Below are 55779 nucleotides of genomic sequence, written 5' to 3'. Positions count from 1 at the left end.
GCGGCCGCCGCGCGGGTGTGCCCTGTTGCGGCGCTGAAGGTCCAGCCGTGAGACGGATCGTCGTGGTCGGAGGCTCCATCGCCGCGCTGACGGCGGCGCAGAGCCTACGCGCCGAGGGATTCGACGGCCAGGTCACCGTCCTTTCCGACGAGGCGCACCGGCCCTACTCACGTGTTCCGCTGTCCAAGGGCATCCTCGCCGGCCGTGAGCCCGTGGAATCGGCCCTGCTCCCGGAACCGGGCGACGACATCGAGTTCCGTACCGGGGCACGGGCCACGCGACTCGACCCCCGTGCCCGGGTGGTGACGCTGGCCGACGACACGCAGGTCCCCTACCAAGGACTCGTCGTCGCCACCGGTGCGCGGGCCCGCCGGCTCGACGGCGGCTCCGACCTGGTCGTCCGCACCCTGGACGACGCCCGAGTCGTCGCCTCCCGGCTGGCCACCGCACGGAGCGCGATCGTGCTGGGTGGCGGCTTCCTCGGCATGGAGATCGCCACGACCTGCCGCGCCCTGGGCCTGGAGGTCACGGTGGTCGACCTCGCGCCGCCCCTGCTCAGGCTGCTCGGGCCGTGGCTGTCCGACCTCGCCGTCGCGGCCGCCCGCGATCACGGCATCGGGGTCCGGGTCGCGCCGGACGGCGTCACCCTCCTTGATGAGTACACCGTGCGCTGCGGGGAGTCGGTCCTAGAAGCCGACGTGATCGTCTGCGCGGTGGGAGACGTGCCGAACACCTCCTGGCTCGAGGGCTCGGGCCTGCCCCTGGCGGCCGACGGCGGCCTCGTGGCGGACGAGCGATGCCTCGTCGCTCCCGATATCGCCGCCGCCGGCGACGTCGTCTCCCGCCACGGCCGCCGGACACCGCACTGGACCAACGCGGTCGAGCAGGGCCGGGCGGCCGCGGCCGCCCTGTTGCACGGAGAAGCGGCCCGGCCCTACTGCCCCGACCCCTACTTCTGGACCGAACAGTCCGGTCTGGACCTCAAGATCAGCGGCGAGCTGCCGCTGACCGGGGCGCCCGAGGTCCTGGCCGGCTCGGTGGACGACCGCAGCGCACTGCTGAGGTGGACCCACGACGACGGCACGGCCACCGCCGTCGCCGTCAACCACCGGCTGCCCATCGTCAAACTCAAGCGCCTCGGCGCCGGACCGCCCGTCGCGACCCCGTCCGGTGCATGAGCCCCGCACCCCACCCGCCCAACGCGACATCACCACCCGAGGGAAGGAGCCGACGATGCCCACCACCCCGACCACCGGCAACAGCCCGTACGACCCCCTGGACCTGACCGCACACGACCCCATCGCGCAACTCGCCGAGGCGCGCAGGCGCTGTCCGGTGTCCCAGCCACGGCCCGGCGTGTTCGTCGTCGCACGGCACACCGACGTGACGGACGCCCTGCGGCGCCCGGACACCCTCTCCTCGGAGGACAACTTCGTCCTCGAGGCCGGCACCCGTACGGCGGCTCTGCCCGCCACGCCCATCACGATGCTGGATCCCCCCGACCACACCGCGCTGCGCGCCCGCCTCCGGCGCTGGTTCGCGCCTGCCAAGCTGCGCCGGGAGGAGCCGCGCGTCCACGGCATCGTGTCCGACGCCCTCGATCAGTTGCGCCCCGGGCAGCCGGTCGAAGTGTGGTCGACGCTCGGCCGCGCCATCCCCGCGCGTACCGTGTACGCCTTCCTGGGCCTTCCCCAGCAGGACTGGGACCGCGTCCAGGAATGGGCCGACGTCGTCAACGACCACTTCCCCCAGGTCTCGTTGGAGATGCCGGAGATGGCGGCCCTGGTCGGCTACCTCGGGGAACTGGTCGCCACCCGGGCTGCGGCCGCTTCCACGGGGACGGGCGTCCTCGACGGGCTGGTGCATCCGCAGCCCGACGAGACCCCCCTCGAACCGGTCGAGATCATCATGCACTGCATCCAGTTGATCCTCGCGTCCACCGACACCACCGGAAGCCTCATCACCAACCTGCTCTACCAGTTGCTCATCGACCGGGATCGCTGGCAGGGGATCGTCGACGACCGCACCCTCATCCCGCGTGCGATCGAGGAGTCGCTGCGCCACGACGCACCCCTGCAGTACGTGCTGCGCACCGCCACGGCGGAAAGCGAGTTCGCCGGCTGCCCGGTGCCGGCCGGAAGCCGGGTCGTGCTCAGCCTCCAGTCGGCGAACCTGGACGAGGACGCCTGGGGCGCCGACGCGGCCGCGTTCTCGGTCGACCGCGAGCCGGGGCAGGCGACACTGGCGACATTCGGGTACGGCATCCACACCTGCTTGGGCGCACCGCTGGCCCGCCTGGAAACGCGTCTGCTGGTCGAGGGGCTGGCGGAACGCTTCCCGGGAATGCGTCTGGCCCCCGACTACTCCTGGCAGCCGGCACCACGTGCCATGGTCCGCCGCCCGGCCCGACTCGACGTCGTGCTCTGAGGCGATCGGTCAAGCCCGCCTCATCCCTGCAGCAGCAGAGCCGAGCACCCCTGCGCAGTGCCGCCCGGCCGCTCTCGCGACTTCGGCCAGATCCGTCGGTGGGACGGAAAGAGACCCGGCCGCGGTCTCCCGAGGGGGGGTCGGGAAGTCCGCGGCCGGGTCGTTCACCGCGCCGACCACGTCCCCACGGGGCCGGTGCGGTCCGGGGACGCACACCGCTCGCCGCGCGTCCCCGGGGTCAGGGTGGTGTCCAAAGGGTCTACGGGCTGACCGCCAGTGGCGCGGTGCCCACGGTCCTGGTGCCGTCGCCGAACTCGACCAGGCCGAGGTAGGCCTGACCGGCCTCGAGGTTCCGCCAGGAGACGGTGGCCTCGACGGGATCACCCGCGTTCACCCGCTGCTCGGCCGGGGTGATGGTGGCCGGCCGGTCCGGCTCGGTGCGAGATCGGGGGCGTCTTGTTGCTGATGGGGAGGTTCGTCACGGCGCGCTGCCCTGCTGGTTCCGGCAACTCACAAGTGGCGTCGGCGAGTTGACCCGCCGGGCGACGGCACACGTGATCACACGTGCAGCGCGTACGTCCGCGAGGGCCGACGTGCCGCTGTACCAACCGGCCCCCGCCGGGTTGCCGTTCGCCTGCGGGCAGTTGGCCCAGGTGTCCCGCCTGGTGAGGGCGGTTTCCGGGGCTCAACGCACCCGGTGGCCCGCCCGGTACACCGCGCGGATGTCGGCGACCGCCGAGATGTCGTCGACCGGAGAGCTGCCGAGCGCGAGGACATCGGCGTCCGCTCCGGGGCGCAGCACGCCCTTGCGTCCGGCCCGGCCCACCGCTTCGGCGGCCTCGGAGGTCGCGCAGCGCAGTACGTCACGGTTCGGCATGCCCAGCTCGGCGAGCTGGGTCAGCGCGTGGGGGTAGACGCCGTGCGGTTTGTCGGCGGTGATGCCCGCGTCGGTGCCGGGAACGATCCGGGCGCCCGAGGCGATGACCTTGGCCACGAGGTCCCACAGTGCGGCGAGGTGGGCGGCCACAGCCGGGGCCGGCGGCGTATCGCCGGGCAAGATGCCCACCGTGAGGCTGATGAACGTTCCTCGCCGTACGACCTCGTCCACCAGATCCTGGCGCAGACCGACGCCTTCGGCGGTGAGGAAGGAGAAGTGCTCGATGGTGTCGAAGCCGGCGTCGGCCACGTCCGCGATCGTCGGAACGGCGTGGGCATGGGCGGCCACGGTGAGCCCGAGCTGGTGCGCCTCGTCGGCGATCAGCCGTAGGTCGGACCGGTCGTACTGCTGGTGCAGGGAGTTGGAGCCGGGCGTCATCATGCCGCCGCTGGCCATCACCTTCACCACGTCGCAGCCGCGCGCGGCACGGTTCCGCACCGCCGCCAGCAGCGCGTCGGCACCGTCGGCCTCGCCGCCGAGGAAGTAACAGTGGCCGCCGTGGGTCGTGATGGGCGGTCCCGCGGCGACGATGTCGGGGCGCTCCGTGGGCGGCATCTGCTCGCGCAGCGCGAGGGTGAGGTAGTCGCGGTCGCCGAGGTCACGGACGGTCGTGACACCGGTCGTCAGCGTGGTCGCCGCGGAGGCGCGTGCGGTCTCCAGTACGGCCTCGTGGTCGTGGGACGCCACATGCTCCACGGCGTCCTTGGTGCCGTCCCAGCACAGATGCACGTGCGCGTCGATCAGCCCGGGAAGCAGCCATCCGTCCGGCCCGAAGTCCGTCACCGCCGCGTGCTCCGGCGGTGACGCTCCCGTGAAGTCCACGTCGCGGATCACGCCGTCCTCGACCAGCACCATGCCGGATGGTCCGACGTTCACGCCGTCGAAGACGTGCCCTGCCCTGAGCGCCAGCAGTTCGCTGCGCATAACAGTCATCTCCAAGAAAGCACAAAAAGTGGGGGGTTGTGGGGAACAAGCTCAGTCGTCGCAGGGCAGACCACAGGCGGATGTGTCGTACCGGTCGGTGAGACGACACGGACCACTCGTCGTACGCCAGTGGCGTGCTCGCGAGTCCAACTCTTGCCGCTGACCAGGTACTTGGGGAACGAGAGATCGCCGATGGCGGTCATAGACGGGATCAATACCCCCGTGCAAGCTTGCTTTCGGGTCAGCTGTGCGGTGTGTCGTGGTGCACGGGAGGCTCTGCCTCACCGGCGGCGACCAGTTGGCCGACTGTGGCCGCGGTCTTCCTCAGCCAGATGTGCGCGGGGTCACGATCATGCACAGGGTGCCACCACAGGGATTCCACCACCCGCCCCGCACCGAACGGCAGCTCGACGACGGTCGTGCCGCTGCCGGCGGGGAACAGGCGGACGGCGCGTTCGGGGACCACGCCCACCCGGTCGGTGCCGGCGATCAGGTACGGCATGGTGAGGAAGTTCTCGATGGCGATCTCGACCCGCGGTTCCAGGCTCTCGGCGTGCAACCCGTGCAAGGGCGAGAAGCCCATCGACGGGAAGTGGAAGGGCAGCACCCAGGGACGTGCGGCGAGTTCCTCGGGAGTCGGCGGCGGCGAGCTGACGGTGTCGGAGGAGACGACGCACACCCAGCGGTCCTCGTACAGATCGATGGCCGGTACGTTCGCCAGCAGACCCTGCGGCAGCACCATGCCGTCAACGGTGCGCAGGTGCTCCTGGGCGCGGCGGGCGATCTGCGGGGCCATGTGCTGGAACCGCAGCCGCACCCCCGGCGCCGTGTCGCGCACGAGGGCGGCCAGTGTCCGGCCGAAGGTGGGCAGATGCATATCGGCCACCACCAGGGTGAACTCGCGCTGCGCGTGGGCGGGTTCGAAGGCGGGGCGGGTCTGGAAGACCCGGTCCGCCGAGCCGAGCGCGTGCGCCGTGTGCGCGGCCAGGCGCTCGGCCAGCGGGGTGAGTTCGTACGTGTTCCCCACTCGGGTGAGCAGTTCGTCGCCGAAGTGGCGGCGCAGCCGGGCCAGCGCGGAACTCACGGTGGGCTGGCTCAGCCCCAGCCGCTCAGCCGCCCGCGTCACACTGCGCTCCTGCAACAGCGCGTCCAACGGCAGCAGCAGGTTCAGATCCAGACCCACGTCGCCAGGCCTCCGCGCGGTATCGCCGTTGTCCACGGCAGCATAGGCGATCTCGGATTCTCGAATTCTCGAAACTCCTGGTGAGCGGCGGAAATTGGGACCGCGGGCACTCCACGAACGTCTACGGCGAGTCGCCGCCCCGGCGGCGCCACTCTTCCGCCAGCAGTTCGTACGAGCGGACCCGGTCCGCATGGTCGTGGGTGATCGTCGTGATGAGCAACTCGTCGGCGCCCGTGGCCTCCTGGAGCTGTTCCAGCTGATCGGCCACCCGGCCCGGGGAGCCGACGAACTGCGTGTCGAGGCGGTCCTGGACCAGGGCCCTGTCCTCGTCCGTCCACGCGTGGGCGCACGCCTCCTCCGGCGTCGGGAACTCGATGGCGCCCTCCGCGGTGCGGATGCTGCGGACCCACGGGCCGTAGCCGGTGGCGAGTTCGCGGGCCGTCGCGTCGTCCTCGGCGACGACGACGTCCGCGGACACGCTGACGTACGGCTTGTCGAGGAACTCGGAGGGCTCGAAGAAGGCCCGGTAGCCCTCCACCGCGTCCAGGACCGTGGCCGGACTGACGTGGTAGTTCGCGGCGAAGCGCAGGCCCCGGGCGCCGGCCACCTCGGCGCTCTGGCCGCCGCTGCTGCCCAGGATCCACACCTCCACGTCGGCCCCCTCACCCGGGACGATGTGCGCCTCGATGCCCTCCGGGGAGCGGTAGGTGCCCGCCAGCAGGGCGAGGATGTCGTCGATCTGCTCGGCGTAGTCCTGCGACTCGGCGCCCGGCAGCAGGAGCAGCTTGCGTTGCAGGGCGATCCGGGGCGAGCCGAGCAGGTGCTCGAAGGAGAAGCGGGGTGGGATGACCAGGCCGTTCGGGGCGCGGCCGTCGACGACCGGGGTCGCGGTCGGCAGCGGGGTGGCCGGTTGTCCCGGTGGACGGCCGCCCGACCGGCCGAGGCCCAGGTCGAGCCGGCCCGGGTGCAGTGCGTCGAGCAGGCCGAACTCCTCCACGGTGGACAGGGCGGTGCGGTGCCCGAGCTGTACGGCTCCGGAGCCGAGCCGGATGGTGGAGGTGGCGGAGGCGGTCAGGGCCAGGACGACGGCGGGGGACGTACCGGCCACACCCGGGTTCAGGTGATGTTCGGCGAACCAGTAGCGGGCGTATCCGAGTCGCTCGGCCTGCTGTGCGAGGTCGATGGAGTTGCGCAGGGCGTCGGCCGCCGTCGAGCCGGACGGGATGGGGACCAGGTCGAGTACGCCGAGGCGGGTGTCAGACATGGGCGGGCTCCTCAGGGATCGGTGGTACGGGGAGCACGGGGCCCCAAGTGAACGGCGGGTCGGGGATCTTGCGGCGCAGCACCGGAGCGACCTCGGACTGGAACAGTTGCAGCGAGTCCCGGTGCTGCCTGCCCGTCAGTCCGCTTGCGTCCGCGTGCAGATGCAGCACCGAGTGGCCGAACTGCTCGTGGTAGCGGTGAACCTTGTCGATGATCTGTTGCGGGCTGCCGACCAGTGCCGAGCTGCGCTCGACGAAGTCCTCGATAGTCGGGAAGACCGGCTCCAGGCCCAGCCGCTTCTGGAACGCCAGGTTGCCCTCGAACACGGGCCGGTACGTGGCGATCGCCTCCTGGGACGTACGGGCCACGTAGATGCCCGCCGTGCCCGCGCCGACCGCGATGTCGGCCGGGTCATGCCCGTAGTGCTCCCAGCGCTCGCGGTAGTGGCGGATCAACTCGGCGTACGGCTCGATGGGGTTGGTGACGTTCGCCGAGAACAACGGGTCGCCGTAGCGGGCCGCGAGGTCGACCGACTCCTTGCTGGTCGCGCTGCCGTGCCACACGCGGATGGGTTGCTGCAGCGGCCTGGGCCACACCTCGGCGTCCGTCAGCTCCGGGCGGAAGCGGGTGTCGGCGGTGACCTTGTCCTGCCGCCAGATCTGCCGGAACACTTCGTAGCTCTCGGCGTTGCGCTCCCACTGGTCCTCGGGTGTGACATGGAACAGCTCGCGCTGGGCGGCGCCGTTGCCCTTGCCGACGATCAGCTCGAGGCGTCCGCCGGAGAGGTGGTCCAGCGTCGCGTAGTCCTCGTAGGCGCGCACGGGGTCGAGGAGGCTGAGCGTGGTCACGGCGGTGAACAGGCGGATGCGCTGCGTCAGTGCGGCGATGTGACTGAGGACGACGGGTGGCGAGGAGGAGATGAACGGCCGCTCGTGCCGCTCCCCCACCCCGAACCCGTCGAAGCCCAACTCCTCGGCGAGCAGGGCGTTGTCGAGGACCTCGCGGAAGCGTTCGCTGGTCGGTTTCTGGACGCCGGTCACCGGGTCCGGGGCGTGCACGATCAGCGTGATGGCGAGGAACTTCACGACGCCACCCGCTCACTCCGCACGTCGCCGCGTACGTCGTCCGGGTGGGCGAGGCCGAGGTGGTCGCGCAGGGTCCGGCCCTCGTACTCCGTGCGGAACACGCCCTGCTCCTGGAGCAGCGGGACCACCTTGTCGGCGAAGACGTCGAGGCCGCCCGGCGTGATGTGCGGGACCAGGATGAAGCCGTCGCTGGCGTCGGCCTGGACGAAGTCGTTGATGGTCCGGGCGACCGTCTCCGGCGAACCGACGAAGTTCTGGCGGTTGCCGGTCTCGATGACGAGATCGCGGATGGACCAGTTGTTGGCAGCGGCGCGCTCCCGCCACTCGCGGGCGGTGGCCAGCGGATCGCGGTACATGCGCACCTGGGCCCGACCCCGCGAGATGTGGTGATCGGCGAGATCCGGGTCGATGTCGGGGAGCGGGCCGTCCGGGTCGTACGAGGACAGGTCCCGGTTCCAGACGAACTCCAGGTGCTTGAGTGCCGTGGCCCCGCTGACCTGCCGGCGGCGCACCTCGCGGGCCCGTTCCTCGGCCTCGGCGTCGGTGTCGCCGAGGACGAAGGTCGCGGCGGGCAGGATCAGCAGCTGGTCCGGGCGGCGACCGTACTTGGCCAAGCGATTCTTGACGTCCGCGTAGAAGGCCTGCCCCTCCTTGAGGGTGGCGTACCGGCTGAAGATCGCGTCGGCGTCGGAGGCGGCGAACTCGCGGCCCTCGTCGGAGTCGCCGGCCTGGAAGATGACCGGACGGCCCTGTGGGGAGCGCGGGACGTTGAACTGGCCCTGGATGTCGAAGTGTTGCCCGGTGTGGACGAAGGCCCCGGCCTTCGCGTCGCGCAGGAAGGTCCCGGTGACCTGGTCGGCGAGGATCTCGTCGCCGTGCCAGGAGTCGAAGAGTTCGTTCGCGGTGGCGAGGAACTCCTTGGCGCGGGAGTAGCGCTCCTCCTGCGGGAGGAAGCCGCCGCGGCGGAAGTTCTCGCCGGTGAAGGCGTCCCAGGAGGTGACGACGTTCCAGGCGGAGCGGCCACCCGAGAGGTGGTCAAGACTAGCGAACTGGCGGGCGACCTCGTAGGGCTCGTTGAAGGTGGAGTTGATGGTGCCGGTCAGGCCGAGGTGCTCGGTGACGGCGGCGAGCGCGGCGAGGACGGTGAAGGTGTCGGGGCGGCCGACGACGTCCAAGTCGTAGATTTTTCCGCCCTGTTCGCGGAGCCTCAGTCCCTCAGCGAGGAAGAGAAAGTCGAACTTGGCGCGTTCCGCCGTGCGCGCGAAGTGGGCGAAGGAACTGAACTCTATGTGGCTGCCGGCCTTCGGGTCGCTCCACACGGTGGTGTTGTTGACGCCGGGGAAGTGGGCTGCCAGGTGGATCTGCTTCAGCGGCTTGCTCATGGTCGTACGGGCCCTCCGGCTCAGGCGGTGACAGCAGTGGAAGCGGTGGGGGTCCCCCCGGGCTCGAGCGAAGCCGAGAGCTTGGGGGAGTAGCGGTTGGCGGGGCGGGCCAGGCCCAGCAGTCCGCGCAGCGTGTCGGCCTCGTAGGCACGGCGGAAGGCACCCCGGCGCTGGAGCTCGGGGACCAGGCCCCGGGTGATCGCCGGGAGGTCGTGGCCGAGGACGGCGGGGCGCAGCCGGAAGCCGCTCAGCCCGGCCGACTGCAACTCCTGGAGCAGGTCGGCGAGTTGGGAGGGCGTACCGGTGAAGATGCGGGCGTCGCTGGTGTACGGGGATCCGGCGAGGGCGTTGAGACGCTCGCGTCGGGCGGTGGCGGCGGCCGGGTCGTCGTCCAGGAAGACCACCAGGTCACCGAAGACATGCAGCGGCTCGTCCGCCCGTCCGGCCGCCTCCTGCTCGGCTCGGATCTCCGCGACGATCGCGCGGGCCTGACCGGCGTCATGCGGGGTGACGTAGCCGATGTCGGCCTGGCGGGCCACCAGCCGGTACGGGACGGTCTGGTGGGCGAGGGCGGTGACGACGGGCTGGCCCTGCGGCGGGCGCGGGGTGATGGACGGGCCCTTCACGCTGAAGTGCCTGCCCTCGAAGTCGATGTAGTGCAGCTTGTCGCGGTCGATGAAACGCCCGGTGGCGGCGTCCCGGATCTCCGCGTCGTCCTCCCAGCTGTCCCAGAGCCTGCGTACGACCTCCACGTAGTCGGCGGCCTCGTCGAAGAGGCCGGTCACCACGGGGCTGTCGTACGTGTCGATGGGTGGGATCGTGCGGCGACCGAAGTGCGCGGCCTCGTTGGGGCGGGCGGTGATCTGCACCCGCAGGCCCGCGCGGCCGGTGCTGACGTAGTCGAGGGTGGCGATGGCCTTGGAGATGTGGAACGGCTCCGTGTGGGTGACCACCGTGGTCGGGACCAGGCCTATGTGCCGGGTCAGCGGGGCGATGCGGGCTGCGAGGAGGACGGCGTCCAGGCGACCGCGGACCTGGTCGGTGCGGCCGTCCGGTTCCAGGAAGTGGGAGGACTGCAGGCCCAGGCCGTCCTCGAAGGTCACGAAGTCGAGCAGGCCGCGCTCGGCCTCGGCGACCAGATCGGCCCAGTAGCCGGCGGCGAACAGATCCCGGGGACGGGCCACCGGCTCACGCCAGGAGGCCGGATGCCAGCCGGTGCCGTCGAGGGCGACGGCGAGGTGCAGCGGAGAGGAGGGTGCTGAGGACACGGGTGGGTGCCTTCCTGGAGGTACGTACGAGATCACCGGCCCGCGCGGCGCGTGCTCGATGTGGCCTGGGCTTCGCCGCCACGAACGCGGCTCACCCCGTACCGAACAGCTGCTCGGCGTGGCGCAGGACGTACCTGGCCACGTCTGTGCCGAGCCTGACTCCGGCCTCGTCGGCGGAGCGGGTGTGGATGCCCGAGTAGACCCGGGCGTCCACGTTCTCGATCGTCAACCGGTGCCAGCTCGTGTAGGTGCGGGTCACGCCCGGCGCGGTGGGGCTGGTCAGGTCGAACGGGGCGGTGCGCGGCCCGACCAGCGCGGTGAGCACCGCCTCCGCCGCTCCCGAGTAGGTGTTGTGACCGCTGGGGTAGTCGGGGTGGGCCGGTGTGTCGTGCAGCGGGGTCCATGCCGGGTCGGGGGCGATCTCCCCGGTGCGGATCGCGGTGACCGGACGCCAGCGCAGGTAGGCGTACTTGGTGTCGGAGGTGGCGATCTGGGTGTCGACCAGGGCGATGTGGAACAGGGCCACCAGCTCCGCCTGCTGTGCGGAGGATGCGGAGGACCGGGCCAGCGCGACGCGCAGCGGTTCGGTGTAGAGGGTCAGTGAGGAGCCCAGCCAGAAGGTGGCTGTCTCCGTCTGCCGTGTGGTGCGTCGCGTGCTGTCCTTCGCGCCGTACGTACGCACCTCGGCCAGCTCGGACCGGTAGCGGGCGGAGTCCAGCGCGGGCGGCGGGCCCAGGCGGAACTGGTTGGCCTGCTCCAGTGCGAAGGGCCGCGCGAGACGGTTGCCGTACTGCGTGGCCGGGGCGTTCGAGGGCGGCGTCGGCTGCCACACGCCGGGCGCGGGCTGCGGCACCGGGAAGGGCGCGTTCACCGACTCCGGGTCGAGGCCGTCGCCCTCGCGGGAGGCCAGCGCGAGCCGGGCCTGCTGTTCGCCGGCCGCCACGCCCTGGTCCTCGGCGGGGCCGTCGGGGATTGTCTCCAGGGTCTGACGCAGCGCGGTGTCCAGCTGCTCGGTACGGCCGGGCGCCAGCGCGGTCAGGGAGTGGTGCACCGCCGAGGCGAGCGCGGCGTCCTGGAAGTCGCCGCGGTCACCGCGGTCGATCCCCGCGGGCACCTGCCGGGCGGCCCGCGCTGCCGCGAGCCAACTGATCGCCCAGGTACGGCTGTTGGTGACCTGGGTCGGTGCACCGGCTGCCGCGATGGTCTCCGCCGTGGTGTCGTACCAGTCGAGAGCCACCGAGGCGCGCGCCGGGGCGGGCGAGGCGGCGGCGGGAGGGGTCGCCGTCGCGGTGGCCAGCAGGGCCGCCGAGGAGAGCGTGATCAGGGCGGGGCGGAGGCGGAGCGGTCTCACGTGAGTTCCTTCGCAGGTGGGGTGGTTGTTGATGGGCCGGCGGGTCATCGCACGGTCTCGTCCGGGTCGGTCTGGTCCGGCTGGTCGATCTGGTCCAGCTGATCGACGCCGAGCAGGCCCAGCAGGCGGTCGCGGAGGACGGTGTACTCCGGGTCGCCGTGGTGGCGCGGTGGCGGGAGGTCCACGGTGAGGTCGGCCGCGATCCTGCCTTCGTCCAGAACCGCGACCCGGTCGGCGAGCACGATCGCCTCGTCCACGTCATGGGTCACCAGCAGCACCGCCGGCCGGTGCCGCTCGCACAGCCGCCGCAGCAGCGCGTGCATCCGGATCCGGGTCAGCGCGTCGAGTGCGCCGAACGGCTCGTCGGCGAGAAGGAGTTGGGGTTCGCGTACCAGGGAACGCGCCAGGGACACCCGCTGCTGCTCGCCGCCGGAGAGTTCGACGGGCCAGGCCCGCTCCCGCCCGGCGAGACCGACCTCCGCGAGTGCCGCCGTTCCGCGCTCGACGGCATCCGGCCCGTCAAGTCCCAGTACGACATTGCCCAGGACGCGTTTCCACGGCAGCAGCCGGGCGTCCTGGAACACCACCGAGGCATGGTCGGGCACGCTCAGCTCGCCGGCCCCGGTGAGCGCGTGATCGAGTCCCGCCAGCGCCCGCAGCAGGGTGCTCTTGCCGGAGCCGCTGCGGCCGAGCAGGGCCACGAACTCCCCCGGACGGATGGTCAGATCGAGCCCGTCGAGCACCCTCCGGTCCCCGAAGGCGCGTACCAGCCCTTCGATACGGACCGCCGGGCGCTCCTCCGCGACGGTTGCCGCGTTCGTCCCGGTCAGCCGGCCAGTGTGCGTCGCCATGACAGCGCCCTCCTCTCGGCCAGCCGCACCGCTCCGTCCGATACGAGGCCGAGGAGCCCGTACACGACCAGGCCGACGATGATGATCTCGGTCTGGCCGTACGTCCGCGCCAGCTCCATCATGTAGCCGATGCCGCTGGTGGCGTTGACCTGCTCGACGACGACCAGGGCCAGCCAGGCGTTGGTGACGGCGAAGCGCATGCCGAGCAGGAAGCCGGGCAGCGCCCCGGGGATCACCACATGGCGCAGGAACTCACGCCGCCGCAGCCGTACGGTCTCGGCCAGTTCGACATACCGGCTGTCGATGGTGCGCAGCCCGTTGTGGGTGTGGATGTAGACGGGGACGAGGACCGCCAGCGCGATCGTGATGATCTTCATGGACTCGCCGATGCCGAACCACAGGATCAGCAGCGGGATCAGTGCCAGCGAGGGAATGGCCCGCTTGATCTGTACCGGGCCGTCGATCACTGCTTCACCGAGCCTGCTGAGGCCGGAGACCAGGGCCAGGACGAGCCCGGCCGCCACGCCGGACAGCAGCCCGATGAGGACCCGCTGCGCCGATGTCCACAGGCTGGACTGCAGCCTGCCTTGGGCGATGAGGTCGTTCGCCGTGGTGACCACCGTCCACGGTTCGGATATGTTCCGCGGATCGATGAGACCGGCGGCCGAACCAACCGACCAGACGGCGAGCAGCAGCAACGGGCCGAGAGCCCAGCCGTACGGGATGGGGCGGCCCGGACCGAGCCGCCGACGGGGGCGCAGCCGGGCCACAGGCACCGGAGTCTCCCTCTCCGGCGACGGCTCGGGGGCAGCGTCAGCGGGCTTGGCCGGTGCCAGCCTCTCTTTGGAGAGTCCGGTACTCATGGGCGCTCCCGCTCTGTCGGCGCCTCAGCCGCAATCGCACGGGCCGCGACCGACTCGTACCGCCGGTCGAAGAGGATCGAGGCGTCGAACTTCTCCTGGCCCGTCTCCTTGGCCAGCAGGTCGACCGTCTTCTGCTGGCGGCCGATGGCCGGCGTCCAGTCCGCCGGGATGTCCGGATGACCGCTCTGCTCGACCAGATACGCGCCGTCTTCGTGGGTCAGGCCCTGGTCCTTCACGTAGTAGCCCTCGATCCATTCCTTCGGGTGCTTGTCGATCCAGATCTGCGCCCGTGCCCAGACCTCGACCAGCTCTCTGATGGCGGCCGCCTTCTGCGGGTCCTTCACGGACTCGGCCGGCGCCCACAGATGTTCGGGGTCGTCGCGCAGCCCGTGCTGGATGGTTCTGGCCCCGTCCTTGCCGTACTTCGCCGGATAGCGCCTGATGTTGACGTCACCGATAGGCGCCGCGTCCACCTGACGGCTGCTCAGCGCGGTCGGATAGACGTCCCCGGTACTGGGCAGTTCGACCAGCTGTACGTCCTCCTTGGTGAGCCCGGCCTTGGCCAGGATGCGCAGGACGAGGGCGCCCTGCGCCTGTCCCGGGCTGTACGCGATCTTCTTGCCACGCAGGTCCTTGAGGGTGTCGATGTTCGCGCCGGGCGCGATGCCGAGCTCGTAGGTGGGGTGGTCGAGCGGGGCCTTGCGGAACCTGGCCGCCACCAGCCTGGTGTCCAGTCCGGTCCAGTGGGCGTGGATGGAGGGGATCTCCGCGGCCGAGCACAGATCGAGAGAGCCGGCGCGAAACGCCTCGGAGCACTGCGGTCCGCCCTGGAGGTTGGCCCATTTGACGGTGAACGGCAGCTTGTCGAGCTGCCCGGACAGCTTCAGTGCCACCTTGAGATCGGGCGCTCCCACGGTGATGGACGTATCGGCTGACACGGTCTTCGGAATCCTGGCCTTGATAGGGGCGGTGTCCGTGCCTCCGGCAGCGGCCCCGGAGTTCTGGCAGCCGGCCAGCAGCAGAGACACGGCCGCGGCCGCTGTGGCCGCCTGGAGTGGTGCGGTACGCATGGCTGTGACTGTGAACATCAGGCGCTGACCACGACCCGGTGGTCCGCCGTGAACGGCCTGCCGGATATCAGCTCGGACTCGCGGCCGTCCGGTACCTCCTCGGGCGACAGAGGCCGGGAGAGGTCGACGCCGGAGATGTCGGCGCCGATGCGGCCCGCGACAGGGCGGACGGTGAGCGTGTTTTCGACGAGGACGGGCATGCGGTGATCTCCCGTGTGTCATGGCCGGGCGTACGGCTGTGGGAATGCGCGGCCGTGGGAAGGCTGGAAAGAATTCAAGAGGAGGTCAGGAACACGCGAAGACGCGCGAAAAGGGGCCGAGAAACGCGGCGTCGACCGCAAGCGGTGTGCGGGCGGCCGGAGCGGTCAGGCGTGACAGATGGCGCTGCTGACGCGGCGCAGATCGACGTGACGACGCATGACCCAGCGCGGGGCGCGGAGCGGAACGAGGGCCGGGTCGTACGCGTACACCGGCCGACGGCGCTGCATCGCGACTCCCCTCTGTTCTCCGCGGATGGCTCCGCCGACTCGTTGCATTCCTTCCAACCGATGCTCCGTGCATGGGGCACCGTTCGTCAACAGCCGCTGTATTGCTGGTCTGTTGCAACCTTGTGCAGCCCGATCCGATCGGTGGGGATCGATCAGTCCCCTGCGGCACCATGAACCATGCTCATCGTCATGGGCGGGCTGCCCGCCACAGGTAAGACAACACTGGCCCGCGCTCTCGCCCGCCAACTCGACGCGGTCCATGTGCGGATCGACACCATCGAGCAGGCGATCGTGCGGTCGGGGCTCGGGCAGCACCCGCTCGGCGCGGTCGGTTACGTGGTCGGGTACGCCTTGGCGGAGGACCACCTGCGACAGGGCCTGACCGTCATCGCCGAGTCCGTGAACCCGTTGGCGGTCACACGCGACGCCTGGCGCGACGTGGCCGACCTGGCGGGTGTTCCCGCCGCCGAGATCGAGATCGTCTGCTCGGATCCCGTCGAGCACGAGAGGCGGGCGACCAGCCGCACCCCGGACATCTCCGGCCTGCCCCTGCCCACCTGGACCGACATTCGCGACCGGGAGTACGAACCATGGCACCGGGATCACCTTGTGATCGACACCGCACGACGCGACGTCGCCGCCTGCGTCGCGGACCTCCGCGACGCCGTCGACGGTCTTCGCACCGCGCGATGATCCCGGCCCGGACCGGCCTGACACCCGGGCCGGACTCACTCGGCCTTGCCGACGACCGTGGTGAACCCGGCCAGGGGCCGGCGCCCTGTGCTGTGCACGGACCAGTCCAGGATCTGCACCGCCGCCCCCGCGGCCTCCAGCCCGTGGCAGTGCGCATGATGCCTGCGGGCGATGCCGTCCAGGTCGAGGTGGGAGCCGAAGGCGGGGTGGGCGGCCAGTCGCCTGGCGTAGGCCCACAGGTGCGGATGGTCGGCGATGGCGTGGACCGCGGCGGCGTCCAGGTGCAGACGGTGAACGGTGTCGAGTTGCACCAGGGTCACCCACAACTGCACGTCGGCGGCGGTCATTTCGTCGCCCAGGATGAAGTCCTGGTGGGCGAGCCGACACTCCAGTGAGCCCAGCACGCGGAGCAGGGAACCGAGGGCGGTCCGGCGCACCGTGACGTCGGCGTCGGCCTGCCCGGCGTGCTGTGCGGCTTCGTTGATGCGGTACTCGCAGAGGCGTCCGACGGCCTCGATCTCCTCCTCCTCGCCGTGCGGGTAGAGGGCGGGCCGGTCGGAGCCGTCGCCACCGAAGTGCCGGGCCAGGTCCCGGAGGATGTCCGGCGTGTGCGTGCTGACGATCCGTCCTGTCCAGTCGTCGCTCAGCACGGGTGCGGTGGCCGGTCCGGGATGCCGGTGCGAGCTGGCCTCGTACAACGGGCGCAGAGAAGAGTGTCCGCCGTCGGGGCTTTCGGGCACGGCCGGCAGCAGTGCAACCGGGAGGGTCTCTTCCAGACCGAGCAGGCTGTGGGTGATGGCGATCCGCAGACAGTGGGGGCAGGACAGCGAGAGGTGGAGGCGGTAGCGGCGCGACACGGCGTAGTAGCCACTGCTCGCGTCACAGCCGATCCTGCCCCGGAACGACGGCGGAGAGGGGAGGGACGGGACGGAGGTCGAGGGTGCGGCGGGCATGTGTCTCCCTGGGTCCGGATCCGGCTTCTGGTTCTCAGAGGTGCGTCGGGAGAGGGCTTGCCGCGCTGCAGACACGCAGGAGATCGATGTGGCGGCGGGAGGTCAGAAGGAGAGACGGCCGAGCCGCGCGTACGGCACGGTCGGCGGGCGACCCCGGACACTCCATCATTTCCTACCAATCCACTAGGGATACCTGATTGGAGTGTCAGGCGGTCTGCGTGCCACGTCAAGAGGGCCTTGCCGTCTTTCCCGCCTCCGGGCGGACCGGGTGGGTCCACAGGCCCTGCTCGGCCAGCCGGGGCAGCACGCCCTCGCCGAACCAGTACGCCTCTTCCAGGTGCGGGTAGCCGGAGAGCACGAACTCGTCGATGCCGAGTCGGTGGTACTCGACGATCCGCTCGGCGACCTCGTCGTGGCTGCCGACCAGTGCCGTGCCGGCGCCTCCCCGCACCAGCCCGATCCCGGCCCACAGGTTGGGGTGGATCTCCAGGTCGTCCCGGCTGCCGCCGTGCAGGGCCAGCATGCGCCGCTGTCCCTCGGACGCGCTGCGGGCCAGACCCGCTTGCACGGCCCTTACGGTCTCCGCGTCGAAGCCGTCCAGCAGCCGCCGGGCCTCGGCCCACGCCTGCTCGGCGGTGTCGCGGGTGATGACGTGGAGGCGGATGCCGAAGCGGATGCTGCGGCCCTCCTTCTCTGCCAGTGCCCGGACCCAGGCGATCTTCTCGGCGACGGCGGCAGGGGGCTCGCCCCAGGTGAGGTAGACGTCCGCATGGCGTGCGGCGACCTCGCCGGCGATGGGCGAGGAGCCACCGAAGTACACCTCGGGGACCGGGTCGGGCAACCGGGCCAGTGTGGCGTCCTCGACCCGTAGGTGCTCGCCCGACAGGTCGACGGTCTTGCCCTGCCACAACTCCCGGACGATCTGCAGGAATTCGCCGGTACGGCGGTAGCGGGCATCCTTGTCGAGGAAGTCGCCGTAGGCGCGCTGCTCGTGGCTCTCGCCGCCGGTGACGACGTTGAGCAGGAGCCGTCCGCCGCTCTGCCGCTGGAAGGTGGAGGCCATCTGGGCGGCGAGCGTGGGCGAGACGAAGCCGGGCCGGAAGGCGACCAGGAACTTCAGGCGTTCGGTGTGCTGGCTGACCATCGCCGTCGTCAGCCAGGCGTCCTCGCACCAGGCGCCGGTCGGGGTGAGCGCGCCGACGAAGCCAAGGTCCTCGGCGGCGCGGGCGATCTGGCTCAGGTAGGCGACGGTCGGCGGCCGGTTCCGTCCGAAGGCGGTGGCCGGGGTGCCGTGGCCGCCACCGACGACGTGGCGGCTGTCGCCGTTGGTGGGCAGGAACCAGTGGAAGGTGAGGGACACGTGGAGTCTCCGATCAGGATCGTCGGGATCGTTCGGCGTTCTTGTGGAAGTCCACGACCGGTTCGGCGGCGCCGGCGAGGGCCTCGGTGTCGCCGCCGAACACGGTCGCGGAGCTCATCCGGTGGCCGCCAGCAACGTGGTACGGCCGCCCAGCGCGGCGGAGAACTGATCCGTGACCTGCGCCAGGGCCTCGGCCGAGCCCGGCGCGACGGTCAGCGTGCCGTCGTCGCCCACCGCGATGTCCTTGTCGAGTGTGAACCAGCCCGGGACGATGTGCGCGGCACCCATGGAGCTCAGCACGGGGCGCAGGGCGTAATCGATGGCCAGAACGTGGGCGGTGGTACCGCCGGTGGCCAGGGGAAGAACGGTCTTGCCCACCAGCGCGTACTGCGGGAGCAGGTCGAGCAGCGACTTCAGCAGCCCGGAGTATGCGGCCTTGTAGACGGGAGTACCGATCACCAACCCGTCCGCCCGCTCGAACAGGGCCGTGGCCTCGACGATCGCCGGGTGCCGGAAGTCGGCTCCGAGCAGCGCCTCGGCGGGGAGGGTACGGACGTCCAGCGGGATCACCTCGTGCCCTTGCGCGACGAGCCGGTCGTCCAGGTGACGCAGCAGCCGTGCGGTGCGGGAGGTGGCGGAGGGGCTTCCTGAGACGGAGAGGACGGTGGACATGGGGAGACCTTTCAGGAGTACCAAGAGGGCTGGGACAGTTCGGGCCGTCCGGCTACTTGTTGGTCTTGGGCAGGCCGGGCGGGTTGATCTCGGACTTGGTCACGGCCTCGTCGGACAGGCCCCAGCGCTTCAGCACCTTGGCGTACATGCCGTTGTCGATGATTTCGTCGATCGCGGCGGCTAGCGGCTTGACCAGGCCGCTGTCCTTCTTGGTGGTGGCCGCGATGAGGCCCTGGAGGGTGGAGCCGGCGCCGGAGTAGGTGCCGACGACCTCCGTCTTCCCAGTGGTGGCTGCGTGGTAGGCGGCGGTCGGGTTGGGGCCGAGGTAGAGGTCGATACGGCCGGACTGGAGAGCAAGGTACGTGTCGCTGTCGTTCTGGTAGTACTTGATGTCCACCGGTTTGCGGCCGGCCTTCTCGTTCTCCTTGCTCCACTCGATGAGCAGCTTCTCCTGGTTGGTGCCGCTGCCCACGGCGACGGTCTGGCCCGCCACGTCCTTCGGCCCGGTGACCTTCAGACCGCTGTCCTTCTTCGCCTCGAAAGCCAGGTTGTCCTCGCGGTAGGTGGCGAAGTCGTACTTCTCCTTGCGCTCCTCGGTGACGGTGATGTTGCTGAGGCCGGCGTCGTACTTGGCGCTGTCGAGGCCGACGAAGATGTTCTCCCAGGAGACCGGGGTGTATTCCGGCTTCAGCCCGAGCACGTTGGAGACCAGGTACGCGAGGTCGATCTCGACTCCGATACGAGTCTTGTTGTCGGTGGCGTAGAAGCCCAGCGGCGCCTGGCTGCCGGCCGAGCCGACGAGCTTCAAGGTGCCCCTCTCGCGGATCTCCTTGGGCACCTCGGCGGCTATGGAGTCGACCTTGCCGGTGGTGATGCGCTTCTGGTCCGGGCTGGTGTTGATCTTCGTGATGGTCTTGCCGTCCCCGGACGCCGCAACGTCGGTCGTACCGCCTTCGTCGGGGTTGGCGCAGGCGGCGAGGACGAGTGCTGCGGCGAGCCCGAACGAGGCTGCGGCGGTGCGGCGAGAGACGCGGACGGACATGGTGGTCGTTCTCCTTGCGTGCTGGAACAGGGTTCAGAATCAGGGGAGTCGGTCAGAGGACCTTGGAGAGGAACGCGCGGGTGCGCTCGTGCTGCGGGGCGTCCAGGACGGCCGACGGCGACCCCTGTTCCACGACGACCCCGCCGTCCATGAACACCACGGTGTCGGCGACCTCGCGGGCGAAGCCGATCTCGTGACTCACGACGATCATGGTGGTGCCGGTACGGGCCAAGTCCTTGATGACATCGAGGACTTCACCGACCAGTTCCGGGTCGAGCGCCGAGGTGGGCTCGTCGAAGAGCAGCACCTTGGGTTCGAGGGCGAGTGCGCGGGCGATGGCGACGCGCTGCTGCTGGCCTCCGGACAACTGCCGTGGATAGGCGTCGGTCTTGTCGGCGAGCCCGACCCGGTCAAGCAGCCGACGAGCGGTTTCCTCCGCCTCCTTGCGGGGGCGGCGCAGCGCGGAGACGGGTGCCTCGACGAGGTTCTCCAGCACGGTCAGGTGCGGGAAGAGGTTGAAGTTCTGGAAGACGAACCCGATGTGGGTGCGCTGCTTCAGAACCTCCTTCTCCTTCAGCTCGTGCAGCTTGCCGCCGGAGCGGCGGTAGCCGATGAGCTCGCCGTCGATGCTGATCCAGCCGCGGTTGACCTTCTCCAGGTGGTTGATGGTCCGCAGCAGAGTGGACTTTCCGGAGCCGGACGGGCCGAGGATCACAGTGACCTCGCCGGCGCGGACTCGGAGGTCGACGCCGCGCAGCACCTCCAGCGGGCCGAAACTCTTGTGAACTCCGTGGACATCCACCATCACGCCGTCGACCGTCGGCTTCGTGTCCTTGACGGCCACCGTCACGTCGCTCATCGGCTGTCTCCCAAGGGCTTCAGGGGTACGACGGGCTGGTTGCGCTGCGCCGCCGCGGCGCGCACGTTGCGGACGAAGCGCCGGGCGCGCTGGAGCGGGGTGGGCGGCGGGGTGCGGTTGGCGCCTCGGGCGTAGCGCCGCTCCACGTAGTACTGCGCGATCGACAGCAGGGAGGTGAGGACGACGTACCAGGCGGTGGCGACCAGCAGCAGCGGGATCACCCGGCCGTTGCGGCCGTAGATGACCTGCACCTGGTAGAAGAGCTCGCCGATCGCCATGACGTAGACCACCGAGGTGCCCTTGAGCAGACCGATGATCTCGTTGCCGGCCGTGGGCAGGATGGCGCGCATGGCCTGTGGCAGCACGATCCGGCGGATCTGCCGCAGCCGGGGAATGCCCAGCGCCGCGGCGGCCTCCAGCTGTCCGTGGTCGACGGCGATGACTCCGCCGCGGACGATCTCGGCGGCGTACGCGGCCTGGTGCAGCGTCAGCCCGATGATGGCGGCGCCGATGGTGCCGATGAGGCTGTTGCTGTCGACGGACCAGAACACCGGGCCGAAGGGGATGCCGACGCCCAACGACTCGTACAACGCGCTCAGGTTGAACCAGAACACCAGCTGGACGATCATCGGGATCGACCGGAAGATCCAGATGTAGGTCCAGGCGACGGTCTGCAGCACGGGGCTGCGTGACAGCCGCATGAAGGCCAGGACGGTCCCCAGGAGGAAGCCCAGCACCGTGGCGTAGGCGGTGAGCTGGAGGGTCACCCACACTGCCTGGACGATCGTCTCCGAGAAGACGTAGTCGAAGAAGACGTTCCACTCCCACACGGGGTTGGTGGCGAGCCCGTGCACGAACTGGGCGACCAGCACGATCACGGCGACTGCCGCCACCCACCGGGCGTAGTGGCGGGCAGGGACGATCTTGAGCGAGGCCGGGTCGTCGGGGGCGGGCGGGGCTTGGGAGCCGGTGCCCGGGGCGTCCGCGCCGGGTGGCGCGGAGGTGGAATCGGTGGTGAGTCCCATCGTGGTGTTCCTGCTCAACTCTCAGTGTGCTCGGGCGGGTTGATCTGCGACGTCTCGATCGCGGAGGCGGAGGTGCCCCACTTCTTGAGGATCCGGGCGTACGTGCCGTCCTTGATCAGCTCGTTGACGGCGGCCTGGAACGCCTTGGTGAGCGGGGAGCCCTTCTTGAAGGCGAAGCCGACGTCGAGGCGGTGGTACTCACCGAGGAAGGTGGTCTGCGACGCGGATTGCGCCGCCTGGTAGCGCAGGCCGTTGATGGTCGACATGACCACGTCGATGCGGCCCTGCTGGAGGGCGGTGAACGTCGCCCCGTTCTCCGAGTAGACCTTCACGTCGTACGGCTTCTTGCCCGCCTTCGCGCACACCCCCTTCTGAGCGTCGAGGGTCGCCTCGAAGGTGGTTCCGGCGCCGGTGCCGACGGTCAGGCCGCACAACTGGGTCAGGTCGGTGACCTTCGTCTTGAGCACGGTGCTGCCCGTCTTCACCGCGAAGCCCTGGCCGTCGTTGATGTAGGTGGCGAAGTCGACGGTCTTCAGCCGCTCGGCGGTGACGCCGAAGTTCCCCGTACCGAAGTCGTACTTGCCGCTGCCGAGGGCGGGCAGGATCGTCTCGAACGAGGCGTCCTGCCGGTTCAGCTTCACACCGAGGACCTTGGCCACGGCGTTGGCGAGGTCGATGTCCTGGCCCGCGGGCGGCTTGTCCGACCCGTTCGGGTAGTACGCCCCCGGCGGGAACCCGACCGAGCTGCCGACCCGCAGCGTGCCCGACTTGCGTACGCCGGCGGGCAGCAGAGCGGCGACGGAGTCCACCTTGCGCACGGCGGCGACCGGGTCGTCGCTCGGTGCGGGGGATGCCTGAGCGCCTGCCGGTGCGGTGCCGGAAGTGCCGCCGGAGCCACAGGCGGTCAGCGCCAGTACGGGCAGCAGCGCGAGGGCGGTGGTGATGCGCAGGCGGGTTCTGATCGTGCGAAGGTTCACTGGTCGGCTGCCTTTCGCGTACGTGCGGTGCATGCTTCGGCCGGCAGGTGCTTCTCGAAGGGCAGCGGGCCGATGGTTTCCGGGTCGGCCTCCGTGTCGAACAGCGGCGTGTAGCCGGTGACCAGGTACAGGCCACGCGCCTCCGGCTGGCGCGGCCCGGTCGTCAGGTAGATCCGCCGGTAGCCGCGGGCGCTCGCTTCGCGCTCCAGCTCGGCGACGACGCGGCGGGCGAGGCCGCGTCGGCGGTGGGCGGAATGTGTCCAGATCCTCTTCAGCTCGGCCGTGGTCTCGTCGTACCGGCGGAAAGCGCCGCCCGCGACCGGTCGGCCACGTTCGAGGAGCAGGAGCAGTACGCCGCCGTACGGAGCGGTGAACTCCTCATCGGGGTAACGGGCCATTTCGGCGTGGGCGTCCTTGCCGTACCGGGCCGAGTACTCGTTGCCGAGTTCGCGCAGCAGCGGCTCCACGCGTGGGTCGGCCACCGTCACGTGAATGACCGTCAGCTCACTGGAGGGCGGCGGTGGTTGCGCGACAGAGGTCATCCGTTCACCGCCGCGAGCGTCTGCGTGCCCCGGGCCGCCCGCTCGGCGTCCCGCTTGGCGACCTCCTCGCGGACGATCGGGATCACGTACCGGCCGAAGTCGGTCGCGTCGCCCAGCAGGTCGTAGCCGCGGGCCGAGAGGATGTCGACGCCGAGGTCGTAGTAGTCGAGGAGCGCCCGGGCGACCGTCTCCGGGGTGCCGACGAGGGCGTTGGAGTTTCCCGCGCCACCGGTTGCGGCGGCGGTCGGGGTCCACAGGGCGCGGTCGTAACGCTCCCCCGCCTCGGCGATGGCGATCAGCCGCTGGGCCCCCGTGTTCTGTGGCTGGGCATTCCCGTTGTGCCGCTTGGTGATCGCCTCGCCCTTCTCCTTGCGGGCCTTGATCGCGCCGACCGTGCGGTGCGCCTTTTCCCAGGCCAGTTCCTCGGTCGGGGCGATGATCGGGCGGAACGCCACCTGGATACGCGGCACATCGGTGCGGCCCGCAGCCTTCGCGGCGGCCTTCACGTGCTCGATCTGCTCGGCGGTCTTCGCCAGGGGCTCGCCCCACAGGCAATAGATGTCGGCCTCGGCGCCCCCGGCGGCGTACGCGGCGGGCGACGAGCCGCCGAACGACACGTTCGGGCGGGGCTGTTGGACCGGGAAGACATCGCTGACGAAGTCGTGGAAGCGGTAGTGCTCGCCCTCGTGGTCGAAGGGCTCGTGGGTGGTCCAGATCTTCTTGACGATGCGGATGTACTCACGGGTGCGGGCGTAACGCTCGTCCTTGGTGAGGGTGTCGCCCTCGCGGCCCTGTTCGTGGTCGTTGCCGCCGGTGATGAAGTGCACGGTCAGGCGGCCCTCGCTGATCTGGTCGAGGGTGGCGAAGGTCTTGGCGGCGTAGGTCGGGTACGAGACGTTGGGCCGGTGGGCCAGCAGGATCTGGAGGCGGTCCAGCCTGCTCGCGATGTACGCGGCGGCCGGTGCGGGGTCGGGCGATCCGGAGCCGTAGGCGAACAGCACCCTGTCCCAGCCGTGGTCCTCGTGCGCCCGGGCGAGCCGGAGTGTGTACTCCTTGCCGAAGGCGGCGCCGGAGCGCGGGGTGGTTTCGGAGCCGTTGTTGGTCGCGGCGATGCCAAGGAACTCCACGGGCATGGGAATGCCTTTCGTACGGGCTAGGGGGCCTGAGGGCGCACGCGGGCAGGACGGAACAGCCCTTTGCGGCGCAGAATGTGACTACACGTCAGGGAATGGCTGACTGGCGGGAGCGTGACGACACCGGGGTGTCGGGTAATCGGGGTGGCGGCAGCGCGCACCAGGGCTCGCAGGGACCGTGTCCGTACGCGGGTCAGCGCCCGCGCGCAACGGTGATACGAAGGGAGAACTCGGCCCGCGACGGGGTTACCGAGGGAGGGAGAGGCCGGTCAGACGGCCCGCTGCCGCGTCAGGCGCAACACGCTGCGGACCACACTCGACCGAAGTCGATGTGGTCACGCGAGACCAAGCGCTGATGGGCATTCATGCGACTAATTGAGCAGTACATCTCGCTCTTCGTCAACCAGCGCTCGTATGCCGGACCGGCCTTGACCGACTCCAACTCCTTGTTGACAGATCCCTGCTGCGGCCCCAAAGATCGATGGCGGATCGGCTCCCGCCGTGTGCGGCAGCCTCTCCGGCCGCGTTGAGGGACGCGGCGAGCGTGATGACGCCGGACCCCGGCCGCACCGTACCTGCGTGAACCTGCTCACAACCTGCGCAGTGCTTGCCCACGTGTGCCACCGGATGGTCACCGACGCCCGCAACTCCCTCTCCCGGAGAGCCTCCCGATGGTCATGCCTCTGCCTTCCGACGTCACCGCTCCCGGCGCCGTCCCCGCCGACAAGCGGCGGAACCCCGGCACCCCCGACGATCTGCCGCGAATCGTGGCGCGCCGGCACATCGGCCGCTGGCTGACAGCCGCCGCGGCACTGTTGGTCTTCGCTACGGCCGTCAACTCCGTGGTCCGCAACGACGCCTTCCAATGGGCCGTGGTGGGCCGGTACTTCACCACCGCCGCCGTACTCGACGGGCTGCTGCTCACCCTGTGGCTGACCGGCGTGGTGATGGTGCTCGGCTTTCTGCTCGGCATCCCCCTGGCCGTGATGCGGCTGTCCGCCAACCCTGTGTTGCGCACGCTGAGTTGGGGCTATGTGTGGATCTTCCGGTCCACCCCGCTGCTGGTGCAGCTCCTGTTCTGGTTCAACATCGGCGCCCTCTACCCGACGCTCGGCCTCGGCATCCCGTTCGGCCCGCAGTTCGTCACCGTCAAGACGGTCAACCTGCTCGGGCCCACGCTCACGGCCGTCATCGGACTGACCCTGCACGAAGCCGCGTACGCCGCCGAGGTGGTGCGCGGCGGCATCCTTTCCGTCGACTCCGGCCAGACGGAGGCCGCCCAGGCTCTCGGCATCGGCCGGCGGCGCACCCTGCGCCGGATCGTGATTCCGCAGGCGATGCGCTCCATCGTGCCGACCGCCGGGAACATGTTGATCGGCACGCTGAAGGGCACCAGCATCGTCAGCGTGCTGGCGGTGCACGACCTGCTGTACTCGGTGCAGTTGGTCTACAACCAGACCTACCAGGTCATCCCGCTGCTGATGGTGGCCACCCTCTGGTACATCGCCGTCACCACTGTGCTCAGCGCGGGGCAGTTCTACGTCGAGCGCCACTACGCGCGTGGCTCCGCCCGCGCACTGCCGCCCACGCCTCCGCAGAGGCTCAGGATCCGTCTGGCCGCGCTTCGCGCCCTGCTGAACAGGGCGACCGCGCCCGACGCCCGCCCGACGGTCGGGGGTGACCGGTGAGACCACCCGCGGTGTTGCGTAGCCTACATTTCCTATCGATTTACTAGGGAAGTATTGACGCCCCGTCCGGCGGGCGCGCAGGATGATGCACATGTCCCACACGCAGCAACGACTCGTCAGTCGTCGGCATGTCGACTTTGGTCACGTCGTCAGCGCCGCCTGCTGTCGCGTGTAAGACACGCGGCCCGCATCTTGCGCGTGTGCCGCATCCGCTCCTTCTCCCCCATCCCAGGTGATCAGGCGCCACCACCCACCGCGCCGACGTACTTCTGAAGGACGACCGCCATGACCACGGCAGTTCCGCCCCAGGCCACTCCACCGGACTCGCTGCTTCCCGACATGCGCCATCTCCGCCTCGTGGACGACACCACACAGGACAGCGACGGGGGAAACGGTTCCGCTCCCCTCGTCGGCTATCTCATCCTCGTCCCCGAGGGCACCGATCCCGCCCGGCTCTTCGCCGAGGACGTGACGCGGCCGGAGATCCGACGGGTCGCCTACACGGACTCGCCTCCCGTGCAGCAGACAGGAGGCGGTGCGATCCGAACCGATTCCGCGCGACATGTCGCAGAAGTGGACGGACACGAACTCGACCTGACCTACCTGGAGTTCGGGCTGCTGGCCCATCTCGTACAGCATCCCCACCAGGTGCATTCGCGAGAGCAGTTGATGGCCGCCATCTGGGGCTACGGCCACATCGGCGACGGCCGCACCGTGGATGTCCACATCGCGCGGCTGCGCCGCAAGCTGGGCAAGGCTCACCGGCACCGGATCATCACCGTACGGCGCATGGGCTACAAGTACGTGCCCGACCAGCAGCAGAGCCCCAACTCCGCACCTTGCCGCCGACCTTGAGGAGACCACCGCCATGGGCGTTGCCACTGCGCCGTCCGGCCCCGCCTCGGAATCCGACCGGACCGGGCCCGGCCGTGCGCACTGGCTGCGCGTGGCCCGTGAGACGGCGGACGACCTGGCCACGGACGCGGTGGCCAGGGAGCAGGCGGGCAAGGCCCCGTTCGACGAGGTGTCCCGGCTGCGTGAATCGGGATTGCTGACGCTCCTCATACCGGCCGAGTTCGGGGGAGGCGGATCGGACTGGCCCGCGGCCTACGCCGTCGTCCGGGAGGTCGCCGCGGCCGACGGTGCGATCGGTCAACTGCTCGGCTGTCACTACTTCCTGTCGTGGAGCGCCCGGTTCTTCACCGAGCCCTCCCTCGCTGCTCACGTCGAGCAGCAGTCCTCGGCGGAGCAGTGGTGCTGGGGCGGCGGCTTTGCCCATCAGGAACTGCCTCTGACGCTGGCCAGGACTGCCGGGGGCTTTGTGCTGGACGGCCGGCAGACCTACGCCACCGGGGTCCTGGTCGCCGACCGCCTCGCCGTGCGGGCCGTACGGGCCGACACCGGCGAACCACTCGCCATCACTGTGGATCCCGCCCGTCACGGCGTCGTGATCGACAGCGACACCGACACTTTCGGCCAGCGGCTCGCGGCCGGCGGCAGCGTGGAGTTCGACGCCGTCCGGGTCTCCGCCGACGACGTACTCGGTTCCCTGTCCGCGGACGAGGACGTCCTGTCACCCCTGGCTGCTATGGCATCGCCGGTCGGACGCCTTCTCTCCGTCCAACTCTGTCTCGGCATGGCCGAGGGAGTACTCGCCGAAGCCCGGGAATACAGCAGGGCCGGCCACTCACCCTGGCACCCCGCCTGGCCAGTCGGCTCTCCCCAGGACCCCCATGTGCTGAGCATCTATGGAGAACTCACACTTCTCACCCGCTCAGCATCCGCGCTCGCCGATCAAGCACTGGCAGCCGTGCACGGCGGACTGGCACGCGGTGCAGACCTCACCTACGACGAGTACGCGGAGATCTCGGTCCTCGTGGCCATGGCCGAAGCCGCCGCCTCCAGGGCCGTGCAGGAGTCGACCTCCCGCGCCCTCGACATCATCGGCGCCCGCTCCGCGTCCTCACGGCTGGGCTTCGACCGCTTCTGGCGCAATGCCCGGACCCACACACTGTACGAGCCCGTCGCTCACCGGCTCCGCGATGTCGGGGACTATTTCCTCAACGGCGCGCACCCTCCGTTCGTCCTGCCTGTCTGACCTTGCTTGCGCTGCCGCTCGGCTTTTCCCGGCGAACTCGACATGATCGGCATTCGCCACGCAACCCGGCATCCAGACAATTGTGAACGCTGTACTTCACTCACATGTCGGGCGGTTGAGAATATGAGACGCTCACGCAGCGACATTGACTTGGCTGGATTTCGCTGCAACTGTCTTGACTGTGAGCAAGTCCGAGAACCTCGCCGCGCGCCTGCACGTCGATCTGCGACGTCAGGCCAGCGCCATCTGTGCCGTCGGCCGCTGAACGCGCTGACCGGCGCTGCTCTCCCGCTCCAATTTCGCAGTCGGCCACCACGACTGTTGTCGGTGTAGACGACTGATTTTCAGCAGGCATTCCTGATGGGCATCATGCCCCTTTCGGTATCCGCCTTGCTTGTGCCCAATTACCGATCACCTCTCTCGGCTATGGCTTCTTCATGCCATCGATTCCACCTCAGTCCCCATTCATGTGAACAGGACCTTTCCATGGCCACTACGGCATCGACCCGACGCCAGTTCCTCTCCCTGCTCGGTCTTTCTGCGGTGGCCGTGAGCTGCGGCACGACCGCCGGGGCCACCTCGGGCAAGAGCCAGACCAAGACGCTCCGGTACCAGGGCTGGGCAGGTCAGGTGACCTTGCCGGAGTTGGCCGAGGATCTCGGCTATCTGGAGGACGTGAAGCTGAAGTGGGTCGGCAACACGATCAGCGGGCCGCAGGACATCCAGTCCGCGGCCACGGGCCAGGTCGACTTCGGCGGCGCGTTCAACGGCGCGGTCGTCAAACTGGCCGCGAACAACGCCCCCATCAAGGCCGTCATCAGCTACTACGGGTCCGACAAGGACGCCTACAGCGGCTACTACGTCCTCAAAGACAGCCCCATCCGCTCGGCCCGGGACCTGCTCGGCAAGAAGGTCGGGATGAACACCCTCGGAGCCCACTCCGAGGCCATGCTCGACATCTACCTGCAGCGAGGCGGTCTGTCCCGGGCGGACATCGGCAAGGTCGAGCCCCTCGTGGTGCCTCCGGTCAACACCGAACAGACGCTGCGTCAGAAGCAGATCGACGTAGCCGTGCTCGGCGGCATCCTGCGCGACAAGGCCCTGGCGGCCGGCGGCATCCGCCCGCTGTTCACGGACTACCAACTGCTCGGTGCGTTCAGCGCCGGCACCTTCGTGATGACGGACCGCTTCCTGAAACAGAACCCCGACACGGCCCGGATCTTCGTCACCGCCGTGGGGCGGGCCATCGAATGGTCCCGTTCCACTCCGCACGAAGAGGTCATCGCCCGGATGACGGACATCGCGAAGAAGCGCCGCCGCAACGAGGACACCGCACCCCTGAAGTACTGGCGCTCCTACGGCGTCGCCGAGAAGGCGGGCCTGATCACCGGCAAGGAACTCCAGCTGTGGATCGACTGGCTGGCCGACCGCGGTGACATCAAGAAGGACCAGGTCACGCTGTCGGACCTCTACACCAATGAGTTCAACCGCAACCAGAAGTCCTCCTCCGCCACGAAGAGCGGGAGCTGAAACCATGCCGGAATCCACCACGGAACCCACTACACCCAAGATCGTGTTCGAGGACGTACGGAAGGACTTCACCGTCAAGGACCGGACGAGGGCCCGACGGGCAACCCGGTTCACCGCCCTCGACGGCATCGATCTGGAGATAGCGGCCGGCGAGTTCATCGTCCTGGTCGGTCCCAGCGGCTGCGGAAAGTCCACGCTGCTGGATCTGCTCGGCGGCCTCAACCAGCCCACCGGCGGACGGATCCTGCTGGACGGCACACCCGTCACCGGCCCGGGCCTGGACCGAGGCATCGTGTTCCAGCAGTACGCGCTGCTGCCGTGGCGGACGGCGCAGGGCAATGTCGAGTTCGGCCTGGAGGCCACCGGCGTCCCACGACGTCAACGTGCCGCTCGAGCCAGGGAGTTCCTGGATCTGGTCGGGCTGACCGGGTTCGAGGACCGCCATCCGCACGAGTTGTCGGGCGGGATGCGGCAGCGGGTGGCGCTCGCCCGCAGCCTCGCCTACGACCCCGATGTGCTCCTGATGGACGAGCCGTTCGCCGCGTTGGACGCCCAGACCCGGGAGTCGCTGCAGGACGAGTTGCTGCGCATCTGGCAGCGCACCGGGAAGACCGTCGTCTTCATCACGCACGGCATCGACGAGGCCGTCTACCTGGGACAGCGCGTCGCCGTCATGACGTCCCGGCCGGGTCGCATCAAGCAGATCGTGCCGGTCGCCTTCGACTCGCGTACGGCGACGGACGACCTCCGCTCCAGTCCCGAGTTCGCGCGACACCGGCACGAGATCTGGTCGCTGCTGCACGACGAGGTGGCCAGGGCCCAGCAGTTGGAGAAGGAGGAGGCTTCCGTATGAGCCCCACAACCGGCACGGCCACCGAGAAGACCAGGGCGCCGGGCGTGGTGAGCGCCGCCGAGCCCGTCCCGGCCGTTTCCCCCGCTACGTCCACAGTGTCCGCTGTGCCGGCGCCACATGACGCATCGCCGGCCGGCGTGCACCAGGCCCGCTCCACGGCGGCCCGGTTGCGCCATGCGGTCCGCCGCCTGCCGTACCTGCTGGTCAGGGGGGCGACCAAGTCCGTTGCGATCGTGGCTCTGCTCCTGCTGTGGGAGACCGCACCGCGACTCGGCCTGGTCGACCGGACCTTCCTGCCGCCGTTCAGCGAGGTCGCCGACGCCTGGTGGGGGCTGGCCGCCGACGGTCAGCTCGCCGACAATGCGCGTGCCAGCCTGACGCGTTCCTTCAGTGGGTTCGGTCTCGCCGTGGCCGTCGCCGTGCCGCTCGGCCTGCTGATCGGCTGGTACCGGCCGGTCGCCGACCTCCTCGGACCGCTGCTCGAGGTGTTCCGCAACACCGCGGCGCTGGCCCTGCTGCCGGTGTTCGTACTGCTGCTGGGCATCGGCGAGACCTCGAAGATCTCCATCGTGGTGTACGCGTGCACCTGGCCGATCCTGCTCAACACCATCAGCGCGGTCCGCAACGTCGACCCGACCCTGCTGAAGCTGGCGAAGTCGATGAACCTCTCCGCGCCCCGGCTGTTCCAGAAGGTCATCCTGCCGGCCTCGGTACCGGTGATGTTCACCGGCATCCGACTGGCCGGAGCGGTGTCCATCCTGGTGCTGGTCGCCGCCGAGATGATCGGCGCCAAGGCGGGACTCGGCTATCTGATCAACGCCTCGCAGTACAACTTCGCGATCCCGCAGATGTACGCGGGCATCATCACGATCTCCGCCATCGGCGTGGCCTTCAACCAGCTCCTGGTCACCGTGGAGCGGCGGCTCAGCTCCTGGCGCGTACCGGCCGACGGCTGACCCGGCCACCCTCTCGTCCCTTTGCGTCTCACCGCCCCCGATCCGAGGAACCCCATGACCGCGACCAGCCCCCGTCGGCTGCATCTCAACGCCTTCCTGATGAACGCCGGCCACCACGACGCCGCCTGGCGCCACCCCCGTACCGAGCCCGAACGCGTCAACGACCTGCGCTACTTCCAGCACCTCGCGCGGACCGCCGAACGCGGCCTGCTCGACTCGGTCTTCCTCGCCGACGGGCTCGCCCTGTGGGGCAAGGTCCGGCACAACGCGCTCGGCGGCTTCGAGCCGCTCACCCTGCTGTCCGCCCTGGCGGCGGTCACCGAGCACGTCGGCCTGATCGCCACCGTCTCCACCACCTTCAACGAGCCCTTCCACACCGCCCGCAAGTTCGCCTCCCTGGACCACATCAGCGGCGGCCGGGCCGGCTGGAACATCGTCACCTCCGGCACCGTGAACGAGGCCCGCAACTTCGGTCAGGACGAGCACCTGGAGCACGGGCTGCGCTACGAGCGGGCACGGGAGTTCGTCGATGTCGCGACCAAGCTGTGGGACAGCTGGGAGGACGACGCGATCCTGCTCGACCGGGAACGGGGCGTCTACGCCGACACCGACAAGGTGCGGGAGATCAACCATCGAGGAACGTACTTCGGAGTGCAGGGCCCGCTGAACGTGCCGCGCACCCCGCAGGGCTACCCGCTGCTGGTGCAGGCCGGTTCGTCGGAGGACGGCAAGGAGTTCGCCGCCCAGTACGCCGAGGCCGTCTTCACCGCCCAGCAGACCCTCGCCGACGGCCAGGCCTTCTACAAGGACCTCAAGTCACGGCTGACTCGCTACGGCCGTGCCGAGGACCAGTTGCTGGTGCTTCCCGGCATAGCACCCGTCATCGGCTCGACCGAGGCCGAGGCCCGCGCGCTGGAACAGGAACTGACGGATCTTCAGGTCCCCGAGTACGGGCTCACCCAGTTGTCCGGCATGCTCGGCACCGACCTGACCGGGCTGCCGCTGGACGGGCCGCTGCCCGAACTCCCCGAGGAGCGGGACATCAACGGCAACAAGAGCCGCTTCACGCTCGTCGCCGAACTCGCCCGCCGGGACGGCCTCACCCTGCGCGAGCTCATCGCCCGCCTCGGTGCCGGCCGCGGTCACCGGGTGTTCGCCGGCACACCGGAACAAATAGCCGACCAGCTCGAGGAGTGGTTCACCCAGGGCGCCGCCGACGGTTTCAACATCATGCCGCCCCATCTGCCGGGCGGCCTGGAGGACTTCGTCGACCACGTCGTCCCGATCCTGCAGCAGCGAGGCCTCTTCCGCACCGAGTACACCGGCCGCACCCTGCGCGAGCACTACGGCCTGGCCCGCCCCGCCAACCGCCTGGCCGCGGCAGCCACGGCAGGAGGGCGGCCCGCATGACCGGGCTGGACCTCACCACGGACGTCCTGGTGGTCGGCGGCGGCCCCGCAGCCGCATGGGCGGCGCTCAAGGCGGCCCAGGACGGAGCGGACGTCGTCCTCGCCGACAAGGGCTACTGCGGCACCAGCGGCGCCACCGCCTCCGCCGGAACCGGCGTCTGGTACGTCCCCCCAGAGCCCGCCGCGCGCGAGGCGGCCATGGCGAGCAGGGAGGCCCTGGGCGGATATCTGGCCGACCGGCGCTGGATGACGCGGGTGCTGGACCAGACGTACGCGGGCATGAACGAGCTGGCAGCGGCCGGACGCTACCCCTTCCCCACAGGGCCGGACGGAAAGCAGCTCAGGAACGGGCTGCAGGGACCGGAGTACATGCGCAGGATGCGCATCCGCGTCCAGCGGGCCGGAGCACGCATCCTCGACCACAGCCCGGTCACCGAGCTGCTCACCGACCCGTCCGGGGCGGTCGCGGGGGCCCGGGGTCATCGGCGCCAGGCCGGGCAGCCGTACCGGGTACGCGCCGGGGCGGTCGTCCTGGCCACCGGCGGCTGCGCGTTCCTCAGCGGCGCGCTGGGGTGCAACGTCAACACCGGCGACGGTGCGCTGTTCGCCGCCGAGGCAGGCGCGGAGCTGTCCGGGATGGAGTTCTCGAACGCGTACGGCATCGCGCCCGAGGGCACCTCCGTCACCAAGACCGCGTTCTACTCCTTCGCAACCTTCTACCGCGAGGACGGCACGGTCCTGGAGGGTGCGGCCAGCCAGGGCGGACGGTCCGTCATCGCTCGTACGCTGCTCGACGAGAAGGTGTACTGCCGCCTCGACCGGGCGGACGCGGCGGCCCGGCAGGCCATGCGGCTGGCCCAGCCCAACTTCTTCCTCACCTTCGACCGGCTCGGCATCGACCCCTTCACCCAGCTCTTCGCCGTCACGCTCCTCGCCGAAGGCACCGTGCGCGGCACCGGCGGCATCCGCATCACCGGCGACGACTGCTCCACCACCGTCCCCGGGCTTTACGCAGCCGGTGACGCGGCCACCCGTGAGCTGATCTGCGGTGGCTTCACCGGCGGCGGCAGCCACAACGCCGCCTGGGCCATCTCCTCCGGCACCTGGGCCGGCCGGGGGGCGGCCCGCCACGCCCGCTCACTCGGCATCCGCGCCGGTACGAGGCGCCTGGTGGCCGCAGGGGGCGCCGGGCTCCGGCCGACCGGCGCCCCGGGCTCCGCCGACGGCTTCCGGGACGTCATCACCGCGGTCCAGGGCGAAGTGCTGCCGTACGAAAAGAACTATCTGCGCCACGGTGACCGGCTCACCGCCTCACTGGAGGTGCTCGACGACGTCTGGGAGGAGACTCGCGCCTCGCTGCACGCCGAGGGCCACGACGCCGTACGGGCCAGGCAGGCGGCGGCGATGGCGGCGCATGCCCGGTGGATGTACGCCTCGGCGCTGGCACGCACCGAGACCCGCGGCATGGCCAAACGGCTCGACTTCCCGGCACAGGACCCCGAGCAGCACCACCGCATCGTCACCGGTGGTCTCGACCGGGTGTGGACCCGCACCGAGCCCCTGACGTCCGCACCGACCGCACCGACGGCACCGGCCGCGTCACTGGAGGTGGCCTCGTGATCGAACTGGTCTCGGCGGAACGCTGCATCACCTGCGACAAGTGCATCAAGGTCTGCCCGACCAACGTCTTCGACCGCGGCGAGGACGGCATCCCCGTGCTCGCCCGCCGCGACGACTGCCAGACCTGCTTCCAGTGCGAGGCGAACTGCCCGGCCGACGCACTGTACGTCGCACCCCTGACCCGTCCGCTGCCCGACGACTCCACCGCCCCGGACGAGGAGGACTTGGACCGTACCGGCCTGCTCGGCAGCTACCGCCGCCACATCGGCTGGGGACAAGGCCGCACCCCCGGCGCGCTACGGGCCGTCGGCCCTCCCCTCGGACCACCGGGGTCCAAGGGAACCTCCCCGCCCATCACCTCCTGACGACCTCCCGACTGATCACATCCCCGCTGATCACCTCCTGAAAGGAACACCCGCACATGACCACCAGCACCGGCTTCGACATCCGCCGGATCGGCGGCCGTATCGGCGCCGAGATCCTCGGCGTGGACCTGTCCACCGACCTCGACCCCGGCGTCGTCACCGAGATCAACTCCGCGCTCCTGGAACACAAGGCGCTCGTCTTCCGCGACCAGCACCTCGACGACGCGGGCCAGCTCCGCTTCGCCTCCCTCTTCGGCGACCTCACCACCGCGCACCCCACCGTCCCCTCCGTCGACGGCCAGCCCAACGTCCTGCCCGTCGACGGCGACGAGGGCATCCGCGCCAACCAATGGCACACGGACGTCACCTTCGTCCGTACGCCTCCGAAGGCGTCCACGCTGCGCAGCATCGTGATCCCGCCCTACGGCGGCAACACCCTCATCGCCAACTCGGCCGCCGCCTACCGGGACCTGCCCGAACCACTGCGCGAGCTGGCGGACAAGCTCTGGGCGGTCCACAGCAACGACTACGACTACGCGGCCCCCAAGAACGAGAAGGCGGCCGAACACCGCAGGCGGTTCGTCTCCCGCAAGTACCGCACCGCGCACCCGGTCGTCCGCGTCCACCCCGAGACCGGGGAGCGCGGACTGTTCATCGGCGGCTTCGCCCGGAGCATCGACGGCCTCGGCCCCTCCGAATCCCGCGACCTGCTGCGCATCTTCCAGTCGTACGTCACCCGCCCGGAGAACATCGTGCGGGTGGTCTGGGCGCCGGGCGACCTCGTCCTGTTCGACAACCGCATCACCCAGCACTACGCCCCCGACGACTACGGCGACCTGCCGCGCCTGCTGCACCGGGTGACCGTCGCGGGAGACGTCCCGGCCGGTGTCGACGGCACCCTCAGTCACGTCGTCGAGGGCGACGAAGCCTCCCACTACACCCCTGCCGCGGCCTGAGCCCATCAGCCGCCGGGGAGGGGCACGTGTCCCTCCCCGGCGGCCGCCCGCATCGGCCCAACTTCCCGCCGACGTGGCCGCGTTGACCGGCCCCGGACGCCTGAGTGAACCCCTGCCACGCTGGGCCACTCACGGTTGATCCCATGATGCGAGATGACATTGTCCACCATGCGAACACCCCCTTGGGATAGGCGCCTCCTTCTGCCACGATCCCTAGCAACCGGGTAGGAAAACTAGGGAAAAGCGGGGGTGGCCATGCGAACTTTCGACCGCACAGGCGGGTCGCTGCCCCTCCTGACCTCGCGCCGTCACATCGACCTTGTCCGTACGTCCAGCGCCATCTGTCGGCCCGTCTGACGCGCAGAACCTGAGTCTGTCCGAACCAGGACTGCCTCCCCGCCCGCTCCGCCTCCGCCGGCGGATCGAACAGCCTCCGCCGGCCACTCCCCCACGTTCCGCTTCTCAGCCCGCGACGGCATGCGTGCCGCCGAGGCCGAGGAGTGGAGTGCTGGCGCGTGCCGCCACATCAGTACGCCTCGCGTTTTCGTACCTCCCTGATCGCCCATTCCCTGAGAGGACACCTCCGTGTCTGCCGCAAGACCGCTCACCGCCCTGCGCACCATCGCCGTCATAGCCGCGCTTCCTCTCCTGCTCACCGCCTGCGGCTACGGCGCCGATTCCGCTGACGACGACAAGCAGACCGAGGTCGCGGCGAACGCCAAGAAGATCGACGGCCTCGACGAGGTGAAGATCGGCTATTTCCCCAACCTCACGCACGCCACCGCCCTGGTCGGCGTCCAGGAGGGCCTGCTCCAGAAAGAGCTCGGCGGCACCAAGATCAAGCCGTCGACCTTCAACGCCGGCCCCTCCGAGATCGAGGCGCTGAACGCCGGGTCCATCGACATCGGCTGGATCGGCCCCTCCCCCGCCATCAACGGCTACACCAAGTCGAACGGCAAGAGCCTGCGCATCATCAGCGGTTCCGCCTCCGGTGGCGTGAAGCTCGTCGTCAACCCGGACAAGATCAAGTCCCTGGACGACGTCAAGGGCAAGAAGATCGCCACGCCGCAGCTCGGCAACACCCAGGACGTCGCGTTCCTCAACTGGATCGCGGAGAAGGGCTGGAAGGTCGACGCGCAGAGCGGCGGGGGCGATGTGTCCGTGGTCCGCACGGACAACAAGATCACCCCGGACGCCTACAAGTCCGGCTCCATCGACGGCGCCTGGGTGCCGGAGCCGACCGCGTCCAAGCTGGTCGCCGAGGGCGGCAAGGTGCTGCTGGACGAGGCCGATCTGTGGCCGGACAAGAAGTTCGTGATCACGAACATCATCGTGTCGCAGAAGTTCCTCAAGGAGCACCCGGACGTCGTCGAGGCCGTACTGCGCGGCTCGGTGAAGACCAACGCCTGGATCAACGCCAACCCGGAGAAGGCGAAGGCCGCCGCCAACGAGGCGTTGAAGAAGGAGTCCGGCAAGGCGCTGCCCGCCGAGGTCATCGACCCGGCCTGGAAGTCCATCACCTTCCTCGACGACCCGCTGGCCGCCACCCTCAACACCGAGGCGGAGCACGCGGTGAAGGCCGGCCTGCTGGAGAAGCCCGATCTGAAGGGCATCTACGACCTAGCCCCGCTCAACAAGGTCCTCAAGGCCGAGGGCGAGGACGAGGTCGACGACGCCGGTCTCGGTGCCGAGTAACGAGTAACCGACAACCAGGCCCGATGAGTTCCCAGGAGGTGACGACCATGGCCACCACGATCGCCAAGGCTGCCGAGGACGCCACGGCGTTGACGTACGCCGCCCGTATCGAGCACGTCTCGAAGTCCTTCCCCGCACCGGGCACGCCCGGCGGACAGCAGCTCGTGCTGGACGACATCACGCTCGATGTCGCACCGGGCGAGTTCGTCACCCTCCTGGGGGCCTCCGGCTGCGGCAAGTCGACGCTGCTGAATCTGGTGGCGGGCCTTGACCTGCCGTCCGCCGGCTCGATCGGCACGGAAGGCCGACCCGCCCTGCTGTTCCAGGAGCACGCGCTGTTCCCGTGGCTGACAGCGGGCAAGAACATCGAACTCGCCCTGAAGCTGCGCGGGGTCGCGAAGCCGGGGCGCCGGCAGGAGACGGAACGGCTGCTGGAACTCGTACGGCTGCAGGGCGCGTACGGCAAGCGGGTGCACGAACTGTCGGGCGGTATGCGGCAGCGAGTGGCCCTGGCCCGTGCGCTGGCCCAGGACAGCCGGCTGCTGCTGATGGACGAGCCGTTCGCGGCGCTGGACGCGATCACCCGTGACGTACTGCACGACGAGCTGACTCGCATCTGGCGCGAGACGGGACTGTCGGTGCTGTTCGTGACGCACAACGTGCGGGAGGCCGTGCGGCTGGCGCAGCGGGTGGTGCTGCTGTCCTCGCGGCCGGGGCGGATCGCCCGGGAGTGGAAGGTCGGCATCCCGCAGCCGCGCCGCATCGAGGACAGCGCGGTGGCCGAGCTGGCCGCCGACATCACCGAAGAACTACGCAGGGAGATCCGCCGCCATGGCCAGCACTGACACCGGCGCCGACAGCAAGAAGGACGGCTCTCCGGCAGCCGGGGAGCCCCAGGACTCACAGGACCTGGCGGGACTGGAGGCCGGGCTCGACGCACTGGACACGGTGCAGGTGGGCCGTACGTCACTGCGCGAGACCCTGGTACGCAAGGTGGTGCCGCCGGTCACCGCGGTCGCGCTGGTGCTGGTGGTCTGGCAGCTGCTGGTGTGGGCGGCGGTCGTCGACAGCTACAAGCTGCCGTCGCCGTCCGCGGTGTGGGACGAGGTGACCGCCGCCTGGCTGCAGGGCACGCTTCTCGACTACATCTGGACCAGCGTCTCGCGCGGTCTGCTCGGCTTCCTGATGGCGCTCGCCATCGGTACGCCGCTCGGCCTGTTGGTCGCCCGGGTGAGGTTCGTCCGGGCGGCCATCGGCCCCATCCTGTCCGGTCTGCAGTCGCTGCCGTCGGTGGCCTGGGTTCCGCCCGCCGTACTCTGGCTGGGCCTGAACGACTCGATGATGTACGCCGTGATCCTGCTCGGCGCGGTCCCGTCCATCGCCAACGGCCTCGTCGCCGGCATCGACCAGATCCCGCCGCTGTTCCTGCGGGCCGGGCGGACGCTGGGCGCGACGGGGCTGCTCGAGGCCTGGCACATCGTGATGCCCGGGGCTCTCCCCGGCTATCTGGCGGGGCTGAAGCAGGGCTGGGCGTTCTCCTGGCGTTCGCTGATGGCCGCCGAGATCATCGCCTCCTCGCCCGATCTGGGCGTCGGTCTCGGCCAGTTGCTGGAGAACGGGCGGACCAATGCCAGCATGTCGCAGGTGTTCCTGGCCATCTTCCTGATCCTGCTGGTCGGTATCGCCATCGATCTGCTGATCTTCAGCCCGCTCGAGCGGCGGGTGCTGCGCAGCCGGGGTCTGCTGGTCACCCGCTGAACGAAGGGATCGCTCGCGGTCGACACGGGAGGCGCGTCCCACCCCGCCGCACACACGCACACCCGGCGCATGACACCGGCTCCGAAGGTGGGCGCGTTCATGTCGGTGACGCAGGTGTCGTACAGGGCCGCCCGGCGGATGTTCGTCTCGGCCCCGCACTCGCCTTGTTCCTGCTGGTGGGACTCGCCGACGACGGCGGTTCCGTATCCGACGCGGCACTCGAAGTGGGAGCGGACCTGGGTTGGTCCGCTCCCACCTTGCGGGGCAGGGGGGTTACCCCGCGTCTGTGGCGGAGGCTCCGGTCGGGGTGGGCTGCTTCTGCCCGTCGGCGCCGTTCTCGGCCTTCCGCTCGGCGGCCTTGTGCCCGCGCTCGGCGCGCTTGCGGTCGCGATCGTCCTTGGCCTCCTGCTTCCTGATCTGGTCGGCCGCCTTCTCCATCGCCTTCAGTTCAGTCCGTACGGAGTCGGCGGGGCGGCGTTCGAGGGCCGCGTCGTAGCGCATGGCCAGCAGGTTCATGGCCTCGGTGTCGGCCTCCTTGACCCCGGCAAGGATGACGGTGCCGCCCGGCGGGACATGCGGTGTGAAGGCGCCGACGGCCCCGGTCGCCTCGGTGGCCCGCTTGTAGTCGTGGCCTCCGCCGATCAGCGCGCCGATGCCCCAGCCCATCAGCACACCGAGGGGGCCGCCGAGGATGCCGACCAGTGAGCCGACCAGCCCGCCGACCGCGGTGTTGCGTCCGGCTTCCGTGTCCAGGCCTTCGGGGAAGCGGACGGTGCCGTCCTCCAGTCGCTCGATCAGTACGGCGCCGCGGACCTCGGTCGTGGCGGAGGAGAGGTGCTTCAACTCGCTGAGCGCCTGGTAGGCGGTGGCGCGGTCGGCGAAACGGAGGGCGATGGCGTTCTCGGTCATGGTCACGGACATGGGTCTCTCCTTGGAGCCTCAAGGGACGGTTGTGCCTGACGGTGTCCGATGCTGCGGGGTTCCGCACCATCTGTGAGACAGTATGTATCAGATAGAGGTTGTGAGTCAACCCGTCTCATAGACTGCCTGGAACGGAGAACTGCCGCCATGCCCCGCACCAACGACGACCCCCGCACCCTCCGCAGCCGCGCCGCCGCCCTGGCCGCCGCCGCCGAACTCCTCGCCGAAGGAGGACCCGGACACATCACCCACGCCGCCGTCGCCGAACGGGCCAAGGTGGGCCGGGCCACCGTCTACCGGCACTGGCCCGACCTGCAGTCCCTTCTCCTGGACACCCTCACCTCCGCCGCACACCCGATCCTCACTCTCGACGACGGTCCATTCCGCGACCAGTTGGTGGCACACCTGCAACAGCAGGCCGACTGGCTCAACCAGCCCATCGCCGCCACCGTCATCGAACGCGGCGAGCGGGACCCAGACGTACGACGCCTGCGCGACGAGATGTTCGGCCGCGCCGACGAGAAGCTGGCCGACCAGCTCGCCGCCGCCGTCACCCGCGGTGAACTGCGCGCCGGCGTCGAAGAACACACCCGCGACCTGGTCTGCCGGATTCTCGGCCCCCTGCTGTTCCAGCGGTGCATGCTCGGCACGCACCTGGACAAGGACGCCGTGGCCAACGTGGTCGACGCCGCCCTCGCACCCTGGCAGCCCAACGCATGACAACCGCGGACAGTCCGATACGGAACGGTTCGAACGGCAGCCGACCGGCACGCCGACTCCTCGCGGACGCGAAACCGCCGTGAGATGTCGGGCGGCGCTGCGGGCGGGTGCCGACGCCGGCTGCCCCGGTCTGTGCGGGACTCCGTTTCAATCAACGAAAGGTGCCGTTCCTCCCCGCGCCGGGGCCACGCAACATTACGCCCGGACCGGCCTCCGCAGCCGATCCGCGCCGCACGGCCGGCCGGCCGCGGGACGGAGGCACGCGCTACCGGATCAGCACCAGCGACATCGCGCTCGGCGACGCCGCGATCCTGGCCGGCGTTCGGGTGCCGGCGAGTTTCGGCCGCCGGATGAGGCGCTCACCTGACTCGATTCGGCTGTCCTCGATCACCTCCGCCAGTGCCTGAGCGCCCGGCATCTGTCACATCGAAAGGAAGAGCCGTGCCACTTGAGAGAAAGCTGGAGCGGAAGCTGTTGTGGTCCGGTGACGAGGGCTACGAGCAGGCTCGTCGCCATGCCGTATGGAACGGCCGTAAGCCCGCGCGACGCCCGGCCGGAATCGTGCTGGCCGAGGACGCCGACGACGTCGCGGTGGCCGTTCGGCTGGCCAAGGAGCGGGGGCTCCAGGTCTCCGTGCGCGCGGGCGGGCACAGCACTTCAGCTGCCGGTTTGCGAGAGGGCGCGCTCCTCATCGACGTATCACGCCTTGCGAGCATGGACATCGATCCTCTGGCCAGGACCGCGGTCGTCGGACCCGGGGTTCTCGGTCAGGACCTCGATATGGCGCTGGACCCGCTGGAGCTGTTCTTTCCCCACGGCCACTGCTCGACGGTGGCGGTGGGGGGATTTCTTCTGGGCGGAGGTCTGGGATGGAACTGGCGTGCCTACGGGCCCGGATGTGTCCTGGTCCGGGCCGTGGATGTGGTCACGGCGGACGGCGAGGCGGTCCGAGCCGATGAGTCGCAGAACAGCGATCTCTACTGGGCGGCCCGAGGGGCGGGCCCCGGGTTCTTCGGCGTCGTGACCGCCTTCCACCTGGAACTGCGGCCAAGGCCGGCCGTGATCAAAGCCACCGCGCACAACTACCCGCTCGCGATGCGTGGTGAGCTCCTCGGCTGGCTGCACGGGATCCGTCACGAGATGTCACCGATCGTGGATCCGTCCCTCTGCGTCACCCAACACGTGGCCCGCTCCCCGGACGGACCGACGATGTTGCTGGGGCTGTTCGCCTTCGCCGACTCCGAGCGCGAGGCCGAGGAGGCGCTCGCGCCCTTCACGAACGCGCCCCTGCGGGAGAAGGCGCTCTGGCGCATCGACCCCGCCGCGGTCGGGGGCATGCAGGACCTCACGGGCGTGGACGACCTGTACCCGGCGGGTCTCCGGTACAGCCACGACAACATCATGTCGAACGCGTCGGCATCCGCCCTGGTGCCGGCCCTCGACGCGGCTCTCACCTCGCTCCCCACCCCCCGGTCACACGTCAACTGGCTGAACCTGGCCGGCAGCCCGGAACTGCCGGACATGGCTTTCTCCCTGCTCGGGGACACCATGGTCGAGCTGGTCACAGTCTGGGACGATCCGAGCCGGGACGCGGACATGCATGCGTGGGTCATCGACCATGCCCGGCGGCTGGAACCGGTGACCATGGGAAACCAGATGAGCGCCGACTCCATGGCGTCCCGCGGCTTGGGACCGGACGCCTATTTCGCCGCCGACGCGCTGTCCCGTCTCGAGGCCCTCCGTGACCGTTGGGATCCGGACCGCCGCTTCGTGTCGTTCCTGCTCGGCCGAGACACCGTCTGACACTCCCCCTGTCTCGTACGGTGAGGGCGGGCCCACCCGGCCCGCCCGGCCCGCCCTCACAGCTTTCATGCGGCTCAGTGCCCTGTCGGCGCCGCCACCTCAGTGTTGTCCGGCCCTGTCTCACCGGGCTGGGCGGCCGATGTCGTGTCGGGGCCGGGGTCCTTGTCGTCGGCGAGTTTCTTCTCCGGGAGGAGGAAGGCGAGTACGAGGCCGAGGGCGAACACCGGGACCAGGTAGCCGAAGACCGGTGTCAGGGCGTGCTGGTAGGCCAGGATCACCGCGTCCTGGATCTTGTCCGGGAGGGAGTGGACCAGGGCCGGGGTGAGCGAGTGGGTGTCGCCCACGGTCCTGGCGGCGTCGGCGGAGAGGCGGTCGCCGAGCTGGTCGATGAGGCGGTGGGTGAACAGCGAGCCGACGGCCGCGGTGCCGAGGGTGGAGCCGATCTCGCGGAAGAAGTTGTTGGCGGAGGTCGCGGTGCCCACGTCGGAGCCGGGGAAGTCGTTCTGCACGGCCAGGACCAGGGGCTGCATCGTCCCGCCGAGACCGGCGCCCAGCAGGAACACGTAGACGCCGACCAGCACGAGCGACGTCTCGGTGTCCAGGGTGGACATCAGCAGCGCGGCGAGGCACACGAGGACCGTGCCGACGATCGGGAAGATCTTGTAGCGGCCGGTGCTGCTCATCAACCGTCCGGACGGGAGGGAGGTGGCCATCATGCCGACGACCATGGGGATGAGCAGCAGCCCGGACTCGGTGGCGCTGAGGCCGTAGACCATCTGCAGGTACGTGGGCAGGTAGCCGAGGATCGCGAACATGCCGATGCCGACGACCAGGAGTCCGATCAGGGTGGCGATGTTGAAGATCCGGCTGCGGAACAGCCACAGCGGGATGATCGGCTCCGTGGCACGGCTTTGAGAGAAGAAGAAGACCACCCAGGCCAGCAGGCCGCCGACGGCCATGCCGATGATGAGCGGATCGGACCAGGAGTATTCCGTGCCGCCCCAGGTGGTCACGAGCACCGTGCAGGTCACCGCGGACGCCATGAGGGCGAAGCCGAGATAGTCGAAGGCGACCTCGGCGGCTCTGCGCGGCAGGCGCAGGGCGAACGCGCCGACGGCGAGGGCCAGGACGCCGACCGGCAGGTTGATCCAGAAGGACCAGCGCCAGCCGATGCTGTCGGTGAACCAGCCTCCGAGCAGCGGTCCGGCAACGGCGGAGAGGCCGAAGACCGCACCGATCGGGGCCATGTATCTCGCGCGCTGCCGCGGTGGCACGAGGTCGGCGATGATCGCCTGCGAGGTGATCATCAGTCCGCCACCGCCCAGCCCCTGCACGGCCCGGCCGATGATCAGCCAGGTCATGTCCTGCGCCACGCCAGCGACCACGGAACCGACGAGGAAGACGCCGATGCCGCCGAGGAACAGGGACTTATGGCCGATCAGGTCGCCGAGACGGCCGTAGACGGGCATCGCGATGGTGGCCGCGAGGATGTACGCGGTGGTCACCCATGCCATGTGGTTCACGCCGTGCAGCTCGCCGACGATGGTCGGCAGCGCGGTGCTGACGATCGTCTGGTCCAGGGACGAGAGCAGCATCGCTGCCATGAGAGCGGCGAATACGAGACCGAAGTGGCGAGGAGTACCGGAGGAGTTGTGTTCCTCCGCCTCCACTGCCGGGGGCGAGTCGCTCAAGGGGGGCTCCTGAGATGGAGATGGATGAGTGGGGGCAAGGGAGCAGGTGGCAACCGCCTCGGCGAGCGACTTGCAGGAGTAGGCAGCCCCTGCACGCACTCCCAAGGATTTTCACTGAATAAAAGTGACTTTTTCAACTGGCAGCAAACGAAAGCACTGCGACCGAGTGAAGGTCAAGTTCCGGGCATGACAGGCGTGATGGACATCGTGTCGCCGCACGGCTTATCGTCATGGACTGAAAGCTACTTTCACTTCACGAAAGTCATGGAGGAGTGCGCCATGGGTTGGTTGGGACTGGAGGGCCGCCGGGCGCTCGTCATGGGGGCAGGCGGCCTGGGTGCAGCCTGCGCCCGGGGGCTCGCGGAGGCCGGGGCGCACCTGGCCGTCGTGGACGTGGACGAGGCGAAGCTCAAGGCTCTGCGGGACGATCCGGCGCTCGCGGACGCCGATGTGCGCGTGATTCCGGCCGATGTCACGACCTCGGCGGCGTGCGAGGAAACCGTCCGGGCGGCGGCAGATGAACTCGGCGGGCTGGACGTGCTGGTGCACGCGGTGGGAACCAACGACCGCCGGGCGGTGGTCGACACGCCGGACGAGGTGTGGGAACGCATCCTCACGCTGAACCTGTCGAGCGCCTTCTATGCCGGGCGGGCGGCGGGACGTCTGATGCGCCAGGCAGGGCACGGGAGCATGGTGTTCTTCTCCTCGGTCTCCTCCCGGCTCGCCCACCCGCACCATGCCCCGTACGCGGCGACCAAGGGCGGACTGGACCAGCTGGTGAAGGTGATGGCCCGGGAGTGGGCCGCCGACGGTGTGACCGTCAACGCGGTCGGCCCCGGCTACACGGAGACCGAACTGACTCGCGAGTACCTGGACAGGCCGGGGATGCGCGAGGAGATGGTCAGCCTGGTCCCGGCCGGGCGTCTGGGCACCGCACAGGATGTGGTCGGCGCGGTGCTGTTCCTCGCCTCGGCGCAGGCGTCATTCATCACGGGGCAGGTGCTGTATGTGGACGGCGGCCGCACACTCGTCTGAGTCAGGAGCCGGCCGGACGGGACGGCACCGCAGGCCGCCTCGTCCGTCAGCTTCCGCCGAGCAGCCGCGTGATCTCCTGGCATACGTTCAGCAGGCGCGGGCGCAGTTCGTCGAGCAGGCGGGTGACGGGGTACCCCATCGCGGGTACGGCCACATTGGCCGCGGCCACCACCGAGCCGGACGCGTCGCGCACGGGCGCGGCCACCGAGCGCAGCCCGTAGGCGAGTTCCTCGTCCTGCACCGCCCAGCCCCGCTCGCGGATGTTCGCCAGCGCCGGCCGCAGCTCGGCCAACGACCGGATCGCGTTCGGGCCGGTCGCCCCGGCGAAGGACTCTTCCGTCAGGCGCTGCTTCAGCTCGGCATCGTCCAGACTGCTCAGCAGTACCTTTCCGATGGACGTGCCGACTGCCGGAAGCCGCGAGCCCACCTGGATGTTCGCGGTCACCAAGTCGTTGTTGCGCAGCCGGATCAGGTACAGCACCTGGTCGCCGGACAGGGTGCCCAGGTTGACCGTCTGGCCCGTCGCCGCGGCGAGCCGGCGCAGCGGCCCGTCGGCGAGTTCCACCACATCCATGCCGCGCAACGCCGCGAAGCCCAGCGTGAGCACTTTGGGGGCCGGACGGTAGGCGCCGTCCGGCAGCTGCTCCAGGAACCCCTCGGTCACCAGGGTGGCGGCCATCCGGAAGGCGGTCGGCAACGGCACGCCGGCCCCGGCGGCCATGTCTGTCAGCTTCATCGACGACCGCTGTTCGGAGAACTGCCCGAGCAACCGCAGCCCTTTGGCCAGCGCCTCGACCTGGTAGCTGCGTTTGGACGCCGCGGAACCGTCGGCGGGCAGGGGGCTGGTCGGCTTTTCACGCGGCGGCACCAAGGGTCTCGCTCTCTGTCTGCTGGGCACGGTGAGCACTACGACGGAACACGGTCACTTTCATTGTATGGAAGTCAGCATCAGACCATCCGCCATGGGGCGACGACAAGGAGGACGGAATGGGAGTGCGACTGGGCGGGCTACTGCCCGGCGAACTGGACGAGGAGCAGGCCGAGGTCTACCGGGCCGTCACCGGCGGCGCCCGCGCCTTGGGGCCGCAGGCGTTCCCACTGACCGACCAGGAGGGGCGGTTGCGCGGCCCCTTCAACGCCATGCTGCTGAGCCCCCCGGTGGGTCTGGCGACGCAGGCCCTCGGCACCGCCGTGCGCTACAGCTCCTCGCTGAGCGATCGAGTGCGGGAAATGGCGATCCTCGCCGTGGCCGCCCACTGGGACAGCGCCTTCGAGCGGGAAGCTCACGAAGCCGTCGGCCGCACCAGTGCCGGCCTGGCCGAATCGGAGATGGCCGCACTGCGGGCCGGCCGGGTGCCGGAGCTCACCGAGCCGGCCGAGCGCACTGCCCTGCGGGCGACGACAGCACTGCTGCGGCACGGCACATTGAACGACGACGAGTACGCCGACGCCGTGGCCGCGGTCGGAGAGCGAGGCGTGTTCGAGCTGACGACGCTGGTGGGCTACTACTCGATGCTCGCCCTCCAGCTGCGCGTCTTTCTGGGCGAGGGCAGCGCGTCCGGTTCCGATGACCGCGAACCTCAGCCCCCGGCAACGCCTTGACAGTCCACGATGACCCTTCAATACTCAACTCAAAGTTCACACAGTGAATATCACTTTCACTCTTCGAAAGAAAGCAGAGAACCATGAAGCTGATCACCTTCGACGACGGGCGGGTCGGCAGGCTGGAACTCGAGGAACGGCTCGTGCTGCCCCTCGAAGTCCGCAGCACCCGGGAGTACTTCGAGCGCGACGGCAAGGTCCTGGAGACCGGTGAGCGGCTGCTGCTGGACGACGTGAAGCTGCGCGCGCCGATCATGCCGAAGAAGTTCTTCCATACGTCCGGCAACTTCCGTGAGCACGAGGACGAGTCGAAGAACGTCGACTGGTCGCACCCCATGCACAAGGGCATCGTCTTCTTCCAGAACGTCGACGCGATCGTCGGCCCCGACGAGCCCGTCATCTACCCCGAACACCTCACCAGCGAGCTGGACTACGAGCTGGAGATCGCCGTCGTCATCGGCAAGCCGGGCAAGTTCTTCGGAGTGGACGACGCGCCCGACCACATCGCCGGCTACGTCGTCTTCAACGACATCACCGCCCGCGACATCCAGCGCCGAGAGATGGCATCCGGGGTCTTCTCCTTCTGCAAGGCCATCGACACCTTCTGCCCCGTCGGCCCGTACATCGTCACCGCCGACGAGATCCCCGACCCGCAGAACCTCGACATGGAACTGCGCGTCAACGGCGTCGTCCGGCAGAAGTCCAACACCAACCGCATGTCGGTCTCCATCCCGCACCTGGTCGCCTACCACTCCCCGCAGGGCTACAGCGCGGGCGACCTCATCACCACCGGAACCATCCAGGGCGTGGCCGGCTTCAGCGGCGACCCGGACATGTACCTCAAGCCCGGCGACGTCGTCGAGGCCGAGGTCGAGCGCCTCGGCGTCCTGCGCACGCCCATCGTCAGCTGGCAGGAAGGGCACGGGACCCCCGTACCCGAGAAGGTGGACTGGTGAGGCTCGGCGTCCTCGACGGCCGCACCGTCGTGGTCAGCGGCGACCGGGCCGCCAACGTCCGCTGGGCGTCCCGGGGCAGACTGCCCACCGACCCGATGGCACTGCTGGAGGACTGGCCACGCCTACGCGACTGGGCGGCCGGGCTGCCCGAGGACGCGTACGACATCCCGGTCGACCCCACCGCGCTCGGCGCACCGGTGCCCCGCCCCCGCCAGGTGTTCGCCGTGGCCCTCAACTACCCACCGCACGCCGCGGAAGCCGGCTTCACTCCACCCGAGGAACCGCTCGTCTTCACCAAGTTCCCGGCCTGCGTCACCGGCCCGCACACCAGCGTCGCCCTCCCCCGGGGCAAGGTCGACTGGGAGGTCGAACTCGTCGCGGTGATCGGGCGCGAGACGTACCGGGTGAGCGAGGACCGCGCCTGGAAGGCGGTGGCCGCCCTGGCCGTGGGCCAGGACCTCTCCGAACGCGTCACCCAACTCCAGGGAAAACCAGCCCAGTTCAGCCTGGGCAAGTCCTTCCCCGGCTTCGGCCCCATCGGCCCCGTCCTGGTCACCCCCGACGAACTCGACGACCCCGACGACCTGGAGATCACCGGGCTGCTGAACGGCGAGACCGTCCAGCAGGACCGCACGAAGTCCATGATCTTCCCGGTGCCTGAGCTCATCGCCCGGCTGTCGGCCGTGCTGCCGCTCTTCCCCGGTGACCTGGTCTTCACCGGCACCCCGGCGGGCGTCGGCAACCGCATGAACCCGCCGCGCTACCTCACCGACGGCGACGTACTCGTCAGCCGCATCGAGGGCATCGGCGAGATCCGACAGCACTTCACCGGCCCTTGACCCGCCCAGCCGTCTGAGGGCTGAGGGCCGCGACAGCCCGCCGGTTGTCTCCGTCACCCCTGCCCCCGGAACCCGCGTCCGACCATCGCAGACAAGGACCCGCATGTCCGACCACACCCCGCCCCCCGTGCCCATCCCCCGCCGTTTCGAGGGCCGCACCGTCCTGGTCACCGGCGCCGGCACCGGCTACGGCGCCGAGATCGCCGTCCGCGCCGCCCAGGAGGGCGCCCAAGTCGCCGTCCACTACCGCAGCTCGGCCGCCGGAGCCGAGAAGACCGTCGCCCGCATCAAGGAAGTGGGCGGCGAGGCGTTCACCGTGCAGGCCGACATCGCCGTCCACGCCGACGTCATCCGCATGGCAGAGGAGGTGTTCATCCAGTTCGGCGGCCTCGACGTGCTGGTCAACAACGTCGGTGATGTGGCGGGCGACCAGATGTCCTGGCGGGACCTGACCGAGGAGTCCATCGACCACGTACTCGCCGTGGACATCAAGGGAACCATGCTCTGCACGCATGAGTTCGGGGCCCGGATGCTGGACCAGGGCCACGGCGCGATCGTCAACATCGGCTCCACCGTCATCGTGCGCGGCAGCGCGCGAGCCCCGCAGTACGCCGCCGCGAAGTACGGCATCCTCGGCATCACCAAGTCCTACGCCCAGGCCTTCGCCCCTGTCGTACGGGTCAACACCTTCGCACCCGGCTTCATCGAGACCGAGACGCTCCTGGGCCGGGCGGACTGGAAGTCCGGCCGCCGCGAAGACATGATCGCCAAGACCCCGATGGGCCGCATCCCCGGCCCGGCCGAACTCGCGGGCACCGCCCTCTTCCTCGCCACTGATGACGCCGCCCACATGACCGGCGTCTACCTCAACGCCGACGGCGGCTTCAACATGATCGGCGCCTGAGGAGAGCACCGGCCACGGCCGGTCAACCGTGCTGCCGGGCGGCCCGAACGAGGCTTCGCACACGAACGGATGCGGTTTCACCGCGATGAATGATGGGAGTCAAGGATGACTACGGCCGCTACTCCGGTATCCGATGTGGACATCTTCGCCGACGATGTTCTGACCGATCCTTACGCCGCCTACGCGGTGTTGCGGGAGACGGGCGCCGCCGTGTACCTGGAGCGCTACGACTGCTGGGCCTTGCCCCGGTACGAGCACGTACGGGCGGCGCTGCGCGACCACGAACGGTTCTCCTCCGTGGACAGCGTGGGCTATGAGCCGTCGCTGAACGAACGCCGCCGGGGTGGTGTGCTGGCGACGGACCCGCCGGAGCACGAAGTGCTGCGCGCTGTGTTGTCGGAGAGCCTGGCCCCGCGTGCGTTGGCGGGCCTGCGAGACGGCATAGCCCGGCGTGCCACTGAGCTGGTCGAGTCCGTGGTGGCCCGCGGTTCATTCGACGTCGTGAGTGATCTCGCGCGAGTGTTCCCGCTGACGGTGGTGGCGGATCTGATCGGGATGCCCCTGCGCGCACGGGACGAAGTGCTCGTGTTCGCCGACGCGTTCTTCAACACCTTCGGCCCCCTCAACGAGCGGACGACGGCGTCCGTGCAGGTCTCCGACCGGCTGCTCGAGGAGCTCATCTCGATGATGAACCGCGACAACCTCGTGCCAGGTGGCTGGGGCGAGGCGCTGTATCAGGCGGCCGACCGGGGCGTGATCGAGGAGCACCAGGTGGGACGGCTGTTGCGCGCGTACCTGGTGGCGAGCATGGACACGACGATCAACGCGATCAGCAGTGCGCTGTGGTTGTTCGCCGAGCACCCGGCCGCGTGGACGGCCCTGCGCTCCGACCGGACGTTGCTCCGTTCCGCTTTCGAGGAGGTCGTGCGCTTTGAATCACCGGTGCAGGTGTTCTTCCGCCGCACGACGCGGCCGGTCGAGATCGACGGCGTCACGATCCCGCCGCAGGCTCAGGTGGCGATGTTGTTCGGCTCGGCCAACCGGGATCCGCGCAAGTGGCCGGAGCCGGACACGTTCGACGTGGGCCGGGCGCCGATGGACCACGTCGGGTTCGGCTCCGGCGTGCACGCCTGTGCCGGCCAGGGACTGGCACGGGTGGAGGGCAACGCGATCCTGTCGGCGCTGCTGGATCACGTAGAGGCGATCCACCTGGCCGGCCCGCCACGGCGGCACCTCAACAACGTCATCAGGGGTCTGGAAAGCCTCCCGGTCACCGTGACGACGGGAGCACTCAGTTGACTTGCACCTCGGGCTGAAGCCCGGGGATTCTGGCCTTCTCCGCCGGAAACTGTGCCGCTACGCGGCGCAGTTTCCGGCGGGGAATCCGTGGCTTCCTGTTTCTTCGCGCTGTGCCGGGATTGCTCCTGGTCTTACCGGCGCTCCGCAGGCCGATACCGCCAGTCCGGCGGCCGTCTTCACGTTGATCGCGGCATTGGTGTCCCGGTCGTGGACGGTGCCGCAGGCGGTACAGGTCCATTCCCGGACGTTCAGGGGTTTGGGTCCGTCCTGGACGCCGCAGGTGGAGCAGGTCTGGGAGGTCGGTGTGAACCGGCCGATCGTGACCAGGGTGCGGCCGTACCGTTCCGCCTTGTACTGGAGCATGTTGATGAACGATGACCATCCGGCGTCGTGCACGGACTTGCTCAGCTTCGTGCGGGCCAGTCCCGCCACCGACAGGTCTTCCACGGCGATCCCTTGGTTCTCGGAGATCAGCTTCGTGGAGAGCTGGTGGTGGAACTCACGGCGTGCGTCAGCGACTTCGGCGTGGGCGCGGGCGACCTTGAGGCGGGCCTTGGCCCGGTTCTTTGATCCCTTCTGCTTGCGGGACAGTTCCTTGTGGGCCTTCTTCAGCTTCTTCTCCGCGCGCCGCAAAAAGCGCGGGGAGTCGATCTTCGTGCCGTCGGAGAGGACCGCGGTGGGGGAGGGTCAGGCCGAGATCGATGCCGATGGTGCGGTCGGTCTGCGGCATCCGGGCCGCGTCGGCGGCGGGGTCGGTGTCGAGGACAAAGGAGGCGAAGTACCGTCCGGCCGCGTCCTTGATGACGGTGACCGAGGTGGGGGTGACGGGCAGCGTGCGGGACCACTTCACCTTCACCGGACCGATCTTCGGCAGGTTCAGCCGGCCGTTGTCGGTGAGGTGCCAGCGGGCGTTGGCGGTGAACCGGATCGACTGCCGCGTGTCCTTGCGGGACTTCAACCGTGGTGCTCCCACCTTCGGTCCCTTGCGCGTGCCCTTGAGGGAGGCGAAGAAGTTGCGGTACGCGCTCTCGGCGTCCCGCAGGGACTGCTGGAGCACCACTGCGGAGACCTCGCCGAGCCAGGACCGCTCGGCTGTCCGCTTCGCCTCGGTGATCAGCTTCCTCGACAGCTGACCGGCCGTCGGGAACGGCTGCTCGGCCTTTCGGGCGTCTTCACGCACACGCACCGCGTCGTTGAACACGACACGGGCGCACCCGAACGCCTTCGCCAACGCCCTCTGCCGGCCGGGGTCCGGGTACAACCTGAAGGCGTACCGGAGCTGCATGACGGCCACGCTACACACTTGGGTTATGGGTGAAATGCAGAAGATCAGAACTGGTCGGCACTGTACTTTCGTGATGCACGTCCACTTGGTCTTCGTGACCAAGTTCCGGCACAGAGTGTTCACCGATGCCCACTTGAGGCGCATGGAGGAGATCATGCGATCCGTGTGCACGGACTTCGAGTGCGACCTGGTGGAATTCAACGGCGAGGACAACCACGTCCACCTGCTGGTGAACTTCCCGCCCAAGGTCGCCGTGACCAAGCTGGTCAACTCCCTCAAGGGCGTCTCCTCCCGCCGCCTGCGCCAGGAGTTCCCCGACCTGGTACGCCACTACTGGCGGGCCAACAAGCTCTGGTCCGGCTCCTACTTCGCCGGAACCGTCGGCGGCGCCCCGCTCTCCGTGGTCAGGCAGTACATCGAACAGCAGAACCGGCCGCTATGAGCACCGCCCGGCTCTGCCGGGACAAGCCCTCACAACGAGGCGGGCCGGGAAGCCATGGTGGCTTCCCGGCCCGCCGGGCGAGGCTGTGATGCTGGGTCAGGCGCTGGTTGCTGCGGTATAGCGGGCGGTGACATCGTCCCAGTTGACGAGGCCCCACAGCTTGGTGACGTAGTCGGGGCGGACGTTCTTGTATTGCAGGTAGTAGGCGTGTTCCCAGGCGTCGAAGACCAGGAGCGGGGTACTGCCCTGGCCGACGTTGCCGTGGTGGTCGTAGACCTGCTCGATGATCAGGCGCTTGCCGAGGGGCTCCCAGGCCAGGACGCCCCAGCCGGAGCCCTGGACGGACGCGGTCGCGACCGTGAGCTGCTTCTTGAACTGCTCGAAGCCGCCGAAGTGTTCGTCGATGGCGTCGGCGAGGGCCCCGTCGGGGCGGTCGCCGCCGTCCGGGGAGAGGTTCTGCCAGAAGATCGAGTGCAGGACGTGGCCGGAGAGGTTGAAGGCGAAGGTCTTCTCCAGTCCGACCAGCGAGGTCGGGGTGATCTGGTCCTTGTCACGGGCTTCGGCGATCTGTTCGAGGGTGTCGTTGGCGCCCTTGACGTAGGCGGCGTGGTGCTTGGCGTGGTGCAGTTCCAGGATCTGCCCGGTGATGGCCGGCTCCAGTGCGGCGTAGTCGTAGGGCATGTCGGGAAGCGCGTAGGTGCCCATCAGGCACGTCCCCTTTCCGGGTGAGTGATCGTCCTGGGACACCCTATGCCTCTATTGCGAATAGCTTGCAACAACAACTGAAATGCATCAGCATGATCTGTGGCGGGGTCGGCCCGTCAGTCTTCGGTGTCTGAGCGCCTTCCGTCCGTCGGCGTGTCCTTCCTGGAGAGTGATCGTCTTCTCACCCGGCGCCCGCCGGTCCCGGCCGGCCCCGCTCTGGCATGCGACGACCTCACGCACCGAGGGCCAGGACTTCCCTGCGGTGCGCCATGCGGTTGGCCTCGGGATGCGCTGCCAGTCCAGGAAGCTCTGGAGCGCTGTGGGTGTTCGGGGCGTGCGTTCTGCCGTGGGTGTCGTGAGCTCCGCGTTGACGCGCTCGATGTTGACGGCGATGGCGGTGAGGACGTGCTGGACGTGGGCCTTCGGCTGGCTCCGGTAGCGGGCTTGTCGCATGCCGTGGCCGTTGACGAACTCGTTAACCGTGCTCTCGATGCCGACCCGCATCGCGTAGTTCGCCTTCCACGGGCTGGTCTGCTGTGCGGCCCGTGCGGCAGCCTTCCGTTCGTAGAGCTGCTGCGGCAGGAAGGTCAACGTCCGCCGGTCGCTGCGGGTGCAGCTGGACTTGACCGGGCACTGGCCGCAGTCCTCCTTCAAGAACCTGACCTGGATATACGGAGTGATCGCGGGCGGCGTCGCCCACTGCCGGCTCAGCTTGCCCTGCGGACATACGACGTGCTGCCGCTCCCAGTCGATGGTGAAGGCGTCGCGGTCGAAGACGCTGCCCTTGCGTGACTGGCGGGTGCGCTTCTGACGGACCGGACCCACGAGAGTGATCCCGTGCTTGCGGTCGACCTGGTCCTGTTCCACGACCGAGGTGTATCCGCCGTCGACCAGATGCTCGCCAGGCAGAAGGCTCCGCTGGGCCAGCCGCTTGTGGATGGCGGGCAGGGCCCTGATGTCGTAGAGCGTGGCCGGAGTAGTGGTCACGTCGGTGATGATGTTCACCGCGGTGTCGTCGCATGTCTCCGTGACGTGTGCCAAGAACCCCTTCCAGCGCGTGTCATTGCGACGGGCGTAACGGGAGGTCAGGTCGTAGGGCGAAACGATCGCGATCGACGAGGGCGGCAGGCCGGCTTCGCCGTCGCCGGGTTCGCGCCAGCAGACGCGCCCTCGCTCGTCGACCCAGTAGTTCTGCAGAAAGATCTGCCGCAGCGCCTGGACCTGCGACCCCTGCCACTGCCTGCGCAGGTAGGTGCGGACGTAACGCAGCAGGAGATACACGTCGTCGCCGGTGTTCTTGATACGGGTCTTCGGCCGGGTCGGGTTCCTGCCGAGCCGGGCAGCCCGTCCGTAGCGTGTGCCCCACTCTTCCGTGACCAGCCCGACCAGCTCCTGTGGCGCCTGACGTGCGATTTCCTCCAGGGCAGTACGCATGGCCTCGGTGACCAGCTCCAGGCGTGTCAGGTCGCGGACGGCGCTCAGGATGTGCGTGGAATCGGTCCTCTGCCGTCCCCGCTCCGCGACCAGACCAACAGCCTTGATCCGCTCCAGGACGAGGTCGAGGAGCCTGTCAGCCCTGTCGTCCTTGGTCAGGCGCTCGCGGAAGTCCGTCAGGACGCTGTGATGGAAGCCGGGATCGTCCAGTTCCATCCCTAGTGCGTATTTGAAATCGATCCGGCAGCGGACGGCCTCAGCGGCCTGCCGGTCGGACAGTTCCATGAGGAACTGCAGGACCGACACAGTTGCCAGTTGGGCCGGGGAGAGCCCCGGCTTGCCGTCCCGCGGGTACCACTCGGCGAAGTCCTCGTCCCGCCACAGCCCGTCGAGGTGATCACGGATGGCCATGGCAGTGGTGCCCTGCGGGTTGCTGGCGCAGGCGACCTTCACAGTCAGCTCCGGCACCTCCGAGCCGGTACGCGGCTGAATGCACAACTCGGTCTCCTCCGGTCCGATGGAACTTCACCGTCCCAGCACCGCCGACGGCGCGGAGCGGAGATCTCTCGAACTGGCACCGGAAGGGCTAACGCTCACTGCGGGTTGACATAGGCACCATCCTGCACTTCGGCACCATGAGGCGCAGCTGTGGCGTTCGCGAAGCCGTAACAGGGGCCTGATCCTGGACCTCACGGAGTCCACGAAGACACCGCGTCATGCCGTTGATCAGGCGAAACAGCCCGACGTTGGGGAAGCAGGGTCCGGCCGCCACCTGCTCCCCTGAGCTCTCGCTCTTCAAGATCCCCGACAGCGTCACCTACTGAAGGCCGATGCACTACGAATGAATTCCGGTAGCAGTGGTCGGGG

At 69.3% G+C, this 55779-nt stretch carries 56 protein-coding genes and 1 pseudogene (1 of these 57 only partly in view); 28 read left to right on the top strand and 29 right to left on the bottom strand.

The window, feature by feature from the left end; translation table 11 throughout:
* The 3 genes in view from IEZ21_RS10650 to IEZ21_RS10640 are tightly spaced (at most 55 nt apart) and all read left to right on the top strand, a layout consistent with a single transcriptional unit that may run on beyond the window.
* Positions 1–51: the end of a ferredoxin gene (locus IEZ21_RS10650; RefSeq protein ID WP_189321629.1), read on the top strand. Its footprint begins 144 nt before the window's first position; 51 of the gene's 195 nt are visible here — the last part of the coding sequence; its start codon lies off the left edge, out of view; it ends in the stop codon at positions 49–51.
* Positions 48–1178 (top strand): NAD(P)/FAD-dependent oxidoreductase, encoded by a 1131-nt coding sequence (locus tag IEZ21_RS10645; protein WP_189321628.1) that lies wholly within the window; start codon positions 48–50, stop codon positions 1176–1178. Before IEZ21_RS10650 ends, IEZ21_RS10645 begins: the two co-directional genes overlap by 4 nt.
* A 55-nt stretch (positions 1179–1233) precedes the next feature.
* Positions 1234–2427: a cytochrome P450 gene (locus IEZ21_RS10640; protein ID WP_189321627.1), complete on the top strand. Its 1194-nt coding sequence runs from the start codon at positions 1234–1236 to the stop codon at positions 2425–2427.
* A 259-nt stretch (positions 2428–2686) separates the two neighbouring features.
* Here the strand turns inward: IEZ21_RS10640 and IEZ21_RS48405 are convergent, their stop codons facing one another.
* The 13 genes from IEZ21_RS48405 to IEZ21_RS48400 form a co-directional block, all read right to left on the bottom strand.
* Positions 2687–2821 (bottom strand): hypothetical protein, encoded by a 135-nt coding sequence (locus IEZ21_RS48405; RefSeq protein WP_281399418.1) that lies wholly within the window; start codon positions 2819–2821, stop codon positions 2687–2689.
* Positions 2822–3112: 291 nt separating this feature from the next.
* Positions 3113–4288 carry an amidohydrolase family protein gene (locus IEZ21_RS10635; RefSeq protein ID WP_189321626.1) on the bottom strand — a complete coding sequence of 392 codons (1176 nt, stop codon included), beginning with the start codon at positions 4286–4288 and terminating at the stop codon, positions 3113–3115.
* Positions 4289–4529: 241 nt separating this feature from the next.
* Positions 4530–5471: a LysR family transcriptional regulator gene (locus IEZ21_RS10630; protein ID WP_189321625.1), complete on the bottom strand. Its 942-nt coding sequence runs from the start codon at positions 5469–5471 to the stop codon at positions 4530–4532.
* A 121-nt stretch (positions 5472–5592) separates the two neighbouring features.
* Positions 5593–6735, bottom strand: a complete 1143-nt coding sequence (locus IEZ21_RS10625) for an LLM class flavin-dependent oxidoreductase (protein WP_189321624.1) — start codon at positions 6733–6735, stop codon at positions 5593–5595.
* Positions 6728–7819 carry an LLM class flavin-dependent oxidoreductase gene (locus IEZ21_RS10620; RefSeq protein ID WP_189321623.1) on the bottom strand — a complete coding sequence of 364 codons (1092 nt, stop codon included), beginning with the start codon at positions 7817–7819 and terminating at the stop codon, positions 6728–6730. The genes IEZ21_RS10625 and IEZ21_RS10620 overlap by 8 nt, the downstream gene beginning before the upstream one ends.
* The gene (locus tag IEZ21_RS10615; protein ID WP_189321622.1) at positions 7816–9201 is read right to left on the bottom strand and encodes an NtaA/DmoA family FMN-dependent monooxygenase; all 1386 of its coding nucleotides are present in this window, start codon (positions 9199–9201) and stop codon (positions 7816–7818) included. The genes IEZ21_RS10620 and IEZ21_RS10615 overlap by 4 nt, the downstream gene beginning before the upstream one ends.
* A 20-nt stretch (positions 9202–9221) precedes the next feature.
* Positions 9222–10469: an LLM class flavin-dependent oxidoreductase gene (locus tag IEZ21_RS10610; protein WP_189321621.1), complete on the bottom strand. Its 1248-nt coding sequence runs from the start codon at positions 10467–10469 to the stop codon at positions 9222–9224.
* Between the two features lie 91 nt (positions 10470–10560).
* Positions 10561–11820 (bottom strand): vanadium-dependent haloperoxidase, encoded by a 1260-nt coding sequence (locus IEZ21_RS10605; RefSeq protein WP_246567546.1) that lies wholly within the window; start codon positions 11818–11820, stop codon positions 10561–10563.
* Between the two features lie 44 nt (positions 11821–11864).
* Positions 11865–12671: an ABC transporter ATP-binding protein gene (locus tag IEZ21_RS10600; protein ID WP_189321619.1), complete on the bottom strand. Its 807-nt coding sequence runs from the start codon at positions 12669–12671 to the stop codon at positions 11865–11867.
* Positions 12647–13534 carry an ABC transporter permease gene (locus IEZ21_RS10595; protein WP_189321618.1) on the bottom strand — a complete coding sequence of 296 codons (888 nt, stop codon included), beginning with the start codon at positions 13532–13534 and terminating at the stop codon, positions 12647–12649. The genes IEZ21_RS10600 and IEZ21_RS10595 overlap by 25 nt, the downstream gene beginning before the upstream one ends.
* A complete protein-coding gene (locus tag IEZ21_RS10590; protein ID WP_189321617.1) occupies positions 13531–14604 on the bottom strand; it encodes an ABC transporter substrate-binding protein in 1074 nt (357 codons plus the stop codon). Before IEZ21_RS10590 ends, IEZ21_RS10595 begins: the two co-directional genes overlap by 4 nt.
* 17 nt (positions 14605–14621) lie before the next feature.
* The gene (locus tag IEZ21_RS10585; RefSeq protein WP_189321616.1) at positions 14622–14804 is read right to left on the bottom strand and encodes a hypothetical protein; all 183 of its coding nucleotides are present in this window, start codon (positions 14802–14804) and stop codon (positions 14622–14624) included.
* Between the two features lie 165 nt (positions 14805–14969).
* Positions 14970–15092 (bottom strand): putative leader peptide, encoded by a 123-nt coding sequence (locus IEZ21_RS48400; protein WP_281193916.1) that lies wholly within the window; start codon positions 15090–15092, stop codon positions 14970–14972.
* A gap of 177 nt (positions 15093–15269) precedes the next feature.
* Here IEZ21_RS48400 and IEZ21_RS10580 point away from each other — a divergent pair, with 177 nt between their 5' ends.
* Positions 15270–15785, top strand: coding sequence for a P-loop nucleotide/nucleoside kinase family protein (locus IEZ21_RS10580; RefSeq protein ID WP_189321615.1), 516 nt, complete (start codon positions 15270–15272; stop codon positions 15783–15785).
* 35 nt (positions 15786–15820) lie between these two features.
* Here the strand turns inward: IEZ21_RS10580 and IEZ21_RS10575 are convergent, their stop codons facing one another.
* From IEZ21_RS10575 to IEZ21_RS10535, 9 genes are all read right to left on the bottom strand, one after another.
* Entirely contained in the window at positions 15821–16738 is a 918-nt protein-coding gene (locus IEZ21_RS10575) for a glutathione S-transferase C-terminal domain-containing protein (RefSeq protein WP_189321614.1), read from the bottom strand.
* A 226-nt stretch (positions 16739–16964) separates the two neighbouring features.
* Positions 16965–18098: an LLM class flavin-dependent oxidoreductase gene (locus IEZ21_RS10570; protein ID WP_189321613.1), complete on the bottom strand. Its 1134-nt coding sequence runs from the start codon at positions 18096–18098 to the stop codon at positions 16965–16967.
* Positions 18099–18212: 114 nt separating this feature from the next.
* Complete coding sequence (gene ssuE / locus IEZ21_RS10565) at positions 18213–18770, bottom strand: NADPH-dependent FMN reductase (RefSeq protein WP_189321612.1); 558 nt, start codon at positions 18768–18770, stop codon at positions 18213–18215.
* Between the two features lie 52 nt (positions 18771–18822).
* Entirely contained in the window at positions 18823–19812 is a 990-nt protein-coding gene (locus tag IEZ21_RS10560) for an ABC transporter substrate-binding protein (RefSeq protein WP_189321611.1), read from the bottom strand.
* Positions 19813–19864: 52 nt separating this feature from the next.
* Positions 19865–20671, bottom strand: coding sequence for an amino acid ABC transporter ATP-binding protein (locus IEZ21_RS10555; protein ID WP_281399416.1), 807 nt, complete (start codon positions 20669–20671; stop codon positions 19865–19867).
* The gene (locus IEZ21_RS10550; RefSeq protein ID WP_189321610.1) at positions 20668–21696 is read right to left on the bottom strand and encodes an amino acid ABC transporter permease; all 1029 of its coding nucleotides are present in this window, start codon (positions 21694–21696) and stop codon (positions 20668–20670) included. Before IEZ21_RS10550 ends, IEZ21_RS10555 begins: the two co-directional genes overlap by 4 nt.
* A gap of 14 nt (positions 21697–21710) precedes the next feature.
* Positions 21711–22673 (bottom strand): ABC transporter substrate-binding protein, encoded by a 963-nt coding sequence (locus IEZ21_RS10545; protein WP_246567544.1) that lies wholly within the window; start codon positions 22671–22673, stop codon positions 21711–21713.
* Positions 22670–23215, bottom strand: coding sequence for a GNAT family N-acetyltransferase (locus tag IEZ21_RS10540; RefSeq protein WP_189321608.1), 546 nt, complete (start codon positions 23213–23215; stop codon positions 22670–22672). The genes IEZ21_RS10545 and IEZ21_RS10540 overlap by 4 nt, the downstream gene beginning before the upstream one ends.
* On the bottom strand, positions 23212–24348 hold the full coding sequence (locus tag IEZ21_RS10535) for an LLM class flavin-dependent oxidoreductase (protein WP_189321607.1): 1137 nt from the start codon (positions 24346–24348) through the stop codon (positions 23212–23214). The genes IEZ21_RS10540 and IEZ21_RS10535 overlap by 4 nt, the downstream gene beginning before the upstream one ends.
* Before the next feature lie 677 nt (positions 24349–25025).
* Here IEZ21_RS10535 and IEZ21_RS10530 point away from each other — a divergent pair.
* The 15 genes from IEZ21_RS10530 (at position 25026) to IEZ21_RS10470 (ending at position 39276) form a co-directional block, all read left to right on the top strand.
* On the top strand, positions 25026–26036 hold the full coding sequence (locus IEZ21_RS10530; RefSeq protein ID WP_189321606.1) for an amino acid ABC transporter permease: 1011 nt from the start codon (positions 25026–25028) through the stop codon (positions 26034–26036).
* A gap of 285 nt (positions 26037–26321) precedes the next feature.
* On the top strand, positions 26322–26891 hold the full coding sequence (locus tag IEZ21_RS10525; protein WP_189321605.1) for a winged helix-turn-helix domain-containing protein: 570 nt from the start codon (positions 26322–26324) through the stop codon (positions 26889–26891).
* 13 nt (positions 26892–26904) lie between these two features.
* Positions 26905–28134, top strand: coding sequence for an acyl-CoA dehydrogenase family protein (locus IEZ21_RS10520; RefSeq protein ID WP_189321604.1), 1230 nt, complete (start codon positions 26905–26907; stop codon positions 28132–28134).
* A gap of 181 nt (positions 28135–28315) precedes the next feature.
* Complete coding sequence (locus IEZ21_RS48775) at positions 28316–28399, top strand: putative leader peptide (RefSeq protein WP_106972604.1); 84 nt, start codon at positions 28316–28318, stop codon at positions 28397–28399.
* Positions 28400–28620: 221 nt separating this feature from the next.
* Complete coding sequence (locus IEZ21_RS10515) at positions 28621–29664, top strand: ABC transporter substrate-binding protein (RefSeq protein WP_189321603.1); 1044 nt, start codon at positions 28621–28623, stop codon at positions 29662–29664.
* 4 nt (positions 29665–29668) lie between these two features.
* Positions 29669–30517, top strand: coding sequence for an ABC transporter ATP-binding protein (locus tag IEZ21_RS10510; RefSeq protein ID WP_189321602.1), 849 nt, complete (start codon positions 29669–29671; stop codon positions 30515–30517).
* A complete protein-coding gene (locus IEZ21_RS10505) occupies positions 30514–31473 on the top strand; it encodes an ABC transporter permease (RefSeq protein ID WP_246567542.1) in 960 nt (319 codons plus the stop codon). The genes IEZ21_RS10510 and IEZ21_RS10505 overlap by 4 nt, the downstream gene beginning before the upstream one ends.
* A 54-nt stretch (positions 31474–31527) precedes the next feature.
* Positions 31528–32883 carry an LLM class flavin-dependent oxidoreductase gene (locus IEZ21_RS10500; RefSeq protein WP_189321601.1) on the top strand — a complete coding sequence of 452 codons (1356 nt, stop codon included), beginning with the start codon at positions 31528–31530 and terminating at the stop codon, positions 32881–32883.
* On the top strand, positions 32880–34502 hold the full coding sequence (locus IEZ21_RS10495) for an FAD-dependent oxidoreductase (protein WP_189321600.1): 1623 nt from the start codon (positions 32880–32882) through the stop codon (positions 34500–34502). Before IEZ21_RS10500 ends, IEZ21_RS10495 begins: the two co-directional genes overlap by 4 nt.
* Entirely contained in the window at positions 34499–34867 is a 369-nt protein-coding gene (locus IEZ21_RS10490) for a 4Fe-4S dicluster domain-containing protein (protein ID WP_189321599.1), read from the top strand. Before IEZ21_RS10495 ends, IEZ21_RS10490 begins: the two co-directional genes overlap by 4 nt.
* 56 nt (positions 34868–34923) lie before the next feature.
* Positions 34924–35823, top strand: a complete 900-nt coding sequence (locus IEZ21_RS10485; protein ID WP_189321598.1) for a TauD/TfdA dioxygenase family protein — start codon at positions 34924–34926, stop codon at positions 35821–35823.
* A gap of 255 nt (positions 35824–36078) precedes the next feature.
* Positions 36079–36180, top strand: a complete 102-nt coding sequence (locus IEZ21_RS48770) for a putative leader peptide (protein WP_373302212.1) — start codon at positions 36079–36081, stop codon at positions 36178–36180.
* A gap of 228 nt (positions 36181–36408) precedes the next feature.
* Positions 36409–37518: an ABC transporter substrate-binding protein gene (locus IEZ21_RS10480; RefSeq protein ID WP_189321597.1), complete on the top strand. Its 1110-nt coding sequence runs from the start codon at positions 36409–36411 to the stop codon at positions 37516–37518.
* Between the two features lie 47 nt (positions 37519–37565).
* Positions 37566–38363: an ABC transporter ATP-binding protein gene (locus tag IEZ21_RS10475; protein ID WP_189321596.1), complete on the top strand. Its 798-nt coding sequence runs from the start codon at positions 37566–37568 to the stop codon at positions 38361–38363.
* Positions 38350–39276, top strand: coding sequence for an ABC transporter permease (locus IEZ21_RS10470; RefSeq protein ID WP_189321595.1), 927 nt, complete (start codon positions 38350–38352; stop codon positions 39274–39276). Before IEZ21_RS10475 ends, IEZ21_RS10470 begins: the two co-directional genes overlap by 14 nt.
* A 273-nt stretch (positions 39277–39549) precedes the next feature.
* Here IEZ21_RS10470 and IEZ21_RS10465 read toward each other — a convergent pair whose 3' ends face one another.
* Positions 39550–40197: a hypothetical protein gene (locus tag IEZ21_RS10465; protein WP_189321594.1), complete on the bottom strand. Its 648-nt coding sequence runs from the start codon at positions 40195–40197 to the stop codon at positions 39550–39552.
* A 147-nt stretch (positions 40198–40344) separates the two neighbouring features.
* Here IEZ21_RS10465 and IEZ21_RS10460 point away from each other — a divergent pair, with 147 nt between their 5' ends.
* The gene (locus IEZ21_RS10460; protein WP_189321593.1) at positions 40345–40917 is read left to right on the top strand and encodes a TetR/AcrR family transcriptional regulator; all 573 of its coding nucleotides are present in this window, start codon (positions 40345–40347) and stop codon (positions 40915–40917) included.
* Positions 40918–41182: 265 nt separating this feature from the next.
* Here the strand turns inward: IEZ21_RS10460 and IEZ21_RS10455 are convergent, their stop codons facing one another.
* Positions 41183–41335: a hypothetical protein gene (locus tag IEZ21_RS10455; RefSeq protein ID WP_189321592.1), complete on the bottom strand. Its 153-nt coding sequence runs from the start codon at positions 41333–41335 to the stop codon at positions 41183–41185.
* 23 nt (positions 41336–41358) lie between these two features.
* On the opposite strand from IEZ21_RS10455, the gene IEZ21_RS10450 reads away from it, so the two are divergent.
* Positions 41359–42720, top strand: a complete 1362-nt coding sequence (locus IEZ21_RS10450; protein ID WP_189321591.1) for an FAD-binding oxidoreductase — start codon at positions 41359–41361, stop codon at positions 42718–42720.
* A gap of 74 nt (positions 42721–42794) precedes the next feature.
* Here the strand turns inward: IEZ21_RS10450 and IEZ21_RS10445 are convergent, their stop codons facing one another.
* Positions 42795–44411 carry an MDR family MFS transporter gene (locus tag IEZ21_RS10445; protein ID WP_246567540.1) on the bottom strand — a complete coding sequence of 539 codons (1617 nt, stop codon included), beginning with the start codon at positions 44409–44411 and terminating at the stop codon, positions 42795–42797.
* 279 nt (positions 44412–44690) lie between these two features.
* On the opposite strand from IEZ21_RS10445, the gene IEZ21_RS10440 reads away from it, so the two are divergent.
* Positions 44691–45446, top strand: a complete 756-nt coding sequence (locus tag IEZ21_RS10440) for an SDR family NAD(P)-dependent oxidoreductase (protein WP_189321590.1) — start codon at positions 44691–44693, stop codon at positions 45444–45446.
* A 46-nt stretch (positions 45447–45492) separates the two neighbouring features.
* Here the strand turns inward: IEZ21_RS10440 and IEZ21_RS10435 are convergent, their stop codons facing one another.
* Positions 45493–46314: an IclR family transcriptional regulator gene (locus IEZ21_RS10435; RefSeq protein ID WP_189321589.1), complete on the bottom strand. Its 822-nt coding sequence runs from the start codon at positions 46312–46314 to the stop codon at positions 45493–45495.
* 119 nt (positions 46315–46433) lie between these two features.
* Between IEZ21_RS10435 and IEZ21_RS10430 the strand changes: the two genes are divergently transcribed.
* The 5 genes from IEZ21_RS10430 (at position 46434) to IEZ21_RS10410 (ending at position 51046) form a co-directional block, all read left to right on the top strand.
* Positions 46434–47048, top strand: coding sequence for a carboxymuconolactone decarboxylase family protein (locus IEZ21_RS10430; RefSeq protein WP_189321588.1), 615 nt, complete (start codon positions 46434–46436; stop codon positions 47046–47048).
* Positions 47049–47131: 83 nt separating this feature from the next.
* On the top strand, positions 47132–48004 hold the full coding sequence (locus IEZ21_RS10425) for a fumarylacetoacetate hydrolase family protein (protein WP_189321587.1): 873 nt from the start codon (positions 47132–47134) through the stop codon (positions 48002–48004).
* Positions 48001–48843 carry a fumarylacetoacetate hydrolase family protein gene (locus IEZ21_RS10420; RefSeq protein WP_189321586.1) on the top strand — a complete coding sequence of 281 codons (843 nt, stop codon included), beginning with the start codon at positions 48001–48003 and terminating at the stop codon, positions 48841–48843. Before IEZ21_RS10425 ends, IEZ21_RS10420 begins: the two co-directional genes overlap by 4 nt.
* Positions 48844–48946: 103 nt before the next feature.
* Positions 48947–49747, top strand: coding sequence for an SDR family NAD(P)-dependent oxidoreductase (locus tag IEZ21_RS10415; RefSeq protein ID WP_189321585.1), 801 nt, complete (start codon positions 48947–48949; stop codon positions 49745–49747).
* A gap of 105 nt (positions 49748–49852) precedes the next feature.
* Positions 49853–51046 carry a cytochrome P450 gene (locus IEZ21_RS10410; RefSeq protein ID WP_189321584.1) on the top strand — a complete coding sequence of 398 codons (1194 nt, stop codon included), beginning with the start codon at positions 49853–49855 and terminating at the stop codon, positions 51044–51046.
* A gap of 57 nt (positions 51047–51103) precedes the next feature.
* On the opposite strand, the pseudogene IEZ21_RS10405 reads toward IEZ21_RS10410, so the two are convergent.
* A pseudogene (locus IEZ21_RS10405) lies at positions 51104–52331 on the bottom strand (RNA-guided endonuclease InsQ/TnpB family protein).
* Between the two features lie 25 nt (positions 52332–52356).
* Between IEZ21_RS10405 and tnpA the strand changes: the two are divergent.
* Positions 52357–52773 (top strand): IS200/IS605 family transposase, encoded by a 417-nt coding sequence (tnpA, locus tag IEZ21_RS10400; protein WP_189321583.1) that lies wholly within the window; start codon positions 52357–52359, stop codon positions 52771–52773.
* A 96-nt stretch (positions 52774–52869) separates the two neighbouring features.
* Here tnpA and IEZ21_RS10395 read toward each other — a convergent pair whose 3' ends face one another.
* A complete protein-coding gene (locus tag IEZ21_RS10395) occupies positions 52870–53478 on the bottom strand; it encodes a superoxide dismutase (RefSeq protein WP_189321582.1) in 609 nt (202 codons plus the stop codon).
* An 87-nt stretch (positions 53479–53565) separates the two neighbouring features.
* Positions 53566–55380 carry an IS1182 family transposase gene (locus tag IEZ21_RS10390; RefSeq protein WP_246567538.1) on the bottom strand — a complete coding sequence of 605 codons (1815 nt, stop codon included), beginning with the start codon at positions 55378–55380 and terminating at the stop codon, positions 53566–53568.
* Positions 55381–55779 lie beyond the last annotated feature (399 nt).

The organism is Streptomyces flaveus (genome assembly GCF_014647675.1).
GTDB classification, from domain to species: Bacteria; Actinomycetota; Actinomycetes; order Streptomycetales; family Streptomycetaceae; genus Streptomyces; species Streptomyces flaveus.
Note: the sequence above shows the minus strand (reverse complement) of the source record. Positions and strands in the feature narration are given on the sequence as shown.

What these genes read in the sequence shown, in the direction of transcription:
- IEZ21_RS10640 (WP_189321627.1), top strand. Translation starts at nt 1,234, where the DNA reads ATGCCCACCACCCCGACCACCGGCAACAGCCCGTACGACCCCCTGGAC.
- IEZ21_RS10635 (WP_189321626.1), bottom strand. Translation starts at nt 4,288, where the DNA reads ATGCGCAGCGAACTGCTGGCGCTCAGGGCAGGGCACGTCTTCGACGGC.
- IEZ21_RS10625 (WP_189321624.1), bottom strand. Translation starts at nt 6,735, where the DNA reads ATGTCTGACACCCGCCTCGGCGTACTCGACCTGGTCCCCATCCCGTCC.
- IEZ21_RS10615 (WP_189321622.1), bottom strand. Translation starts at nt 9,201, where the DNA reads ATGAGCAAGCCGCTGAAGCAGATCCACCTGGCAGCCCACTTCCCCGGC.
- IEZ21_RS10600 (WP_189321619.1), bottom strand. Translation starts at nt 12,671, where the DNA reads ATGGCGACGCACACTGGCCGGCTGACCGGGACGAACGCGGCAACCGTC.
- IEZ21_RS10595 (WP_189321618.1), bottom strand. Translation starts at nt 13,534, where the DNA reads ATGAGTACCGGACTCTCCAAAGAGAGGCTGGCACCGGCCAAGCCCGCT.
- IEZ21_RS10590 (WP_189321617.1), bottom strand. Translation starts at nt 14,604, where the DNA reads ATGCGTACCGCACCACTCCAGGCGGCCACAGCGGCCGCGGCCGTGTCT.
- IEZ21_RS10585 (WP_189321616.1), bottom strand. Translation starts at nt 14,804, where the DNA reads ATGCCCGTCCTCGTCGAAAACACGCTCACCGTCCGCCCTGTCGCGGGC.
- IEZ21_RS48400 (WP_281193916.1), bottom strand. Translation starts at nt 15,092, where the DNA reads ATGCAGCGCCGTCGGCCGGTGTACGCGTACGACCCGGCCCTCGTTCCG.
- IEZ21_RS10580 (WP_189321615.1), top strand. Translation starts at nt 15,270, where the DNA reads ATGCTCATCGTCATGGGCGGGCTGCCCGCCACAGGTAAGACAACACTG.
- IEZ21_RS10575 (WP_189321614.1), bottom strand. Translation starts at nt 16,738, where the DNA reads ATGCCCGCCGCACCCTCGACCTCCGTCCCGTCCCTCCCCTCTCCGCCG.
- ssuE (WP_189321612.1), bottom strand. Translation starts at nt 18,770, where the DNA reads ATGTCCACCGTCCTCTCCGTCTCAGGAAGCCCCTCCGCCACCTCCCGC.
- IEZ21_RS10560 (WP_189321611.1), bottom strand. Translation starts at nt 19,812, where the DNA reads ATGTCCGTCCGCGTCTCTCGCCGCACCGCCGCAGCCTCGTTCGGGCTC.
- IEZ21_RS10555 (WP_281399416.1), bottom strand. Translation starts at nt 20,671, where the DNA reads ATGAGCGACGTGACGGTGGCCGTCAAGGACACGAAGCCGACGGTCGAC.
- IEZ21_RS10550 (WP_189321610.1), bottom strand. Translation starts at nt 21,696, where the DNA reads ATGGGACTCACCACCGATTCCACCTCCGCGCCACCCGGCGCGGACGCC.
- IEZ21_RS10540 (WP_189321608.1), bottom strand. Translation starts at nt 23,215, where the DNA reads ATGACCTCTGTCGCGCAACCACCGCCGCCCTCCAGTGAGCTGACGGTC.
- IEZ21_RS10535 (WP_189321607.1), bottom strand. Translation starts at nt 24,348, where the DNA reads ATGCCCGTGGAGTTCCTTGGCATCGCCGCGACCAACAACGGCTCCGAA.
- IEZ21_RS10530 (WP_189321606.1), top strand. Translation starts at nt 25,026, where the DNA reads ATGCCTCTGCCTTCCGACGTCACCGCTCCCGGCGCCGTCCCCGCCGAC.
- IEZ21_RS10525 (WP_189321605.1), top strand. Translation starts at nt 26,322, where the DNA reads ATGACCACGGCAGTTCCGCCCCAGGCCACTCCACCGGACTCGCTGCTT.
- IEZ21_RS10520 (WP_189321604.1), top strand. Translation starts at nt 26,905, where the DNA reads ATGGGCGTTGCCACTGCGCCGTCCGGCCCCGCCTCGGAATCCGACCGG.
- IEZ21_RS10515 (WP_189321603.1), top strand. Translation starts at nt 28,621, where the DNA reads ATGGCCACTACGGCATCGACCCGACGCCAGTTCCTCTCCCTGCTCGGT.
- IEZ21_RS10510 (WP_189321602.1), top strand. Translation starts at nt 29,669, where the DNA reads ATGCCGGAATCCACCACGGAACCCACTACACCCAAGATCGTGTTCGAG.
- IEZ21_RS10505 (WP_246567542.1), top strand. Translation starts at nt 30,514, where the DNA reads ATGAGCCCCACAACCGGCACGGCCACCGAGAAGACCAGGGCGCCGGGC.
- IEZ21_RS10500 (WP_189321601.1), top strand. Translation starts at nt 31,528, where the DNA reads ATGACCGCGACCAGCCCCCGTCGGCTGCATCTCAACGCCTTCCTGATG.
- IEZ21_RS10495 (WP_189321600.1), top strand. Translation starts at nt 32,880, where the DNA reads ATGACCGGGCTGGACCTCACCACGGACGTCCTGGTGGTCGGCGGCGGC.
- IEZ21_RS10485 (WP_189321598.1), top strand. Translation starts at nt 34,924, where the DNA reads ATGACCACCAGCACCGGCTTCGACATCCGCCGGATCGGCGGCCGTATC.
- IEZ21_RS48770 (WP_373302212.1), top strand. Translation starts at nt 36,079, where the DNA reads ATGCGAACTTTCGACCGCACAGGCGGGTCGCTGCCCCTCCTGACCTCG.
- IEZ21_RS10475 (WP_189321596.1), top strand. Translation starts at nt 37,566, where the DNA reads ATGGCCACCACGATCGCCAAGGCTGCCGAGGACGCCACGGCGTTGACG.
- IEZ21_RS10470 (WP_189321595.1), top strand. Translation starts at nt 38,350, where the DNA reads ATGGCCAGCACTGACACCGGCGCCGACAGCAAGAAGGACGGCTCTCCG.
- IEZ21_RS10465 (WP_189321594.1), bottom strand. Translation starts at nt 40,197, where the DNA reads ATGTCCGTGACCATGACCGAGAACGCCATCGCCCTCCGTTTCGCCGAC.
- IEZ21_RS10460 (WP_189321593.1), top strand. Translation starts at nt 40,345, where the DNA reads ATGCCCCGCACCAACGACGACCCCCGCACCCTCCGCAGCCGCGCCGCC.
- IEZ21_RS10455 (WP_189321592.1), bottom strand. Translation starts at nt 41,335, where the DNA reads ATGCCGGGCGCTCAGGCACTGGCGGAGGTGATCGAGGACAGCCGAATC.
- IEZ21_RS10440 (WP_189321590.1), top strand. Translation starts at nt 44,691, where the DNA reads ATGGGTTGGTTGGGACTGGAGGGCCGCCGGGCGCTCGTCATGGGGGCA.
- IEZ21_RS10430 (WP_189321588.1), top strand. Translation starts at nt 46,434, where the DNA reads ATGGGAGTGCGACTGGGCGGGCTACTGCCCGGCGAACTGGACGAGGAG.
- IEZ21_RS10425 (WP_189321587.1), top strand. Translation starts at nt 47,132, where the DNA reads ATGAAGCTGATCACCTTCGACGACGGGCGGGTCGGCAGGCTGGAACTC.
- IEZ21_RS10415 (WP_189321585.1), top strand. Translation starts at nt 48,947, where the DNA reads ATGTCCGACCACACCCCGCCCCCCGTGCCCATCCCCCGCCGTTTCGAG.
- IEZ21_RS10410 (WP_189321584.1), top strand. Translation starts at nt 49,853, where the DNA reads ATGACTACGGCCGCTACTCCGGTATCCGATGTGGACATCTTCGCCGAC.
- tnpA (WP_189321583.1), top strand. Translation starts at nt 52,357, where the DNA reads ATGGGTGAAATGCAGAAGATCAGAACTGGTCGGCACTGTACTTTCGTG.
- IEZ21_RS10395 (WP_189321582.1), bottom strand. Translation starts at nt 53,478, where the DNA reads ATGGGCACCTACGCGCTTCCCGACATGCCCTACGACTACGCCGCACTG.